The organism is Bradyrhizobium sp. LB14.3 (assembly GCF_040547985.1).
Lineage (GTDB): Bacteria > Pseudomonadota > Alphaproteobacteria > Rhizobiales > Xanthobacteraceae > Bradyrhizobium.
This window is the reverse complement of the sequence record NZ_JBEPQT010000003.1, coordinates 109,973-164,936: the sequence shown is the minus strand read 5'-3', so window position 1 is coordinate 164,936 and position 54,964 is coordinate 109,973. Positions and strand designations below refer to the sequence as shown.

57 protein-coding genes and 1 pseudogene (2 of these 58 cut by a window edge) are annotated in these 54,964 nt (G+C 64.4%); 25 read left to right on the top strand and 33 right to left on the bottom strand.

Annotation, left to right across the window (positions count from 1 at the left end):
• The 3 genes from ABIB00_RS08025 to ABIB00_RS08015 all read right to left on the bottom strand — a co-directional run.
• Positions 1–904: the 5' portion of a glycosyltransferase family 2 protein gene (locus ABIB00_RS08025; protein WP_354103965.1), read on the bottom strand. It extends 242 nt beyond the left edge of the window; 904 of the gene's 1,146 nt are visible here — the first part of the coding sequence; it begins with the start codon at positions 902–904; its stop codon lies off the left edge, out of view.
• A gap of 273 nt (positions 905–1,177) precedes the next feature.
• Entirely contained in the window at positions 1,178–1,375 is a 198-nt protein-coding gene (locus tag ABIB00_RS08020; protein WP_354103964.1) for a hypothetical protein, read from the bottom strand.
• A gap of 90 nt (positions 1,376–1,465) precedes the next feature.
• On the bottom strand, positions 1,466–1,846 hold the full coding sequence (locus tag ABIB00_RS08015) for a hypothetical protein (protein WP_354103963.1): 381 nt from the start codon (positions 1,844–1,846) through the stop codon (positions 1,466–1,468).
• Positions 1,847–1,958: 112 nt separating this feature from the next.
• Here ABIB00_RS08015 and ABIB00_RS08010 point away from each other — a divergent pair, with 112 nt between their 5' ends.
• Positions 1,959–2,780, top strand: coding sequence for a DUF72 domain-containing protein (locus tag ABIB00_RS08010; RefSeq protein ID WP_354103962.1), 822 nt, complete (start codon positions 1,959–1,961; stop codon positions 2,778–2,780).
• Positions 2,781–2,788: 8 nt separating this feature from the next.
• Positions 2,789–3,250, top strand: coding sequence for a DUF488 domain-containing protein (locus ABIB00_RS08005; RefSeq protein ID WP_247444518.1), 462 nt, complete (start codon positions 2,789–2,791; stop codon positions 3,248–3,250).
• Between the two features lie 204 nt (positions 3,251–3,454).
• Here the strand turns inward: ABIB00_RS08005 and ABIB00_RS08000 are convergent, their stop codons facing one another.
• The 6 genes from ABIB00_RS08000 to ABIB00_RS07975 form a co-directional block, all read right to left on the bottom strand.
• Positions 3,455–4,369, bottom strand: a complete 915-nt coding sequence (locus ABIB00_RS08000) for a PhzF family phenazine biosynthesis protein (protein ID WP_354103961.1) — start codon at positions 4,367–4,369, stop codon at positions 3,455–3,457.
• A gap of 240 nt (positions 4,370–4,609) precedes the next feature.
• Positions 4,610–5,917, bottom strand: coding sequence for an adenylate/guanylate cyclase domain-containing protein (locus tag ABIB00_RS07995; protein ID WP_354103960.1), 1,308 nt, complete (start codon positions 5,915–5,917; stop codon positions 4,610–4,612).
• 29 nt (positions 5,918–5,946) lie between these two features.
• Positions 5,947–7,110 (bottom strand): ABC transporter permease, encoded by a 1,164-nt coding sequence (locus ABIB00_RS07990; RefSeq protein WP_247338958.1) that lies wholly within the window; start codon positions 7,108–7,110, stop codon positions 5,947–5,949.
• Complete coding sequence (locus tag ABIB00_RS07985; protein ID WP_354103959.1) at positions 7,107–8,039, bottom strand: ABC transporter ATP-binding protein; 933 nt, start codon at positions 8,037–8,039, stop codon at positions 7,107–7,109. Before ABIB00_RS07985 ends, ABIB00_RS07990 begins: the two co-directional genes overlap by 4 nt.
• Positions 8,036–8,977, bottom strand: a complete 942-nt coding sequence (locus ABIB00_RS07980) for an HlyD family secretion protein (RefSeq protein ID WP_354103958.1) — start codon at positions 8,975–8,977, stop codon at positions 8,036–8,038. Before ABIB00_RS07980 ends, ABIB00_RS07985 begins: the two co-directional genes overlap by 4 nt.
• The gene (locus ABIB00_RS07975) at positions 8,974–9,669 is read right to left on the bottom strand and encodes a TetR/AcrR family transcriptional regulator (protein WP_354103957.1); all 696 of its coding nucleotides are present in this window, start codon (positions 9,667–9,669) and stop codon (positions 8,974–8,976) included. The genes ABIB00_RS07980 and ABIB00_RS07975 overlap by 4 nt, the downstream gene beginning before the upstream one ends.
• 109 nt (positions 9,670–9,778) lie before the next feature.
• Here ABIB00_RS07975 and ABIB00_RS07970 point away from each other — a divergent pair, with 109 nt between their 5' ends.
• Genes ABIB00_RS07970 through ABIB00_RS07960 form a run of 3 tightly spaced genes read left to right on the top strand, consistent with a single transcriptional unit; the run spans position 9,779 to position 11,013 of the window.
• Positions 9,779–10,114 carry an ArsR/SmtB family transcription factor gene (locus ABIB00_RS07970; protein WP_247338966.1) on the top strand — a complete coding sequence of 112 codons (336 nt, stop codon included), beginning with the start codon at positions 9,779–9,781 and terminating at the stop codon, positions 10,112–10,114.
• Positions 10,111–10,575 (top strand): SRPBCC family protein, encoded by a 465-nt coding sequence (locus ABIB00_RS07965; protein WP_247444510.1) that lies wholly within the window; start codon positions 10,111–10,113, stop codon positions 10,573–10,575. The genes ABIB00_RS07970 and ABIB00_RS07965 overlap by 4 nt, the downstream gene beginning before the upstream one ends.
• Positions 10,576–10,599: 24 nt before the next feature.
• On the top strand, positions 10,600–11,013 hold the full coding sequence (locus ABIB00_RS07960) for a GFA family protein (RefSeq protein WP_354103956.1): 414 nt from the start codon (positions 10,600–10,602) through the stop codon (positions 11,011–11,013).
• Between the two features lie 166 nt (positions 11,014–11,179).
• Here the strand turns inward: ABIB00_RS07960 and ABIB00_RS07955 are convergent, their stop codons facing one another.
• The 10 genes from ABIB00_RS07955 to ABIB00_RS07910 all read right to left on the bottom strand — a co-directional run bounded on the left by ABIB00_RS07955 (position 11,180) and on the right by ABIB00_RS07910 (position 19,052).
• Positions 11,180–11,590 (bottom strand): DUF2000 family protein, encoded by a 411-nt coding sequence (locus ABIB00_RS07955; RefSeq protein WP_354046358.1) that lies wholly within the window; start codon positions 11,588–11,590, stop codon positions 11,180–11,182.
• Between the two features lie 65 nt (positions 11,591–11,655).
• On the bottom strand, positions 11,656–12,045 hold the full coding sequence (locus tag ABIB00_RS07950) for a DUF4189 domain-containing protein (RefSeq protein WP_354103955.1): 390 nt from the start codon (positions 12,043–12,045) through the stop codon (positions 11,656–11,658).
• 189 nt (positions 12,046–12,234) lie between these two features.
• On the bottom strand, positions 12,235–13,839 hold the full coding sequence (locus ABIB00_RS07945; protein ID WP_354103954.1) for an NTP transferase domain-containing protein: 1,605 nt from the start codon (positions 13,837–13,839) through the stop codon (positions 12,235–12,237).
• Positions 13,836–14,537 carry an XdhC family protein gene (locus tag ABIB00_RS07940; RefSeq protein WP_354103953.1) on the bottom strand — a complete coding sequence of 234 codons (702 nt, stop codon included), beginning with the start codon at positions 14,535–14,537 and terminating at the stop codon, positions 13,836–13,838. Before ABIB00_RS07940 ends, ABIB00_RS07945 begins: the two co-directional genes overlap by 4 nt.
• 2 nt (positions 14,538–14,539) lie before the next feature.
• Positions 14,540–14,863: an XdhC family protein gene (locus tag ABIB00_RS07935; RefSeq protein ID WP_007602422.1), complete on the bottom strand. Its 324-nt coding sequence runs from the start codon at positions 14,861–14,863 to the stop codon at positions 14,540–14,542.
• Positions 14,864–14,872: 9 nt separating this feature from the next.
• Entirely contained in the window at positions 14,873–16,075 is a 1,203-nt protein-coding gene (locus tag ABIB00_RS07930) for a vWA domain-containing protein (protein WP_354103952.1), read from the bottom strand.
• Positions 16,076–16,145: 70 nt separating this feature from the next.
• Positions 16,146–17,069 carry an AAA family ATPase gene (locus ABIB00_RS07925; RefSeq protein ID WP_354046346.1) on the bottom strand — a complete coding sequence of 308 codons (924 nt, stop codon included), beginning with the start codon at positions 17,067–17,069 and terminating at the stop codon, positions 16,146–16,148.
• A gap of 62 nt (positions 17,070–17,131) precedes the next feature.
• On the bottom strand, positions 17,132–17,938 hold the full coding sequence (locus ABIB00_RS07920) for an FAD binding domain-containing protein (RefSeq protein ID WP_247338985.1): 807 nt from the start codon (positions 17,936–17,938) through the stop codon (positions 17,132–17,134).
• Positions 17,939–17,970: 32 nt separating this feature from the next.
• The gene (locus ABIB00_RS07915) at positions 17,971–18,456 is read right to left on the bottom strand and encodes a (2Fe-2S)-binding protein (protein WP_247338997.1); all 486 of its coding nucleotides are present in this window, start codon (positions 18,454–18,456) and stop codon (positions 17,971–17,973) included.
• Between the two features lie 149 nt (positions 18,457–18,605).
• The gene (locus tag ABIB00_RS07910; protein ID WP_247338999.1) at positions 18,606–19,052 is read right to left on the bottom strand and encodes an SRPBCC family protein; all 447 of its coding nucleotides are present in this window, start codon (positions 19,050–19,052) and stop codon (positions 18,606–18,608) included.
• 171 nt (positions 19,053–19,223) lie between these two features.
• Here ABIB00_RS07910 and ABIB00_RS07905 point away from each other — a divergent pair, with 171 nt between their 5' ends.
• From ABIB00_RS07905 to ABIB00_RS07895, 3 genes are all read left to right on the top strand, one after another.
• Positions 19,224–20,579 (top strand): 3-carboxy-cis,cis-muconate cycloisomerase, encoded by a 1,356-nt coding sequence (locus ABIB00_RS07905; protein WP_354103951.1) that lies wholly within the window; start codon positions 19,224–19,226, stop codon positions 20,577–20,579.
• Positions 20,580–20,615: 36 nt separating this feature from the next.
• Positions 20,616–21,398: a 3-oxoadipate enol-lactonase gene (gene pcaD / locus ABIB00_RS07900; RefSeq protein WP_247444502.1), complete on the top strand. Its 783-nt coding sequence runs from the start codon at positions 20,616–20,618 to the stop codon at positions 21,396–21,398.
• Positions 21,399–21,508: 110 nt separating this feature from the next.
• Entirely contained in the window at positions 21,509–21,901 is a 393-nt protein-coding gene (locus ABIB00_RS07895) for a carboxymuconolactone decarboxylase family protein (RefSeq protein WP_247444501.1), read from the top strand.
• Here the strand turns inward: ABIB00_RS07895 and ABIB00_RS07890 are convergent.
• A complete protein-coding gene (locus tag ABIB00_RS07890) occupies positions 21,863–22,387 on the bottom strand; it encodes a hypothetical protein (protein WP_354103950.1) in 525 nt (174 codons plus the stop codon). The two genes, ABIB00_RS07895 and ABIB00_RS07890, sit on opposite strands and share 39 nt — an antisense overlap.
• Positions 22,388–22,577: 190 nt before the next feature.
• Positions 22,578–22,748 carry a hypothetical protein gene (locus ABIB00_RS07885; protein WP_247339010.1) on the bottom strand — a complete coding sequence of 57 codons (171 nt, stop codon included), beginning with the start codon at positions 22,746–22,748 and terminating at the stop codon, positions 22,578–22,580.
• A 276-nt stretch (positions 22,749–23,024) separates the two neighbouring features.
• Here ABIB00_RS07885 and ABIB00_RS07880 point away from each other — a divergent pair, with 276 nt between their 5' ends.
• From ABIB00_RS07880 to ABIB00_RS07860, 5 genes are all read left to right on the top strand, one after another.
• Complete coding sequence (locus tag ABIB00_RS07880; RefSeq protein WP_247339012.1) at positions 23,025–23,942, top strand: ABC transporter permease subunit; 918 nt, start codon at positions 23,025–23,027, stop codon at positions 23,940–23,942.
• An 11-nt stretch (positions 23,943–23,953) separates the two neighbouring features.
• Positions 23,954–25,273, top strand: a complete 1,320-nt coding sequence (gene livM / locus ABIB00_RS07875; protein WP_354103949.1) for a high-affinity branched-chain amino acid ABC transporter permease LivM — start codon at positions 23,954–23,956, stop codon at positions 25,271–25,273.
• Positions 25,270–26,103 carry an ABC transporter ATP-binding protein gene (locus tag ABIB00_RS07870; RefSeq protein WP_354103948.1) on the top strand — a complete coding sequence of 278 codons (834 nt, stop codon included), beginning with the start codon at positions 25,270–25,272 and terminating at the stop codon, positions 26,101–26,103. The genes livM and ABIB00_RS07870 overlap by 4 nt, the downstream gene beginning before the upstream one ends.
• Positions 26,100–26,843 (top strand): ABC transporter ATP-binding protein, encoded by a 744-nt coding sequence (locus ABIB00_RS07865; protein ID WP_247444497.1) that lies wholly within the window; start codon positions 26,100–26,102, stop codon positions 26,841–26,843. Before ABIB00_RS07870 ends, ABIB00_RS07865 begins: the two co-directional genes overlap by 4 nt.
• Before the next feature lie 184 nt (positions 26,844–27,027).
• Positions 27,028–28,146: a branched-chain amino acid ABC transporter substrate-binding protein gene (locus ABIB00_RS07860; protein WP_247339034.1), complete on the top strand. Its 1,119-nt coding sequence runs from the start codon at positions 27,028–27,030 to the stop codon at positions 28,144–28,146.
• Positions 28,147–28,227: 81 nt separating this feature from the next.
• Here ABIB00_RS07860 and ABIB00_RS07855 read toward each other — a convergent pair whose 3' ends face one another.
• Positions 28,228–28,614 (bottom strand): response regulator, encoded by a 387-nt coding sequence (locus tag ABIB00_RS07855; protein ID WP_354046333.1) that lies wholly within the window; start codon positions 28,612–28,614, stop codon positions 28,228–28,230.
• Positions 28,615–28,854: 240 nt separating this feature from the next.
• Between ABIB00_RS07855 and ABIB00_RS07850 the strand changes: the two genes are divergently transcribed.
• Together ABIB00_RS07850 and ABIB00_RS07845 are read left to right on the top strand one after the other, a co-directional pair.
• Positions 28,855–31,665 (top strand): PAS domain S-box protein, encoded by a 2,811-nt coding sequence (locus ABIB00_RS07850; protein ID WP_354103947.1) that lies wholly within the window; start codon positions 28,855–28,857, stop codon positions 31,663–31,665.
• 58 nt (positions 31,666–31,723) lie between these two features.
• Positions 31,724–32,722: a P1 family peptidase gene (locus tag ABIB00_RS07845; protein WP_354046330.1), complete on the top strand. Its 999-nt coding sequence runs from the start codon at positions 31,724–31,726 to the stop codon at positions 32,720–32,722.
• A 164-nt stretch (positions 32,723–32,886) separates the two neighbouring features.
• Here the strand turns inward: ABIB00_RS07845 and ABIB00_RS07840 are convergent, their stop codons facing one another.
• The gene (locus ABIB00_RS07840; protein ID WP_354103946.1) at positions 32,887–33,693 is read right to left on the bottom strand and encodes an EF-hand domain-containing protein; all 807 of its coding nucleotides are present in this window, start codon (positions 33,691–33,693) and stop codon (positions 32,887–32,889) included.
• Positions 33,694–33,945: 252 nt separating this feature from the next.
• Here ABIB00_RS07840 and rpe point away from each other — a divergent pair, with 252 nt between their 5' ends.
• The 3 genes from rpe to ABIB00_RS07825 all read left to right on the top strand — a co-directional run bounded on the left by rpe (position 33,946) and on the right by ABIB00_RS07825 (position 35,322).
• The gene (gene rpe, locus ABIB00_RS07835; protein ID WP_354046326.1) at positions 33,946–34,647 is read left to right on the top strand and encodes a ribulose-phosphate 3-epimerase; all 702 of its coding nucleotides are present in this window, start codon (positions 33,946–33,948) and stop codon (positions 34,645–34,647) included.
• A 249-nt stretch (positions 34,648–34,896) separates the two neighbouring features.
• Positions 34,897–35,118: a hypothetical protein gene (locus tag ABIB00_RS07830; RefSeq protein ID WP_247339075.1), complete on the top strand. Its 222-nt coding sequence runs from the start codon at positions 34,897–34,899 to the stop codon at positions 35,116–35,118.
• A gap of 21 nt (positions 35,119–35,139) precedes the next feature.
• Positions 35,140–35,322, top strand: coding sequence for a hypothetical protein (locus tag ABIB00_RS07825; protein ID WP_247339077.1), 183 nt, complete (start codon positions 35,140–35,142; stop codon positions 35,320–35,322).
• A 25-nt stretch (positions 35,323–35,347) separates the two neighbouring features.
• Here ABIB00_RS07825 and ABIB00_RS07820 read toward each other — a convergent pair whose 3' ends face one another.
• From ABIB00_RS07820 to ABIB00_RS07800, 5 genes and pseudogenes are all read right to left on the bottom strand, one after another.
• Positions 35,348–36,772, bottom strand: coding sequence for a serine/threonine protein kinase (locus ABIB00_RS07820; RefSeq protein WP_354103945.1), 1,425 nt, complete (start codon positions 36,770–36,772; stop codon positions 35,348–35,350).
• 5 nt (positions 36,773–36,777) lie between these two features.
• A pseudogene (locus tag ABIB00_RS07815) lies at positions 36,778–37,517 on the bottom strand (metallophosphoesterase family protein).
• Between the two features lie 114 nt (positions 37,518–37,631).
• On the bottom strand, positions 37,632–38,237 hold the full coding sequence (locus ABIB00_RS07810) for a hypothetical protein (RefSeq protein WP_354103944.1): 606 nt from the start codon (positions 38,235–38,237) through the stop codon (positions 37,632–37,634).
• Positions 38,230–38,916, bottom strand: coding sequence for a DUF2135 domain-containing protein (locus ABIB00_RS07805; protein WP_247339081.1), 687 nt, complete (start codon positions 38,914–38,916; stop codon positions 38,230–38,232). Before ABIB00_RS07805 ends, ABIB00_RS07810 begins: the two co-directional genes overlap by 8 nt.
• Positions 38,913–39,683 carry a MotA/TolQ/ExbB proton channel family protein gene (locus ABIB00_RS07800; protein WP_247444488.1) on the bottom strand — a complete coding sequence of 257 codons (771 nt, stop codon included), beginning with the start codon at positions 39,681–39,683 and terminating at the stop codon, positions 38,913–38,915. The genes ABIB00_RS07805 and ABIB00_RS07800 overlap by 4 nt, the downstream gene beginning before the upstream one ends.
• Before the next feature lie 198 nt (positions 39,684–39,881).
• Between ABIB00_RS07800 and ABIB00_RS07795 the strand changes: the two genes are divergently transcribed.
• The 3 genes from ABIB00_RS07795 to ABIB00_RS07785 all read left to right on the top strand — a co-directional run bounded on the left by ABIB00_RS07795 (position 39,882) and on the right by ABIB00_RS07785 (position 42,356).
• Complete coding sequence (locus ABIB00_RS07795; RefSeq protein ID WP_354103943.1) at positions 39,882–41,252, top strand: sensor histidine kinase; 1,371 nt, start codon at positions 39,882–39,884, stop codon at positions 41,250–41,252.
• A 7-nt stretch (positions 41,253–41,259) separates the two neighbouring features.
• Positions 41,260–41,910, top strand: coding sequence for a response regulator (locus tag ABIB00_RS07790; RefSeq protein WP_354103942.1), 651 nt, complete (start codon positions 41,260–41,262; stop codon positions 41,908–41,910).
• Positions 41,911–42,053: 143 nt separating this feature from the next.
• Entirely contained in the window at positions 42,054–42,356 is a 303-nt protein-coding gene (locus ABIB00_RS07785; RefSeq protein ID WP_247339087.1) for a hypothetical protein, read from the top strand.
• A 54-nt stretch (positions 42,357–42,410) separates the two neighbouring features.
• Here the strand turns inward: ABIB00_RS07785 and ABIB00_RS07780 are convergent, their stop codons facing one another.
• Positions 42,411–42,995 carry a TetR/AcrR family transcriptional regulator gene (locus ABIB00_RS07780; protein WP_247444485.1) on the bottom strand — a complete coding sequence of 195 codons (585 nt, stop codon included), beginning with the start codon at positions 42,993–42,995 and terminating at the stop codon, positions 42,411–42,413.
• Positions 42,996–43,513: 518 nt separating this feature from the next.
• Here ABIB00_RS07780 and purB point away from each other — a divergent pair.
• Both purB and ABIB00_RS07770 read left to right on the top strand, forming a co-directional pair.
• Positions 43,514–44,821, top strand: coding sequence for an adenylosuccinate lyase (gene purB / locus ABIB00_RS07775; protein ID WP_354103941.1), 1,308 nt, complete (start codon positions 43,514–43,516; stop codon positions 44,819–44,821).
• Between the two features lie 125 nt (positions 44,822–44,946).
• Positions 44,947–46,119 (top strand): M20 aminoacylase family protein, encoded by a 1,173-nt coding sequence (locus ABIB00_RS07770; RefSeq protein WP_354103940.1) that lies wholly within the window; start codon positions 44,947–44,949, stop codon positions 46,117–46,119.
• Positions 46,120–46,237: 118 nt separating this feature from the next.
• Here the strand turns inward: ABIB00_RS07770 and ABIB00_RS07765 are convergent, their stop codons facing one another.
• The 3 genes from ABIB00_RS07765 to ABIB00_RS07755 form a co-directional block, all read right to left on the bottom strand.
• Positions 46,238–48,049, bottom strand: a complete 1,812-nt coding sequence (locus ABIB00_RS07765; RefSeq protein WP_354046306.1) for a caspase family protein — start codon at positions 48,047–48,049, stop codon at positions 46,238–46,240.
• Positions 48,050–48,074: 25 nt separating this feature from the next.
• A complete protein-coding gene (locus ABIB00_RS07760; protein ID WP_354103939.1) occupies positions 48,075–49,925 on the bottom strand; it encodes a caspase family protein in 1,851 nt (616 codons plus the stop codon).
• A gap of 166 nt (positions 49,926–50,091) precedes the next feature.
• Positions 50,092–51,999 (bottom strand): acyl-CoA synthetase, encoded by a 1,908-nt coding sequence (locus ABIB00_RS07755; RefSeq protein ID WP_354103938.1) that lies wholly within the window; start codon positions 51,997–51,999, stop codon positions 50,092–50,094.
• 240 nt (positions 52,000–52,239) lie between these two features.
• Here ABIB00_RS07755 and ABIB00_RS07750 point away from each other — a divergent pair, with 240 nt between their 5' ends.
• The gene (locus ABIB00_RS07750) at positions 52,240–53,337 is read left to right on the top strand and encodes a SecDF P1 head subdomain-containing protein (RefSeq protein WP_354046300.1); all 1,098 of its coding nucleotides are present in this window, start codon (positions 52,240–52,242) and stop codon (positions 53,335–53,337) included.
• A 248-nt stretch (positions 53,338–53,585) separates the two neighbouring features.
• Positions 53,586–54,392 (top strand): Crp/Fnr family transcriptional regulator, encoded by an 807-nt coding sequence (locus ABIB00_RS07745; protein ID WP_354046298.1) that lies wholly within the window; start codon positions 53,586–53,588, stop codon positions 54,390–54,392.
• 18 nt (positions 54,393–54,410) lie between these two features.
• Here ABIB00_RS07745 and ABIB00_RS07740 read toward each other — a convergent pair whose 3' ends face one another.
• Positions 54,411–54,964: the 3' portion of a glutathione S-transferase family protein gene (locus tag ABIB00_RS07740; RefSeq protein ID WP_354046296.1), read on the bottom strand. 88 nt of this gene lie beyond the right edge of the window; 554 of the gene's 642 nt are visible here — the last part of the coding sequence; the start codon falls outside the window, past its right edge — the gene reads right to left on this strand; it ends in the stop codon at positions 54,411–54,413.

Genomic DNA, 54,964 nt, shown 5'->3' with positions numbered 1-54,964 from the left:
TGGTCATCGCGATGATGGCGCCGGAGGCCTGCGCTTCCGCGAACGGCTGCTTGAACAGCTCAAGCGATATGAACAGGGTGGTGAGATGCACCACGAGGCCGATGCCGCCGACCATTGCGAACAGCAGGAAGCGTAGCGAGACAGCATCGTTGGTGAACTTCGCCAGCACCAGGCCGAGAAAATCCAGCGCGACCATGGAATCGAGTTTGCTTTCGCCGTGCTGGCGCTCTCCGAACGTGTAAGGAATTTCGATGGCGCGCAAGGTGCCGTTCGCGCTCGCGACGAGGTCGAGCAGGATCTTGAAGCCGTGCACGGAAAGTTTCGGCGCGAGCTGCTCGAAGCGGTCGCGGCGAACCATGAAGAAGCCGCTCATGGGATCGGCGATCTCGACCCGCAGCGCCTTCCTGGCGAGTTCGGTCGCCAATGCACTGGCGCCGGCGCGCTGCTTGTTGAAGCCTTCGCTCTTGTAGCCCTCGATGTAGCGGCTGCCGACCACGAGCTCGGCCTGCCCGCTCGCGAGCAGCGACAGCATTTTCGGCAGCTGCGTCTCGTCGTGCTGGAGGTCGGCGTCGATCACGGCCGCATAGGGCGCGCTTGAGGCCAGGATGCCCTCGATGCAGGCCCCCGACAGGCCGCGGCGGCCGATACGGCGGACACAGCGCACGCGGCTGTCGCGCCGGGCCAGCGCGCGCACGACGTCCCAGGTGCCATCAGGCGAATTATCATCGACGAACACGACTTCCCAGGCGATGCCGGCCAGCGCTGCCTGCAGCCGCCGGTACAGCACCGTGACATTGTCGCGCTCGTTGAAGGTCGGGACGACGACCGACAATTCCGGCGATGGGGAAGCCGCCTGCGGGGCCTGCGGCGGGTTGTCGGAGCCCGGTCTGATCGCTTCGTTCATGAGGGCAGCGTATATCCGCCGCGTCTTGCGCTGCCAAGAACTTGCGCTACCAAGAACTTGCGCTACCAAGCCGGGGGTTCTCTGGAGAATGGCCCAAAAGGGCCCTAAAATGCCAACGACCCCGGAACGGCGGGCCGCGCGTACATCCGGCGCAGCCTGAGCTATCCCAAGGTCGTTCCAGCGCCGGAGTTTTTCGCTCAACGTCGCCGTTAGAAACTAAATAGGAACGACAAAGCCGGTTTGCAAGGGGCGAAAGGCGCCCTTTTCAGGCCTTTATTGGTTCGGGACTTCCTTGATCACCGGCCCGCGAGGTGCGGGCGCGGCAGGGGCCGCCGGCGCCGCAGCCGGGTCAACTTTCACGGGCTTGGGCGGCTTGCCGTACTGGCCGATCGGCCCGAAGACGACGGCGACCGCAAGCACGATCGCCGCGACGATCGCCCCCAAAATGCCACCCACCGACTCAGACGACATGGAAACCCATCCCTGTTCCAGATGCCCCCACTGATACCATGGATCAGCGCACAGCCGGAAGGGCTTGCGGGACGCCAACACTCAAGGGGGCTATTTCTGGGGCGGCCTGTGCTTGACGAAGGCCGTCACGATGTCCTTCTGCGCCGCTTCCACGGCCCTGTTCGCGGTGGCGAGATGGGCGCCGCCATCAATGGTCGGATACTGCGTGGTGAGAAAGTCGAGCAGCGCCACACGGTAATATTGCCGCTCCGACGGACAGGCGCCGGCGACCGAGCGGCCGAAATCCTGCTCAGACTGGCCCTGATTGCTATCACGCGAATATTCCCGCGCCAGGCAATGCCAGTAATCGTCGCGGCCCTGCATGGCGAGCTTCTGCGCACCCTTGGCATCGTCATCGTCGGCCATGACTGAAGATATCATGGCAGCAGATGTCATCATAACGAGCGCCGCTCCCACCATCAGCATCCGCATCTTGTTCTCCTTTTTTGCGGGTCCTGTCGCGACCTTAGACGGGGCGTCCCAACTGGCCAATCACATCTGGTTTGACTAGGATGAGGTCCCTCCCCTCGATGCGAGTCCTCCCGTGGCCAAAGCAAAAACCGCGTCCAAAAAATCCGGCAACATCTTCATCGGCATCGGCGGCTGGACTTTCGAGCCCTGGCGCGGCGTGTTCTATCCGGAGAAGCTGACGCAGGCGAAGGAGCTGTCCTACGCGGCCTCGAAGCTGACCTCGATCGAGATCAACGGCACCTATTACGGCTCGCAGAAGCCGGAGAGCTTTCGCAAATGGGCAGGCGAAGTACCGGAGGGTTTCGTGTTTTCATTGAAGGGACCGCGCTTCGCCACCAACCGCCGCGTGCTGGCGGAAGCCGGCGATTCCATCAAGCGTTTCTATGATTCCGGCGTGCTGGAACTCGGCGATCATCTTGGGCCGGTGCTGTGGCAGTTCGCGCCGACCAAGAAATTCGACGGCGCCGATTTCGGCAAGTTCCTCGAGCTGTTGCCGCGCAAGCTCGAGGGCCGCGCGCTGCGCCATGTCGTCGAGGTCCGCCACGACAGTTTTTGCACGCCAGACTTCGTCGCGCTGATCCGCGAATTCGAGACGCCCGTCGTGTTCGCCGAACACGGCAAATATCCGGCGATCGCCGACGTTGCCGGCGATTTCGTCTATGCGCGGCTCCAGAAGGGCAATGACGAGATCAAGACCTGCTATCCGCCGAAGCAGCTCGATGCCTGGGCCAAGCGGTTTCAGGACTGGGCCGAGGGAAATGAACCCGATGATCTGCCGAAGGTCGACAAGGCTAAGCCGAAGAAGGAGCCGCGCGACGTGTTTGCCTATGTCATCCACGAGGGCAAGGTGCGCGCGCCGGCCGGCGCCATGGAACTGATCGCGCGAGTGACCTGAGGTGTTTCATGGCAAAGGCAAAAAAACTCTTCACCATCGGCTATGAGCAGACGCCGCCCAAGGCCGTGCTCGACGAGCTGGAGCGAGCCGGCGTCAAGCTCGTTGTCGACGTGCGCGCGGTGACGTCATCGCGCCGGCCCGGCTTTTCCAAGAATCAATTATCCGCAGGCCTCGATGAACGCGGCATCGCCTATGTCCATCTCGCCGCCCTCGGCACACCCAAGGAAGGCCGCCTCGCCGCCCGCAGCGGGCAATACGATGTGCTGGAAAAGATCTACGCAAAGCACCTGAAGACGCCGCAGGCCAGGGAAGAGATGGACGAGCTTGCGGCGCTCGTGAAGAAGGCAGGCCCCGTGTGCCTGCTCTGCTACGAGCGCGACCACACCCACTGCCACCGCCAGATGATCGCGGAGGTGATCGAGGAGCGGGATGGGGTGGAGGTGAGGAATTTGGCGGGCCGGCAGGTCTAGCCCTTTTCGCGCGGGAGGACGAAACGACGGCTTTAACCGTAGCCGTCATCCTGAGGTGGCCGCTTCCTCAGCGGCCCTCGAAGGACGACGGCGTGACGCCAATGCAGCAGTCGTCCATCCTTCGAGGCCCGCAAGTGCTCGCACCTCAAGATGACGGGCTTATCTTGGGCTGTGGCGCGAGCCCGAAATGACGGGTGGACAGGCCTATCCCTCACCCGCCAACCGGAACGTCCCTTCCATCATCTGCACGCAGCTGCCGCCGACATGGGCTGAGACGATCTTGCCGTCCTGCTTGCGCACGCGCGTCAGCAGGATGCTCGGCCTGCCCATGTCAAAACCCTGGCCGACCGTCAGCTTCAATTCACCGTCGCGCGCCGAATCGAGATCGGCGAACAGCGCGGCGGCTGCGACCGTGGCACTGCCGGTGGCGGGATCCTCCACGAGGCCGTTGGCGCCGCGCATGAACATCCGCGCCTGGCGCTCGCAAGGCGCCTCTGCCGCAGACACATCGCGCGTATAGAACCACGCCGAGAATGCGTCATCGCGCGGAAATACGCTGCCGAAGGCCGCCGCGTCGGGCCTCGCCCGTTTGAGCGCATCGCGCGAATGCACCTCGATCACCAGAAACGGCGTTCCAACGCTGACGACCTGCGGCGCGTGACGGTCGACCTTGATGTCCTCAGCGCTGAGCGAGATGCAGCGCGCGGCATCAGCAGCAGACAATTGCGACAGCCGAGACAGCGGCTGCGGCGCTGTAAGCTCGGTGCTGATGACCTGGCCCTGCTCTCGAAAGATATCGACCGGCACCAGCCCGGCCTTCTCCTCGAACCGCAGGCACGACTTCGGCTCATTCGCGATCGTCGCCAGCACGAAGGCGGTACCGACATTGGGATGGCCAGCGAAAGGAAGCTCCCTGACCGGCGTGAAGATGCGCACCTCGGCATCATTCGCCTTGTCGCGCGGCGGCAGCACGAAGGTCGTCTCGGAATAGTTGAACTCGGTCGCGATCGACTGCATCTGCGTGGTCGACAACCTGCCGGCATCGAGCACCACGGCGAGCTGGTTGCCGCCGAAGGCGCGGTCGGTAAACACGTCGACGGTGATGTAGCGGCGCTGCATCTTCACTTCCTCATGCAAGTCGCGACCGCGACCGGCCGCGTCGCCGGCAGTCTACAAGCCGTCGACGTCGTCCGTCATGCCCCAATATTCGGAGCAATCGGAGCAATTGCGGTGACGGGTTGAAAGCCGAGAAGCGGCTTCCACAAATGCAAGACCCGACAACTAGCAGAGATAGTTCATCACCCGCCCTCACCGAAGCGCGACCCGCTTCAACGGAAGGCAACTTGCATTGACGGCGCGTTACCCCAATTGAAACACCGCCACCTTCTGCTCATAGCCCCGCACCTCGACCTCGCCGAGCGCGACGGCATCGTCGCAGTCCTCACCAAGCGCTTCGCGAACGGACGCGGAAATCAAGAGCTGCGAGCCGAACTCCTTGTTCAGGGCCTCCAGCCGCGAGGCGAAGTTCACGGTGTCGCCAATGACCGTATATTCCTTGCGCCGGGGCGAGCCGATATTGCCGGCGACGACCTCGCCGAAATGGATGCCGATTCCGATTCTGAGCGGCCAGCTCGTCTCGGCGTTGATGCGGCCCATCGCGGTCAGCATCTCGCGGCCTGCGGCGACCGCGCGATGCACGGCGTCGGAGGCCTCCAGCGGCGCGCCGAATAGCGCGAGAAAGCCGTCGCCCAAAAATTTGTTCACGATGCCGCCCTCGCGATCGAGGATATCGACGAGCACGGCGAAGGCGCCATCGAGCCGGTCGACCACCTCTTGCGGGGTGCGCGTCTGCGCGCCGGCAGTGAAGCCGCGGAAATCGACGAACATCACGGCGACGCGGCGAAGGTCGCCGCCTGCTCTGGTTCCCGCCGCCATCAGCCGCTCCACCACCTGAGGAGAAACGTGCTGGCCGAACAGGTTCGTCACCCGGTCGCGCGCGGTGGCCGCGGCAATGCTCGCAGCAAACTGACGCCGGAGTTGCGCACCGACCGCGCCCGCGAGCACGCCGCAGACCAGGATGATGATGCTGCGCACCGCATGGAAATAGGTCTGCGGCTCACCAACGCCGCTGGCGCGATCGTAGATCAGCGCCACGGCGAGCAGCTCGGCTGCGGCGACAAAGCCAGTGAAGGTCGAAAGCCGAAAATCCAGCCGCAGTGTCGAGAGAATGATGAAGATGAAATACATCAGCGGCACGGCAAAGCCGAGCGCCTGGCTCGCGCCCATGGTCCGGATCTGCAGGATCAAGATCAGCGTCGGCAGCGACGTTTCGATCAGTGCACCGATATAGCGCCTGATCACCGGGAGGTCGCGATCGAGCCGGAGGTTCCTTCTGATCTGGACGTGGACCCAGACCTCGAACAGGATGAAGCCGACCAGCAGGCCGTAGACCTCGGCCAGGCCTTCCGTCCCGCGCCAGACCCGGTTCACGACGGCTGGATCGACCAGATAGATGGCAGTGAGAAACACGGTCATGACGCAGCCCGTGAGGATCAGCGTCCGCACCCGCAACAGCTCGGTGCGCAGCACCTCTCGCGTCAGCTCGCGCTCGAAATCCTCCGATAGCGCGGCGTGCTGCCGCGTCTTCCTGCTCGCGAACCTGACCATTCCACCCCTCGATTCCGGGGCATTGTGCCTCAATCCAACGTGCGGCGGAAGCGCGTCACGGCAATGGTCATGGCGAGCAGCATCAGGACCGCTAATGCCAGCGCATCGAAGCGCAAATTCTGCATGGTCGCGCCCTTCAGCATGATGGCGCGGACGATGCGCAAATAGTGCGTCAGCGGCAGGCACTCGCCGACATATTGCGCCCAGACCGGCATGCCCGCGAACGGAAACATGAAGCCCGACAACAAAATGCTCGGCAGGAAGAACATCATCGACATCTGCATGGCCTGGAGCTGGTTCTGCACCAGCGTCGAGATCGTGTAGCCGATCGCAAGATTAGTACTGATGAACAGGGTCGACAGAACGGCCAGCAGGAACAAGTTGCCGAGTATCGGCACGCCAAACAGGACGACGCCGATGCCGATGATCAGGAAGGCCTGGACGAACCCGACCAGCACGTAAGGGATGATCTTGCCGAACATCACCTCGACTGGCTTGATCGGCATCGACAGCAGGTTCTCCATCGTGCCGCGCTCGACCTCGCGCGTGACCGAAAGCGCGGTGAAGATCAGCATGGTCATGGTGAGGATGGTGCCGACGAGACCGGGAACTATGTTGAGGCTCGACGCCGCGGCGGGGTTGTAGCGCGCATGTGCGCGGATCTCGAACGGCATCTCCGGGGGATCGCCGATGTAGAGATCGTGCTTGAGTGCAGTCTGCACGACCATGCCGAGTGAGCCGATCGCCGCGCTCGCTGCGACCGGATCGGTCGCGTCGGCGGCGACCAGCAGCGCCGGTCTGTCGCCGCGCCGCACCGCCCGCTCGAAGCCGCGCGGAATCTCGACGCCGAACAGAACCTTGCCGGATTTCAGGAGATTGTCGAAATCCTCGACGTCGTGCACCTCGTAGAGGAAGCGGAAATATTTGGTGTTCTCCAGCGCCTTCAGAATCGAGCGGGCGAGATCAGAGTCCTCCTGGAGCAGCACCGCACTCGGCAGATTGTGGGGTGTGGTGTTGATGGCATAGCCGAACAAGAGGAGCTGCATCACCGGCAGCATCACGATCATCGCGAACGACACGCGATCGCGCTTGAGCTGGATGAACTCCTTGACCAGCATCGCATAGGAGCGTGTCCAGAAACCAAAGCGCTCCCGGATCGCGTGCTGTGGTTCGGGATGATCGACGGCGCTCATTGGAAATTGTCCTTGGAACGGCCCATCAATTCGATGAACACGTCCTCCAGTGACGGCGACGATTTATTCCAGTGCAGCCCGCTTTTCGCCTGCCACGGCGCGATGCTGCCCTCAAGCGCGGCGACGTCGCGCCCCGAAACGTGCAGCGAGGTGCCGAACGGCGCCACCATGTCGATTCCGGGCTTGCCGGTGAGCCCAGCCGCGAGCTCGTTCAGTCCCTCGCCCGTCACGGTGTAGGTTGTCAGCGCGGATTTGGCGATCACCTCCTCCACGGTGCCGTGCACCAGCAGATGGCCATAGGCAATATAAGCAATCTCGTGACAGCGCTCGGCCTCGTCCATGTAGTGGGTCGAGACCAGCACGGTGAGACCGTCGGCCGCGAGCGCATGGATCTCGTTCCAGAAATCGCGCCGCGCCTTGGGATCGACGCCGGCGGTCGGCTCGTCCAGCAGCAGCAATTTTGGACTGGACAGCGTGCAGGCGCCTAGCGCCAGCCGCTGCTTCCAGCCGCCGGAGAGTTCGCCCGCGAGCTGCTCCTCGCGGCCCGAGAGCCCCAGCCGCTTGATCATGTCGCGCGCGGCGCCGCGCGCATCGCGAAGACCATACAGCCGCGCGACGAATTCGAGGTTCTCGCGGACAGAGAGATCCTGATAGAGGCTGAAGCGCTGGGTCATGTAGCCGACCTGGCGCTTGATCTTGTCAGCGTCGCGCCGGATGTCGTAGCCGAGACAGGTGCCCTCGCCGCTGTCGGGCGTGAGCAGGCCGCAGAGGATGCGGATGGTCGTCGTCTTGCCCGAACCGTTCGGGCCGAGGAAGCCGTAGATCGAGCCGCGCTTCACCTGCATCGACAGATCGTGCACGACTTCGCGGCCGCCGAACGACTTGGTCAGGCCCTTGACGTCGATCGCGATGCCGTTGTCGCCGCTCATCGCTTGTCCGCCACGGGCGTTTTTGGAGTGAGATATACGTCGATCGGCTGTCCGACCCGCAACGCGTCGGGCCGCGACGGCCGCGCCTGAATCAGGTAGACGAGCTTGTTGCGCTCCTCAAGGCTGTAGATGACGGGCGGGGTATATTCGGCCGAAGTCGCAATGAAATAAATCTTTGCGGTGAGATCGGCGGCGCAATTGTCGCACGCGATCCGCACCGTGTCGCCGATCGCAAGCTTCGGCAGCTCGGTCTCCGGCACGAAGAAGCGCAGCTTCATGTTGCCGGGCGGCATGATCGAGAGCACGGGCCGCTGCGCCGCCACCATCTCGCCCTCACGAAAATAGATCTGCTGGATGGTGCCGGCGACTGGCGCAAAACCTTTGCGCCGCGCCATCCGCGTCTCCGAGGTCGCCACCCGTGCCTCGGCAACGCGCAAGGAGGAGACCGCGGAATCGAGATTGGCCTGCGTGCCCGAGCCGGACTTGCTCAGCGAAGCCGCGCGATCATAGGTTTGCTGCGCATTCGCGAGCGTCGCCTTGTTCTGGTTGAGGTCGGCAAGCTGGAGATCGTCGTCGACGGAATAAAGGTGATCGCCGACCTTGACCTCGTCGCCCTCGCGGATGTTCAGCTTCGTCACGCGGCCGGCCTCGTCCGGGCTGACATAGATCATGTCGGCCTCGACCCAGCCCTGGAAGCCGGGATCGCGCTTCTCCTTGCAACCGGCAAGTCCGGTTGCGAGGGCTAGAATCGCGATCGAACAGAACCGCGCCGAAAACTGAATCGCGTTTGGCGGGAGCAACCGTTGTCGACCGCTCAACCTGAGGAGCCGCGAAGCGGCGTCTCGAAGGGCGAAGGGCCACAGCCGGGGCTGCATCCTTCGAGACGCGCGTTCCGCGCTCCTCAGGATGAGGTGAGAGATGTTTAGCGACGACCTCATGTCGTCCTCCGTTCGCCAAAAATCAAATCGAGATGGACCCGCAGCATGTCCTGCGCATCAAGCGGCGCGTGCCGCGCAAACAGGCTCTGCCAGATCACCGCGATCATCGCCGGCGCGACCAGGATTTGCGGGTAGCGCGCGAGGTTCTTCTCGCGGATCTCGCCGCGGGCAATGCCGAGCTCGATCAGCGCGCGCATGCCGGCCATTCCGCGCGAGACGACCTCGCGGTAGTAGAAGTCGGCGACGGAAGGAAAGCGCGGCCCCTCCGCTACGATCAGTCGCACGAGATCGCCGCGCCTGGTGCCGATGACCTCCTTCAAAAAATTGCTGGCAAAAGCCTCGACGAGATCGCGCACCGAGCCTGTCGGCGGCGGCAACGCATTCAGCTTCGCCACGACGGGCACGATCACGGTGCGCACCAACTCCTCGAACATCGATTCCTTGTCCTTGAAGTGCAGATAGATCGTGCCCTTCGCCACGCCCGCGCGCTTAGCAATGTCGTCGAGCCGCGTCGCGGTAAAGCCGCGCACGATGAACTCCTCCATCGCCGCGTCCACGATCGCCGCGCGCCGTTCCGCCGCACGCGTGGCGCGGCTCGACGCGGGCGCCTCGTCGCTTCTGGCGACCACAGAGACCTTCGCATTGGCTCGAGTTGCGGATCGGGCGGCGGTTTTGGTCGGCTTCCTTGTCATGCCAAATTTGTGACTGACTAGTCAGTCATTGTCAAGTCAGGGCCACAGACGTAAACCGGCTAATGAATTAGCCTTGACTAATTCATTAGCCGGTGCTAATTGAACTACTATGATTGAAACCGCCCGAAACCCAGTCACCAGCGTCATGCGCGCCCTCGCCGATCCAACCCGGCGCGCGGTGTTCGAGCGCGTGTTCGAGAGCAAGGAGATCAGCGTCGCCGAACTCACGCGCGGCAGCGGCGTGACCCAAGGCGCGATCTCGCAACATTTGAAGTCCCTCAAGCAGGCCGGCCTGGTCGCCGAGCGCGCCGAGGGCCGCAACGTCTATTACCGCGCCGCGCCGCAAGGACTCGAGCCGCTGGTCACCTGGATGGACCATTACGGCGTGTTCTGGCGCGAGCGCTTCCAGAACCTGCGTGACCTCTTGAAGGAGATCGATCCGTGAGTGCTGTTGAATTGAAAGCCGAGACAAAAGACATCGTCATCGACGAGGTGCTCCCTCACGCGCCGGAGACGATCTGGAAGGCGCTGACCAGCGCCCAGCTGATCGCGCGCTGGCTGATGCCGCCGACCGGTTTCGAGGCCGTCGAAGGCAACACTTTCACCTACCAGACCACGCCGGGCGGCGCCTGGGATGGCGTCATCCATTGCCGCGTCCTGGAAGTCATGCCGAACCGGCGCCTCGTCTACGCCTGGAAGGGCGGGGATGAGCGCAACACCGGCTACGGCGCGCCACTCGACACTGTCGTGACGTGGTCCCTCACCCCGGTCGAGGCCGGCACGCGGATCCGTCTGGTTCATGCGGGCTTCGTCATACCCAGGAACGAATCGGCCTACACGGGCATGAGCGGCGGCTGGAAGAAAGTCGTCCGCCAGCTCGACGAGATCAGCGGCGAAGACAAGTAAGAAGACAAGTAAGGAGTTATCGCAATGACCAAGCCCTTTACCGGCGGCTGCGCCTGCGGCTCGATCCGCTATTCGATTCTGGGCGAGCCCCTGTTCAGCAATCACTGCCAGTGCCGGGACTGCCAGCGGGAAAGCGGCAGCGGCCATGGCTCGTACATGACCTTCGCGCGCGCCGGTGTCACAGTGATGGGCGAGGCGAAGCACTGGGACATGGTCGGCGACAGTGGCAACGTGAAGACTCGCGGTTTCTGCTCCGTCTGCGGCTTGCCGGTCTACATGACCTTCGCGGCGATGCCTGACATCTTCACCATCCGCGCCGCAAGCCTCGACGAACCCGCCCGCTACGAGCCGCAAGTGGTGACCTACGCCGCGCGCGGTCATGACTGGGATCGCCTCGACCCGGACCTGCCGAAGTTTGAGGGCATGCCGCCGGGGTGAGGCACTGGCCCCACGTGGGGGTGTGCTCCCTCTCCCGCTTGCGGGAGAGGGTTGGGGAGAGGGTGTCTCACCAACGGGACAATCCCCTAGTGGAGAGAACCCTCACCCGGCGCGTTGCGCCGACCTCTCCCGCAAGCGGGAGAGGTGAAACCAACCAGCACTTACGTCAGCTATGGAATTTCAAGCCATCGACGATCTTGTCGATCACCTTGCGCTCGGCGCGCATTGCGAGACCGACGAGATTGAGGTCAGTGCGCACCACCGCCCTCACCGCCTCGCGATTGGCGGCATCGTGCGTGGTCTTGAACATGTCCTCGGTGTAGACCGCCGCCGCGACGTTGCGCGTCAGGGCCCGATCGAGCGCGCGCGCGAGCGCCTGACCGTCGGCGCCGTAGATCAGGATCGGCTGGCCGATCAGCGCGTGATATTTGGTGCCTGATGCATCTTCATAGGGTTCGCCGATGCATTCCGGAAAGGCCGCGGCGATGCCGCTCGTGAGGAAGGACGCGACGTTGAGCTTCTGCCAGGCCGCAAGATCGGCGCGGATCACGATGGCGATCTTGGTATCGAACTGCATGCATATCCCTAACTGTTATTCCGGATACGATGCTACGCATCGCCCCGGAATGACAGCAAGAGGAATTACCCCTTTGCGTCGCAGGCCCAGGCGCGGATCACACATTCCTTGCCGCCGAACTTGTAGCATTCGCGCGTCGCGGCATTGAGCGAGGCCGAGATCTTCGGCTTGACGGCATAGCCATAGGCGCCGCAGGGATTGGAAAGGTCGACCGCCATCGCGGCGCAAGCACGCTTCATCGTCACGGTCGTGCAATCGCCCTTGCATTGCTTCTGCGCCGCCGCACGCGCTTCGTGCTCGGCACCATAACCGAAGGCCTGGCCGTAGGCGCCGCACTTGCCGACTGCAAATGCGCCGGCGGCGTGCGCATCCGTGATGTGGCGCGCGCCGGCGACAAAAACCGACAGCGCAAAGAAAAACATCGCGCAACGGCGCGCGACGACGTTCGAAGGCATGGAAATCCCCTCCCCCAAGGCAGGCGAAGGCGACTGTAAGCCGCGGTCGTTTCCAGATGGTGAACGGAGGGTTGAAAACAGCCGTGTAGGGCGGATTGGCGGAGCGCAATCCACCAAAGTACCTCACCGCGGAAGCAGAAGTGGTGGGTTACCCTAGCGGACTGCGCAAGCGCGCAAACGCAAGGCTAACTATCCCCGTCTTGCCGCTTCCAGCGCCTGCGGCGTGTCGATGTCGAGGAAGGCGCTTTCGCCGTCGACCGGCACTTCGGCAACCGCCTCGGTGTGCTTGGCGATCAGATGGCGCGCGCCGACGTCGCCGTCGAGTGTCATCAACTCCTTGAAGAAGCGGCGCGACCACAGCACGGGGTTGCCGCGGCGGCCTTCGCTGACCGGCACGACGATGAGATTGCCGCGGTCCGGCGCAAAGCCGTCGATGAGGCGGTCGATCAGGCCGGCATCGATCAGCGGCATGTCGCCGAGGCAGACCACAGCGCCGTCGGACGTCTCGGGGACGGCCGCGATGCCGGCCTTGACCGAGCTCGCGATGCCGCCGGCGAAATCCGGATTCTTGACGAAACGCACCTTCAGCCCTTGCAGTGCCTGCTCGACCAACTCGGTCTGATGGCCGGTGACGACGATCACCTCGGATGCTTTCGACGCCAGTGCCTGTTCGGTCGCAATCCGCACCAGCTTCCTGCCGTCGAGCTCGGCGAGCAGCTTGTTCGGTCCGCCCATGCGGGTCGAGCGTCCCGCCGCGAGCACGATGGCCGCGATATTGCTGTTGCCTTCGATCTCCGGCTTGACGCGCGGCTGCGGGCGAGTCACGATCTCCATCAGAAGGCCGCCGACGCCCATGCCCATCAGCTCGGAACGCGTCACCTTGATGCCGGCGAGGAGCCGCATCAGCACCCAATCAAAACCGTTCTCGACCGGCGAACGCGCGCAGCCGGGCGCCCCCAGCACCGGCACGCTGCCGGCACGGGCGATCAGCAGCAGGTTGCCGGGATCGACTGGCATGCCGAAATGCTCGATCTCGCCGCCGATCCCGGTGACGGCTGCCGGAATCACGTCGCGGCGGTCGGCGATCGCAGACGCGCCGAACACGATCACGAGTTCAGCGCTAAGGGCGAGCAATTCCTTGATCGCGGCTGACAGCGCCTGCTCCTCGTGCTGGACCCGCCGCTCCGCGATGATGCCGGCGCCGGCCGGCGCGAGCCGCTCGGCGGTGACGCGCAACGTCTTGTCGATCACCTTGGAGGACAGGCCGGGCAGCAGCGTCGAAACGACGCCAACGCGCTTGATCACGTACGGCGCGATCTTCAGCACGTCGCGGCCCGCAGCCTTCACCGCGGCATCGCGCAAGTTTCCTTCGACGCCGAATGGGATGATCTTGACGGTGCCGACCATCTCGCCCTCGACCACCGGCTTGAAGGCGGAGAGCGTCGCGAAGGTGATAGCCTCGTCGATATTGTTGATGCGGTCGACCGCACCGCGGTCGATCACCAGCACGCCCGGGCGAGCCGCAAACAGGTTGGCGCGGCCGGTGAAGGCGCGCTCGACATGAATGCCATCGCCGCCGACGGCGAGCGCGATGCTTGCGGCGGCAATGTCCTCGGAGACATCGCCCTCCTCCATCCGCACCACCACGACGTCCTTGATGCCGGCCCGCTCCAGCGCCTCGATCTCGGCCGGGCCGATCGTCGTGCCTTTCTTCAGCACCAGCGGTCCCTGGCGAAGGGTGTGGACGGTCACCCCGCCGATCGCATCCTTGGGGCTCGCCGGGCCGAATTTCATGCCGCTTCTTCTTTTTCTTTGGGCGGCAGGCGGAGCACCGCCGTGATCTCGGCCATGATCGACACCGCAATCTCGGACGGCGAGACCGCGCCGATTGCAAGCCCGATGGGCGCGTGGATGCGCGCGATGTCAGAATCATTGGCGCCTTGCGCCCGCAGCCGGTCGCCGCGCTTGGCATGCGTCTTCCGCGAGCCGAGCGCGCCGATATAGAAGCAGTTGCGCTCGAAGGCGTGCAGCAGCGCGGGGTCGTCGATCTTTGGATCGTGCGTCACCGCGACGAAAGCCGTGTAAGCATCGACGTTGAGCGGCGGCAGCGCCGTGTCGGGCCATTCCGCGACCAAGGGAACGTCGGGGAAGCGCTCGGGGCTTGCAAAGGCCGTGCGCGGATCGACCACTATGACGTCGTAGCCGAGCGAGCGCGCCAGCGGCGCCAAGGCCTGGCTGATATGGACCGCGCCGACGATGACGAGCTTTGCGGTCGGCGCGTAGACGTTGAGGAAAATCTTCTTGCCGCCGGCTTCGACACTGGCGCTCTTGCCCATGCGCAGTTGTTTATCGAGCTCAGCTCGCAAGGGATCCTTGGAAAAATCGCAGGCCTTCACCAGGCGCTGCTCGCCGCTCTCGGTGTCCGTCACCAGAATGACTGGTCGGCGCGCGGCGCGCTCGGCATTGAGTTCGTGCAAAATTGCGAGCTTCACGGCTAGCCGACCTTCTCGACGAAGACGCGGATGGTGCCGCCGCAGGACAGCCCGACATTCCAGGCAGTTTCGTCGGCCACGCCAAACTCCAGCATCCTGGGCTTGCCGCTCTGGATCACATCCATGGCCTCGGTCACCACGGCGCCCTCGACACAGCCGCCGGAGACCGAGCCCAGGAACGTGCCCTCGTCGTTGATGACAAGGCTTGAGCCCGCCGGGCGCGGTGCCGAGCCCCAGGTCTCCACCACGGTTGCGAGCGCGACGCCACGGCCGGCCTTTTGCCAGTCCTCGGCGGCCTTCAGAATATCCTCGTCGCGATCGAGCATGGCTACCTCTCAAGCTGCGGAGCGGATCAGGCTGCGGTGATGCGGCGGCAGCGGCCGGGAGAGCGTGCTGATCAGCTCGTGGATCGAACTCAAATTATGCACGGGACGGAATTCGTCAACGTGCGGCAGCATCATTTTGATGCCCTGCGCCTTGGCCTCGAAGCCTCCAAACCGCAGCAGCGGGTTGAGCCAGATCAGCCGCCTGCAGGAGCGGTGCAGCCGGTCCATCTCGAAGGCGAGCTTGGAATCGGCTTCCCGCTCCAGCCCGTCGGAGATCAGCAGCACGATGGCCCCCTGGCTCAGCACGCGCCGCGCCCACAATTTGTTGAAATTGTGCAGCGAGGCCGATATCCGCGTGCCGCCGGCCCAGTCCTCGACCGAAGCCGAGCAGCTCGCCAACGCCTCGTCAGGGTCGCGCTGGCGCAGCGCCCGGGTCACGTTGGTGAGCCGGGTGCCGAACAGGAACACCGAGACTCGCTTGCGGGCGTCGCCGACAGCATGGAGGAAATGCAGGAACAGGCGGGTGTACTCGCTCATCGAGCCCGAGATATCCACCAGCGCCACGATCGGCGCCGGTTTCTCGATCCGCCCGAGGCGATGGATGTCGATGATCTCGCCGCTGGTGCGCAGGGACGCGCGCAGCGTGCGGCGCAAATCGATGCGCAGGCCATGGCGATCGGGCCGGTGCCGGCGCGTGAGCAGTTCGGCCTGCGGCAGCCGCATCCGCTCGATGGCGCGCAACGCCTCGGTAATCTCCGCCGCGCTCATCTGCGCAAAGTCCTTCTTCTGGAGGATCTCCTTGTCGGAGACCGACAGGCGCAGATCCTGCTCCTGGTGCTGCGGTGTCTCCGTCATGCGCGGCTGCGACATCGCCTCCTGCACGCGGCGCGAGCCGGCTTGCGGCTTCTTCTTGGCCTGCTCCGGCAACGGCACCGAATCCAGCATGTGCTTCCACTCTTCCGAGGCGCGGAAGAAAAGGTGGAAGGCCTGTTTGAAGATCAACGCATGCTCGTGGCGCTTGACGAAGATCGCCTCCAGCGCGGTGAAGACGTCGGCGCGGTTGCCGATGTCGATCACCTGGAGCGCGCTCATGGCATCGATAACGGCGCCCGGCCCGACCGGCATGCCCGCCGAACGCAATGCGCGGGCGAAGCCGACGATATTGTCGGCGAACTGCTCGGTTTGCTCAGGTGCCAAGTGATTGATGGCCATGGTTCAGTACTCTCACTCGTCATCCCGTCGCGGCGCGCCGAATGACGAGCTCAGTCGTGACGCGGAGGCGTCAATTCTCGCTCGTCGCTTCCTTCAGCACCTTCTGCAAGCTGTCGCCCTGCATCCGCGTGATGTCGTCCTGATACTTGAGCAGCGCACCCAGCGTGTCGCCGACCACTTGCGGGGTCAGCGAACGGGCGTCGAGCTCGGACAAAGCGGTGGCCCAGTCGATGGTCTCGGCGACGCCGGGGGATTTGTAAAAATCCTGGTTACGCAGCACCTGGACGAAGCGCACGACCTGCTGCGACAGTTTTGCGGAGATGCCGGGCACGCGCGACTTGACGATCGCGAGCTCGCGATCGGCGTCGGGATAATCGACCCAATGATAGAGACAGCGCCGCTTCAGCGCGTCGTGAATCTCACGGGTGCGGTTGGAGGTGATGATGACGATCGGCGGGTTCGGTGCCTTCACCGTGCCGAATTCGGGGATCGTCACCTGGAAGTCGCTGAGGATTTCGAGCAGATACGCTTCGAATGCCTCGTCGGCGCGGTCGAGCTCGTCAATCAGCAGCACCGGCGGCCCGGCGACGTCAGGCTCGAGCGCCTGAAGCAGCGGCCGCTTGATCATGTAGCGCTCGGCGAAGATGTCGGACGACAATTGATCGCGATCGGTGTCGCCGGCGGCTTCCGCCATCCGGATCGCGATCATCTGCGCGGCGCTGTTCCACTCGTAGACTGCCGAGGAGACGTCGAGGCCTTCGTAGCATTGCAGGCGGATCAGCTTCCGTCCCAACGCCGCCGACAGCACTTTTGCAATTTCGGTCTTGCCGACGCCGGCCTCCCCTTCCAGAAACAGCGGCCGGCCCATGCGCAGCGACAGATAGGTCACCGTGGCCAGCGATCGCTCGGAGAGATAGCCGCGCGACGTCAGGAGTTCGAGCATCGCATCGACCGATGCCGGCAAGGCACCGGACGTATTGGCCGTTGAAGTCATGAAAAAGCCAGTCTCGCTACGCCCTCACCGGGGACAAGTTTGGGCCGAGGCGTGAGGATCACTCACTCCTTGGCGTTGGCGGCGTCGAGGGCACGCCGCGTCAGCACTCCGATGAGGTGCGCGCGGTATTCGGCACTGCCGTGGATGTCGCTGTTGAGGCCGTCCGCCGGCACCTCGATGCCATCAAGTGCCTTCGCGGCGAAGCGCTTCTTCAGAGCTTCCTCGAAGGCGGTGACACGGAACACGCCATCCGAACCGGCGCCTGTGACCGCGACCCGCACGTCGGAGGGACGCCGCGCCACGAACACGCCGACCAGCGCATAGCGCGAAGCCTGGTTGCGGAACTTGATATAAGCCGCCTTCTTCGGCAGCGGGAACATCACCTTGGTGATGATCTCGTCGGCTTCGAGCGCGGTCGTGAACAGGCCCTGGAAATATTCTTCCGCCTTGAGGCGGCGCTTGTTGGTGACGATGGTGGCGCCGAGCGCCAGCACCGCAGCCGGATAGTCCGCGGTCGGATCGTTATTGGCGAGCGAGCCGCCGAGCGTGCCCTTGTGGCGCACGGCCGGATCGCCGATCTGGCTTGCCAGATCGGCCAGCGCCGGGATGGCTTCACCGACGATCGCGGAGCTTGCGACCTCGGCATGCCTGGCGGTGGCGCCGATCACGAGCGCGCGGCCCTTCATCTCGATCGTATTGAGCCCCTCGATGTGGGAGAGGTCGACCAGATGCGGCGGGCTGGCGAGGCGCTGCTTCATGACCGGAATCAGCGTGTGACCGCCGGCGATCACCTTGGCGTCCTCGTTCTTCACCAGGAGGTTGGCGGCCTGCCGCACGGTCCCGGGGCGATGGTATTTGAAATCGTACATCTGAATGTCCTGATCGCAGAGTGCGCGCGCGGTTACGCGAGGTCGGATTTCGCCATCGCCTTGGCGCCGGCGGAGATCGAGGTGACGATGTTCTGGTAGCCGGTGCAGCGGCAGAGATTGCCTTCCAGCTCCTCGCGGATGGTGTGATCGTCGAGCTCGTTGCCCTTGCGATGGACGAGGTCGATCGCGGTCATGATCATGCCGGGCGTGCAGAAGCCACACTGCAGGCCATGGTGCTCGCGGAAGGCCTCCTGCATCGGATGCAGCGGCGCGCCGTCGGCGGCCAGCCCCTCGATCGTCTTGACCTCGTGGCCGTCAGCCATCACGGCCAACGTGGTGCAGGACTTCACGGCCTTGCCGTCGAGATGCACGACGCAGGCGCCGCACTGCGAGGTGTCGCAGCCGACATGGGTGCCAGTCAGGCGCAGATTTTCGCGCAGGAACTGCACCAGCAGGGTACGGGGATCGACATTGGCCGTTACAGGATTGCCGTTCACGATGAGGGAGATTTTTGCCATAAGCACTCTCTATCAGCGCCCCGACGGGTCCCGTCGAAGCGGTTCTTATAATTATTCCAACCCATCATATGGGCCATTATGCCCCGGGGCAACATCACAGGGAACGCAAGGCGCCATGCCGAAAGGCGCAATGCTTAAGGTATCGGCCTTCAGCCCTGTACCGCCTTGGCGAAGTTCGCGAAAAATTCGTCGCCCAGTTTCTTGGCGGCGCCGTTGATCAGGCGCTGGCCCAGCTGCGCCAACTTGCCGCCGATCTGCGCCTCGACCTCGTACGACAAAAGCGTGCCGCCGTCCTTCTCCGCAAGCTTGACCACGGCGCCGCCCTTGGCGAAGCCGGCCACCCCGCCCTCGCCTTCGCCGGAGATCTTGTAGCCGTTCGGCGGGTCGAGATCGCTCAGCGTGACCTTGCCTTTGAAGCGCGCCGACACCGGGCCGACCTTCATTTTCGCGGTCGCACGAAAGCCGCCGTCGTCGGTCTTCTCCAGCTCCTCGCAGCCGGGGATGCAGGTCTTCAGCACCTCGGGATTGTTGAGCTTCTCCCACACGGCCTCGCGCGGCGCCGCAAGCTGGACTTCGCCGTTCATCGTCATGGCCATGGGGTGCCTCCCGGGATGCGTCACTATGATGCTGCTCAAGTAACGCACGGAGGCCACAAAGGAAAGGGTGGCACCCGGCCACGTGCAATGCATATTCGCACCTGCAAAAAGCTTGCGCCCGATGGTTGGGGATTGGCAGAGCCGAAGCATGGTGATTAGGTCCCGCACAATATGAGCACATCCCTCTCCCCCCTGCTCGCGCCGATGCTGTCGAGCGCGGCCATGCGTGCAGTCTGCGACGACCGGGCGACCCTTCAGAATATGCTCGATTTCGAGGCAGCCTTGGCCCGAGCCGAAGCGGCCACGGGAGTGATTCCCGCATCCGCGGTGGGCCCGATCGAAGCCGCGTGCAAGGCTGATGCCTTTGACATGGCTGTGCTGGCCGAGGCCGCGACGCGATCCGGCAATCTCGCGATCCCTCTGGTCAGGACGCTGACCTCCAACGTCGGCAAGGCCGACGCGGAGGCCGCGCGCTACGTGCATTGGGGCGCGACCAGCCAGGACGTCATCGACAGCGCGACCATGCTCACGCTTCGCGCCGGCATCGATGCGCTGGACGCCGACCTCAGCCGCGCCATCAAGGGCTTTGCCGCGCTGGCACGGAAGCACCGCAACACCGCGATGGTGGCGCGGACCTGGCTCCAGCACGCGCTGCCGATGCCGTTCGGGCTGAAGGCCGCCGAATACGCCGCAAGCCTTGCCCGCGCCCGCTGCCGCCTGCGGCGACTCTCGCGCGACGGCCTCGCCCTGCAATTCGGCGGAGCGGCCGGCACGCTCGCAGCACTCGGCGACAAAGGGCTCGTGGTGGCCGAACGGCTGGCGCAGGAGCTGAACCTGCCGCTACCGGAAGCGCCCTGGCACACGCATCGCGACCGGATCGCGGAGGCGGCATCGAGCTTTGCGATTCTCGCCGGCAGCTGCGGCAAGATCGCGCGCGATGTCTCGCTGCTGATGCAGACCGACGTTGCCGAAGCGTTCGAGCCCGCCGGGGAAGGCCGCGGCGGCTCCTCGACCATGCCGCACAAGCGCAACCCGGTCGCCGCCGCGAGCGCGCTGGGCTGCGCGACCATGGCGCCGCAGCTCGCCGCGACGATATTCGCTGCTCAAGTGCAGGACCACGAGCGGAGCGCCGGGCCCTGGCATGCGGAATGGCCGACGCTGCCGCAACTGATGCTGGTCACCTCGGGCGCGCTGGCCGCGATCGTCGACATCGCCGAAGGGCTTGATGTCGATGCGGCGCGCATGCGCAGCAATCTCGAAGCGACGCACGGCCTGATCATGGCGGAAGCGGTCACCTTTGCGCTGGCCGAGACGATCGGCAAGAGCGATGCGCATCATCTCGTCGAAGCCGCGAGCAAGCGCGCGGTTGCCGAGAGGAAGCATCTGCGCGAGGTGCTGTTGGCCGATTCGCAGGTCACCGCGCATCTTTCGCCGGAAAAAATTGCGGCATTGTTCGAGCCGATGGCCTATCAAGGGGCTTCCCAAACCCTGATCCACCGCTTGCTCGACAGCCTCGAGCGCGAATAGAGCAGCCCTGAGCGGAAACAAGACGGAGATGCCCGCATGCCCATGATCGATGCCGACGGTTGCCTGATCAACGTCTCCGTCGAGGGCCGCGACGGCGGGCCGACCTTGATGCTCTCCAACTCGCTCGGCTGCACGCTGCAGATGTGGGAGCCGCAGATGAAGGCGCTGACGCAGATATTCCGCGTCATCCGCTACGACCGCCGCGGCCACGGCAAGTCCAACGTTCCGGCCGGCCCGTACACGATGGAGCGCTTCGGCCGCGACGTCCTGGCGATCCTCGACGACCTCAACATCGAGAAGGTGCATTGGTGCGGCCTCTCGATGGGCGGCATGGTCGGGCAATGGCTGGGCGCCAACGCGCCGGAGCGGTTCGGCAAGCTGATCCTCGCCAACACCTCCTGCTACTACGCCGAGCCGACCAAGTGGCTCGAGCGCATCGACGCCGTGAAGAAAGGCGGTATCGCGGCGGTCGCTGATGCCGTTATCGCCGGCTGGCTCACCCAGGATTTCCGCGAGCGCGCGCCTGACGTCTCCGCCAGGATGAAGTCGATGCTGCTCGCCACTCCGGTCGAAGGCTATCTCGCGTGCTGCGAGGCGCTGTCGACGCTCGACCAGCGCGCGCTGCTGCCGAAGATCAAAAGCCCGACTCTGGTGATCGCCGGCCGCCACGACATGGCGACGCCGATTTCGGCGGGTGAATTGATCCGCTCGAACATTCCCGGCGCGAGCATGACCATCATCGACGCCGCCCACATTTCCAATGTCGAACAGCCGCACGCGTTCACCGACGCGGTGGTGGGATTCCTGACGCAACGTTAGTCACAACCGTCATTGCGAGCGCAGCGAAGCAATCCAGAAAATCCCTGCGCGGTGACAGACTGGATTGCTTCGTCGCTTCGCTCCCCGCAATGACGAAGGAGGAGAACAGCATGGACGACCAGAAACGCCGCGATGCCGGCATGAACGTGCGCCGAAAAGTGCTGGGCAATGCCTGGGTCGACAAGTCGATCGCGGGCCGCAATGCGTTCAACACCGACTTCCAGGACATGATCACCCGCTATGCCTGGGGCGAGATCTGGACGCGGCCGCATTTCGACGAGCGCACGCGGCGGGTGCTGGTGATCGGCACCATGGTCGCGCTCGGGCAATGGGACGAATTCCGCCTGCATGTGCGCGCGGCGCTCGCCGAGGGCGGCTTCACGCCCGACGACATCAAGGAAATCCTGCTGCAGCAGGCGATCTATTGCGGCGTGCCGGCGACGAACCACGCCGTCAAGGAAGCCTCAGCGATTGTGCAGGAGCTCGGCCTGCTCAAGACCTAGCGGCGGAGTAGCCTCGACGGTCTGCGGGACCGCTGCCGGCCGCTCGATCACAATCACGATAGCGGCACCGAGCAAGAGCAGGAGTTCGGTGGCGTGCAGCCGCAGCGCGGCCATCTCGCCGACGTTCGAAGCCATGATCATGCTGGCAAACGAGATCAGGCTGCCGATCGCAAGCGCAATGCCGAGCGCCTCGTCGCTGCCGCCGTTCTTGCGGCTGCGGGGAACGCAGAGCAGCGCCAGGTAGATCGCAAAGAACGCCACCACGGTCGCTCGGCCAAGCGCCAGCAGCCAGGCGGCGCGCACGGTGTCCATTCCCGCCATCTGAAGATGGTCGCTGAGGAAAAGAGCCACTGCGACGCTCGGCCGCTCATAGAGGCCGTGCACCGGCGCCACCATGATGTTGAAGGCAACGAGGGTCCAGGCCGGGATGAAATAGGCCGCCAGAAGTACGCCGTTGACCGAACCGATCCGCCAATTTCCGAACATGCCGCTTCCCGTTTCGCTTGGCCCGCGCCTTCGATCGAAGGCTTTGCCGGGAGCTAACTCGCATCAGACTGTGGCGGCAATTTAAACCCTTTGTTTACCTTAACTGCCCGGCCGGGCGACGCGGCCCACGAAAAAAGCCCCGCCTCGCGGCGGGGCCCTCTGCGATGGCCATTGTTCTTGGCTCTCAACTCTACTTGTTGTCCTGACCGTGCTGGCCGGACTTGCCACCCTGTTGCTGGCCCGGCTTGTCACCCTGGCGCTGCGGACTCTGTTGCTGCTGGCCCGGTTTCTGGCCGCCGCCCTGCTGCTGACCGGGGTTCTGGCCCTGCTGGCCGGGATTCTGGTTCTGCTGGTTCGTCATATCGGGAAACTCCCTTGTCGGACGTCCGAGGTGAGATAACGGCCGGCCCCGATTTTGGTTGCCCCGCGGAACCCGGTTCCTCGCGCGTGTCGGAACCGGATCATGACGTCCGTAACGAAATCAGTTCTGTACAAGCCTTTATGCCGAGGCGACGCCAGTTGCAGCCGCCAGTTCCCTCCTGTTACAAAACCAGGAGAATGCTCAGGGGTTGCCGGGGCCCGAGAACTCTTCAAAGAGCTCCCTTTGAGCCCTCGTCAGGTTTGGTAACGGCAGCCCATGGATTATTTCGCCCAGCAGCTCATCAACGGCCTCGTGCTCGGCTCCATCTACGGCCTGATCGCGATAGGCTACACGATGGTCTACGGCATCGTCGGCATGATCAACTTCGCTCATGGCGACATCTTCATGATCGGCGGGTTCATCGCCCTCATCACCTTTCTGCTCCTGATCTCGACCGGCCTGACCGCAATCCCGGTGATCCTGCTGATCGTGCTTCTGGTCTCGATGGCGATCACGGCACTTTACGGCTGGACCATCGAGCGCATCGCCTACCGACCGCTGCGTCACTCCTTCCGCCTCGCTCCGATGCTGTCGGCGATCGGCATGTCCTTCGTGCTGACCAACTATTCGCAAGTGGCGCAAGGCGCCCGCGTCAAGCCGATCCCGCCGCTCATCACCGGCGGCTATACGCTGCATGAGAGCGCGGACGGCTTCGTGATCCAGCTCTCGAACATCCAGATCATGGTTGTCGTCACCACCATCGTGCTGCTGGCGATCTTCACCTGGCTGGTGTCGCGCACCCGGCTTGGGCGCGACATGCGCGCCTGCGAGCAGGACCAGACCATGGCGGCACTGCTCGGCGTCAACGTCGACCGCACCATCTCCATGACCTTCGTGATCGGTGCTGCGCTCGCCGCGGTGGCCGGCCTGATGTACCTGCTCTATTACGGGCTGGTCGATTTCTTCATGGGCTTCGTCGCCGGCATCAAGGCGTTCACCGCTGCCGTGCTCGGCGGCATCGGCTCGCTGCCGGGCGCGATGCTCGGGGGGCTCGCGATCGGGCTGATCGAGACGTTCTGGTCGGCCTATTTCTCGGTCGAGTACAAGGACGTCGCCGCCTTCTCGATCCTGATCGTCGTGCTGATCTTCATGCCGACCGGCCTGCTCGGCCGCCCCGAAGTCGAAAAAGTCTGACGGTCGCGCGCGTGAAAACTCCCTCGATCAATACGGCCAAAGCTCCATCGGGCATCCCCGCTCTCCTGAAGACCGCCTGCTTCAACGCGTTGGTCGCGCTGGTGCTGTTCTCGCTGATGATCGGCATCCGCACCGAGGCGGGTTCCGACGGCCAGCTCACCTACTGGACGCGATTCGGCGACCTCGCATCTATTGTCGCCGCCGTGTTCGGCGGCTCGATCGTGATCGAGCTGCTCAGGCAATGGATCGGCCCGACCGGCGCCGAGAAGCTGGTGCCGCCTGCGTTGCAAAGCGGCATGTCGTTCGTCGGCCGCTATCTCGCACCGGCGCTCCTGATCTTCACGCTGCTGGTGCCTGTGATCTTCTATGACCAGCGCTACATCCTCGACCTCGCAATCCTCGTGCTCACCTATGTCATGCTGGGCTGGGGACTGAACGTCGTGGTTGGCCTCGCCGGCCTGCTCGATCTCGGCTACGTCGCCTTCTATGCGGTGGGCGCCTATTCCTACGCGCTGCTCGCCACCAATTTCGGCTGGTCGTTCTGGGTCTGCCTGCCGCTTGCCGGCATCCTTGCCGCATTCTGGGGCGTGCTGCTCGGCTTCCCCGTGCTGCGCCTGCGCGGCGATTACCTCGCCATTGTGACGCTTGCCTTCGGCGAGATCATCCGCATGGTCATCATCAACTGGCAGGACCTCACCGGGGGCCCCAACGGCGTCTCCAGCATTCCTCGCCCCTCCTTCTTCGGCATCCCGCTCGACAACAGCGACAACGGGCTCGCCGCCAAACTCGGCATCGAGTATTCGCCGACCCACCGTATCGTCTTCCTGTTCTATCTGATCCTGGCGCTTGCGCTCCTCACCAACTGGGTGACGATCCGGCTGCGCCGCCTGCCGATCGGCCGTGCCTGGGAGGCGCTTCGCGAGGACGAGGTCGCCTGCCGCGCGCTCGGCATCAACACCACGACCACCAAGCTCACGGCATTCGCGACCGGTGCGATGTTCGGCGGCTTTGCCGGCGCGTTCTTCGCGACCCGCCAGGGCTTCATCAGTCCGGAATCCTTCACTTTCCAGGAATCGGCGCTGGTCCTCGCCATCGTCGTGCTCGGCGGCATGGGCTCGCAGCTTGGCGTGGCACTCGCCGCGCTCGCCATGATCGGCGGCTTCGAACTGTTCCGCGGCCTCGAGAATTACCGCATGCTCGTGTTCGGCATGGCGATGGTGCTGATCATGATCTGGCGGCCGCGCGGCCTGATCGGCCATCGCGCACCAACCGTGTATCTGACCAAGGCGCAGGCGATCTCCTCCGACCTCGTCAAGGAAGGGCACGGATGAGCGCCGACGAGATTCTCAGCGTCGACCGGCTGACCATGCGCTTCGGCGGCATCGTCGCCGTGCAGGACCTGTCGTTTGCAGCCGAGCGGAAGAAGATCACCGCGCTGATCGGGCCGAACGGCGCCGGCAAGACCACAGTCTTCAATTGCATCACCGGCTTCTACAAGCCGAGCGGCGGCGCCATTCGCCTCACCCATGGCGACGGCAAGGTGATCGCGCTGGAGCGACTGAACGATTTCCGTATCGCCAAGCAGGCCAAGGTCGCCCGCACCTTCCAGAACATCCGCCTGTTTCCCGGCATGACGGCGCTGGAAAACCTGATGGTGGCGCAGCACAACGTACTGATGCGCGCCTCCGGCTTCACCTTCCTGGGCCTTGTCGGCGCCCCCGTCTATCGCGACGCCGAAAAGCAGGCGATCGATCTCGCCACCGACTGGCTCAAGCGCATCAATCTGCTCGATCGCGCCGACGACGCCGCTGGCAATCTCGCCTATGGCGACCAGCGCCGGCTGGAGATCGCGCGCGCGATGTGCACCGAGCCCGCGCTTCTGTGCCTCGACGAACCCGCCGCCGGCCTCAACGCGCGCGAGAGCGCGGCCCTGAGCGAGCTGTTGCTTTCGATCCGCAACGATCTCGGCACCTCGATCCTGCTGATCGAGCACGACATGTCGGTCGTGATGGCGATCTCCGACCATATCGTGGTGATGGACCATGGCGTGAGGATCGCGGAAGGCTCCCCGCGCGAGGTTCGCGACGATCCCAAGGTCATCGCCGCCTATCTCGGCACCGATGAGGAAGAGGCCGTGGCCGTGATGGAGAGCGGGTCGTGACGCCGGCCCCCGCTCCCCTGCTCGCGATCCGCAGCCTTCGCGCCGCCTACGGCAAGATCGAGGCGCTGAAAGGCGTCGACGTCGAGATCAACGCCGGCGAGATCGTGGCGCTGATCGGCGCCAACGGAGCCGGCAAGTCGACGCTGATGATGACGATCTTCGGCAAGCCGCGCGCCCGCGCCGGCCAGATCCTATACGAAGGCCGCGACATCACCGGCGTTCCCACTCACGAGATCGCGCATTTGCGCATCGCGCAATCGCCGGAAGGCCGCCGCATCTTCCCGCGCATGAGCGTGGCGGAAAACCTCCAGATGGGGGCGGACGCGACCGAATGTACCGACGCCGAACGCGAGGCGACGCTCCAACGCGTGTTCGCGCTGTTTCCGCGGCTGAAGGAACGCTACGCCCAGCGCGGCGGAACCCTGTCCGGAGGCGAGCAACAGATGCTGGCGATCGGCCGCGCCTTGATGAGCCGTCCTCGCCTGCTCCTGCTCGACGAGCCTTCGCTTGGGCTGGCGCCGCTGATCGCGCGCCAGATTTTCGACGCGATCCGCACTCTGAACCGGCAGGACGGCCTGACCGTGCTGATCGTCGAGCAGAACGCCAACCATGCGCTCAAGCTCGCCCATCGCGGCTATGTCATGGTCAACGGCCTGATCACGCTGGCCGGGACCGGCGCCGAATTGCTGCAGCGCCCCGAGATTCGCGCCGCCTACCTGGAAGGCGGGCGGCACGGCTGAGGCGCCCGAGAACGAACCCTCAAGAGCCAAGCCTGCGGACCCGCGTGCGGCTGAATGTGGCGAGATATCTGCGCCAATGCCCGTATTTTGCCGGTGACTTCTCCCAAGATTCATTCAAGAATGGCGCCGGTTTGAACCGGGCATGCCCGGCAACGTCCACAGGCGACCACCCTCGAGGTATCTCATGAAATCACTGAAGCTCATCGGTCTGGCATTCGGCGCTTCGATCGCGCTGTCGAGCGCGGCGTTCGCGCAGGATGTCAACATCGCAGTCGCAGGTCCGATGACCGGCGGCGAGTCCGCCTTCGGCCGCCAGATGAAGAACGGCGCCGAGATGGCCGTGGCTGATATCAACGCCGCCGGCGGCGTCAACGGCAAGAAGCTCGCGCTCTCTGTCGAGGACGATGCCTGCGATCCCAAGCAGGCGCGCTCGGTCGCCGAGAAGATCGCCAGTGCCAAGATGCCGTTCGTCGCCGGGCACTATTGCTCGTCGTCGTCGATCCCGGCTTCGGAAGCCTATGCCGACGGCAACGTGCTCCAGATCACGCCTGCCTCCACCAATCCGAAGTTCACCGATAGCGGACTGTGGAACGTGGCGCGCGTCTGCGGCCGCGACGACCAGCAGGGCCTGGTCGCCGCCCAGTACATCGCCAAGAACTACAAGGGCAAGAACATCGCCATCCTCAACGACAAGACCACCTACGGCAAGGGTCTTGCGGATGAAACCAAGAAGGCGCTGAACAAGGCCGGCGTTACCGAGAAGATGTACGAGTCCTACAACAAGGGCGACAAGGACTTCAACGCGATCGTCTCGCGGCTGAAGCGTGACAACATCGATCTCGTCTATGTCGGCGGCTACCACCAGGAGAGCGGCCTCATCCTTCGCCAGATGCGCGACCAGGGCCTCAAGACCGTGCTGATGGCCGGCGACGCGCTCGCCGACAAGGAATACGCCTCCATCACCGGCCCGGCCGGCGAAGGCACACTGTTCACCTTCGGCCCCGATCCGCGCAACAAGCCGACCGCGAAGAAGATCGTCGACGCCTTCAAGGCCAAGAACATCGACCCCGAGGGCTACACGCTCTACACCTATGCGGCGATGCAGGTCTGGTCGCAGGCGGCCAAGAAGGCCGGCACCACCGACGCCAAGAAGGTCATGGCGGCCATCAAGGCCGGCAAGTGGGACACCGTGATCGGACCGATCGAGTATGACGCCAAGGGCGACATCAAGCAGCTCGACTACGTCGTCTACAAATGGGATGCCAAGGGCGGCTACGCCGCGATCAGCGGCAACGGCACCTGAGCGCACTTGCCGGGCCTGAAGGCCTCCTCCAATCATCATCGCGCCCCGGGTTACCCCGGGGCGTTGCTTCCTGCGGCAAGGTCAGACGGCTGCGGGCAGTTCGCCGTCCGCTGCGGCCTGGGCCCTCCGCAGCGCTTGCAGAAGATCGTTCGGCCGAAATGGCTTTTGCAGGCAGACCACGTTGGCGAGGTGGGGCGATTGTTCCATGAAGTCCAGCGCGGTCATCCCCGACACGGCAATGACCGGGAGGCTGGGTGCAAGCTCGCGCAGAGTCGCGATGACCTCGACGCCGCTGGCGTCACCGAGGAAAATGTCCACGATGGCCGCGTCGAAGGAGGCCTCGGTGAACGCTTTCACTCCGGCCGCGCCGCTGTCGGCCTCGACGACCTCGTAACGGTTGACGCGCAGCACGATCGCGACCATCGCACGGACGTCCTTCTGGTCGTCGATGATGAGAACGCGGGCCATAGGGAACAACTCCCGGATCCTGAAATCAAAATGCCTGATTCAAACCTGGAACCCATAGCAGTGGGAGGGCATTATGGCACCGTCCAGTAAAGCGCATCTTACCCGATCCCTAGTGCGCGTTCCCAACAAGATTAAGTAAGCTGTAACCTTCGGTTGAGTCGCGGTGGGTTTTGTCATGATGCGTGCCCAGAACGAGCTACCATGGACGGAATTTCATTGGGCCAAATGAGACTGGCGAAGATGCTCAAGACCGATTCGCGAGAGCTGGACCTGTCCGCGACGACCGAGCGAAACACATTCCTGTCGACCTTGCCGGCCACCGCGTCGGACCGCACCGCAGCATTGGCGATCGTCGGAGTCGCCTCGATCCTGTTCGCACTGGCCGTACCGTTCGCAGGTATCCCGCTGCTGCCTGTGCCAGCCTTCGTCGCGAGCTATCAATCCGCCCTCGCCGCCGCGGACATCATCACCGCGGTCCTTCTGCTGTCGCAGTTTGCGGTGCTCCGGACCCGCGCACTGCTCGTGCTAGCAACGGGCTATCTGTTCACTGCCGCGGCGGCCACATGCCATGCCCTCACCTTCCCGGGACTTTTCTCGCCGACGGGGTTGCTGCGTGCCGATCAGCAGACCGCGGTCTGGCTCTACATGATCTGGCACGGCGGCTTCCCGCTCTGCGTGCTGGCCTATGCCTGGCTGAAGGAGGCCGACGGCGGCGCCAGGATCTCAGGCTCGGCAAGCAAGGCGATCTGCGCCAGCGCGCTCGGCGTCGTTGCGGTCTCGATCGTCTTGACCTGGATCGTCACTGCCCAGCACGATCTGCTGCCGGTCCTGCTGCACGACGGCCGTTACACGCAGCTCATGATCGGCGTGGTGTCCTTCGTTTGGTCCCTGAGCTTCGCCGCACTGGTCTCGCTGTGGTTCCGGCGTCCGCATTCGATCATCGACGTCTGGCTCATGGTCGTGATGTGCGCCTGGCTGTTCGACATCGCACTGTCGGCGATCGTCAACGTCGCGCGCTTCGATCTCGGCTTCTACGCCGGCCGCTTCTACGGCCTCTGCGCAGCTACCTTCGTGCTTGCGGTGCTTCTGATCGAAAATGTCCGCCTCCAGGCCCACACGGTGGGCCTGGTCGGCAGGCTGCGCCAGCAGTCGGCATTGGATCGCGACTACTACGGCAAGCGCCTTGCCCTGTACGGCGCTGTCGTCGAATCCGCCAATGACGCCATCATCACGAAGACGCTCGACGGTGTCATCACCGGCTGGAACAAGGCCGCCGAACATCTGTTCGGCTATGCCGCCACGGAGGCCATCGGCAAGCCGATCGACATCATTGTGCCGGACGACCGCAAGGCCGAGGTCAGGGGTATCCTGAACCGGGTCGGCGGCAACGAAACGATCGCCCAGCACGAGACGGTCCGCATCCGAAAGGACGGCCGTCGGCTCGACGTCGTGCTCAACATTTTTCCGCTCAAAACAGCTGGCGGAGAGATCATTGGGGCCTCCAAGATCGCCCACGACATCACGGAGGAGAAGCAGTCACGGGAGAAACTGCGCCGCGAGATCGAGGAGCGGCAGCGCATCTTCGAGACCTCGCAGGATCTCATCCTGGTCACCGACGGTTTTGGCAATTTCGTCCAGGTCAGCCCGAGCGTGAAGGATATCCTCGGATTCGGTCCGGAGGACATGGTCGGACACAGCGCAACCGAGTTCATCCATCCCGACGATCTCGACAGGACACGAAGCGAGATGCGCGCGGCGCGGCGCGGCGCCGTCAAGCGCAGCTTCGAGGCGCGCTACTACCACTACGACGGTCACGAGGTCACGCTGAATTGGATGGGCACCTGGTCCGATCCGGTCAAGCGCCATTTCTTCATCGGCCGCGACCTCACCGAGAAGCAGGCGGCCGAGGCGCAGTTCAGGCACATCCAGAAGATGGATTCCATCGGTCAATTGACCGGCGGTGTCGCGCACGACTTCAACAATGTGCTGACCGTCATCACCGGCACGATCGGCATTTTGGCGGATGCGGTCGCTGACCGTCCCGAACTCGCCGCCATCACCAAGCTGATCGACGATGCCGCCGAACGCGGCGCGCAACTGACCAAGCATCTGCTCGCCTTCGCCCGCAAGCAGCCGCTCCAGCCGCGCGAAATCGACGTCAACGCCCTGACGCTCGAGGCCGCAAAGCTCCTGCATCCCACCCTCGGCGAGCAGATCACCATCCTGCCGCAGCTCACCGAGGATGCATGGCCGGCACTGATCGACCCGGGTCAGCTTTCCACCGCGATCCTCAATCTCGCGCTGAACGCGCGCGATGCCATGCCCGACGGCGGCACGCTGGTGCTGGAGACCCGCAACATCTTCCTCGACGACGGTTATGCCAGCATGAATCCCGACGTGCTGGCCGGCAATTACGTGATGATCGCCGTCAGCGACACCGGCTCCGGAATCCCGCCGGAGTTGATCGACCGGGTGTTCGATCCCTTCTTCACCACCAAGGAGGTCGGCAAGGGCACCGGCCTCGGGCTCAGCATGGTGTTCGGCTTCGTCAAGCAGTCCGGCGGCCACGTCAAGATCTACAGCGAGGAAGGCCACGGCACGAGCGTGAAGATCTACCTGCCGCGCTCGAGCGGCGTGCAGGAGACCGAGTTCGAGGCGCTCCAGAACGCGCCCGTCACCGGTGGCGACGAGAAGATCTTGATCGTCGAGGACGACGCGCTGGTGCGGCAATATGTCGTGACCCAGATCAAGAGCCTCGGTTATGCGGCCCTCGAGGCCGGCAACGCGGCCGAGGCCCTCATCATCATCGACTCCGACAAGGACATCGACCTGCTGTTCACGGACATCATCATGCCGGGCAACATGAACGGCCGCCAGCTCGCCGATGAGGCGGCGCGCCGGCGCCCCAACCTGAAGACGCTGTTCACTTCGGGCTACACCGAGAACGCCATCGTCCACCACGGCCGGCTCGATTCCGGCGTGCTGCTGCTGGCAAAGCCCTACCGCAAGTCCGAGCTCGCCAAGATGCTCAGGACCGCGCTCGCCGGTTGAGCCTGCGGCATCCCTGCGATATCGCTGAAGCGATCGCCTTTCAGCCTGCGGAGCCGTCTTGAAAAACCTTCTCACCGATATCGCCGGCGTCCGCGTCGGCCATGCCGAGGATGCGAAACTCGCCTCGGGCGCGACCGCGATCATCTTCGACCAACCGGCGGTCGCGGCGATCGACATCCGCGGCGGTGGACCGGGTACCCGCGAGGATGCCCTGCTCGATCTTGCCAGCACGCAAGAACGGGTCGATGCGATCGCGTTGTCCGGCGGCTCCGCTTTCGGGATCGAGACCGGCGGCGGCGTGCAGGCCTGGCTCGCCGAGCAGGGTCGCGGTCTTAATATCCGCGGCGCGGTGATCCCGCTCGTGCCGGGTGCGATCGTGTTCGACCTGCTCAATGGTGGCGACAAGGCCTGGGGGCGCTTCGCGCCCTATCGCGATCTCGGTTACGCCGCGGCCTTGGCCGCAAGCCACGATTTCGCGCTGGGCAGCGTCGGCGCCGGCCTGGGTGCCACCACCGCGACCTTCAAGGGCGGGCTGGGGTCAGCTTCCGCGGTCCTGGCCAACGGCATCAAGGTCGCCGCGATTATCGTCGTCAACGCGGTCGGCAGCGCCACCGTCGGCGACGGGCCGTGGTTCTGGGCAGCGCCATTCGAGGAGAACGGCGAGTTCGGCGGGCGGGGCCTGCCGTCCGCGTTCACACGGGACATGCTGGCGATGCGCATCAAGGGCGGGCTCGCCGCGACCGCGCGCGAAAACACCACGATCGGCCTCGTCGTCACCGACGCGAGGCTGACCAAGGCACAGGCCAAGCGGCTTGCGATGATCGCGCATACCGGGTTTGCCCGCGCGATCTATCCGGTGCATGCCCCGACCGACGGCGACGTGCTGTTTGCCGCCGCGACTGGCGAGAAGCCGGTCGAGCCGTTGGTCGGCCTCACCGAACTCGGCACGGTCGCCGCCAACGTGGTCGCGCGCGCGATCGCACGTGGCATTTACAATGCGACAGCACTGCCGTTCGCAGGGGCACTACCGGCGTGGAAGGATCGCTTCGGCGCGTAAGTAGCACTCGCATCTCGCAACACGTCACACGTCATCGCCCGGCGAAGACCGGGCGATCCAGTATTCCAGAGACGATAAATGATTGAACCGAAAGGCCGCGGCGTACGGGATGCCCCGTCTCCGCGGGGCACGACGACGCAATTTGCGGAGGGAGAGCTTCTCGCTCACACGCTCATCGACATGGACGAGCCGGCAGCCGCTGAGGCGCCTTGCCCGTGCCCGCCTTGCCGCTGCATCAACTGCGCAAACAGATCATAAGCCGAATTACCGGAGGCGCTGGGGGCGCCCGGGACCGTTGTCGACATCTTGAAGCCGTCGGTATAGGTGACGGTGGTGGTGGACGAGCCGTCGGCGCCGGTTGTCGTGGTCGAGGTCGAGCCGCCGCTCGACTGCGAGGAAGCATCCGAACCGGTGCCGGACGCATCGCCTGCACCTTGCGCGTGATGGTGGCCGTGATGGCCGCTCTTCAGCGCCTTCGACATCTCGTCGAGGCTGACGCTGCCGTCGGAATTCGAATCCAGCTTGGAGAACACGTCGTCGGCCTGCGCCGTGTTGGTGCCGCCGGCACCCAGCGCATTCTCGAATTCGGATTTGGTGATCTTGCCGTCGCCGTCTCCGTCGACCTGCGAAAAAAGGTCCTTCAGCGCGGCGTCACGGCTCGTCGAGGACGTCGACGTGGAGGACGTGGAGTTCGACGAGGTCGAGCTGGCTGTGCTGCTCGTACTGTCAGAGGACTGGCTCTGCGCGGCGAACAACGCCTTCATCGTCTCCGGCGAGATCTGCGGATATTTGCCCGAATTGACCGAAGAGGTCGCGCCTCTGGTCGTGCTGTTGCTGCCGCTGTCGATCGCGAACGGATTGGTCGCGCCTTTCGAAGGCCCCGTCTTCTGGGTCGACGAGGACGATTTCGAATTCGTCAGCGACTGGATCGCGTCGAGCGCACTCGATGCGGCACCAAGGGCAAACAACATTGCAAAAACTCCAACCGATGCGGCATGCCGCGGCCAATGTCCTGGAGGTGACGTCAGCAAGCGCCGTGCCAGCGAAAAAAGCTCAATGAAATCCGCCTTCGCCGCACTTTGCACGGCCCGGTAACACCGGCAATTCATGCCGATCGCGGCAGAAATTTCCGCCCACAGAAAGCTCGCCACCCCTGCATTGCCCGGCTGAGAGGCCCATGTTAGGCGAGTTCATCTTTCACGGCCGCCACGGGAAACCGCGCTATGACCCAAGCCTTCGCCCCCCGCCCCCTGGCAATCGCGCCCTCGATCCTGGCCTCGGATTTCTCCAAGCTTGGCGAGGAGGTGCGCGCCGTGGACGCCGCCGGCGCCGACTGGATCCATCTCGACGTGATGGACGGGCACTTCGTTCCGAACATTTCCTATGGCCCCGACATCATCAAGGCGATGCGCCCGCATACGAAGAAAATCTTCGACGCCCATCTGATGATCTCACCGTGCGACCCCTTTCTCGAGGCCTTCGCCAAAGCCGGCTGCGACCACATCACCGTGCATGCGGAGGCAGGTCCGCATCTGCACCGCTCGCTCCAGGCGATCCGCGCGCTCGGCAAGAAGGCCGGCGTTTCGCTCAATCCAGGCACGCCGATCAGCGTGCTCGAATACGTCATCGACCTCGTCGACCTTGTGCTGGTGATGTCGGTCAATCCCGGCTTCGGCGGCCAGGCCTTCATCCCCTCCGCGATCGGCAAGATCCGCGATATCCGCGCGATGACGGCAGGCCGTCCGATCGACATCGAGGTCGATGGCGGCGTCGGCCCCGACGTCGCAGGTCCCCTGGCCGCGGCTGGCGCCAACGCCTTCGTCGCCGGCACGTCCGTGTTCAGGGGCGGCACGCAGGAAGCGTACAAGACCAACATTGCCGCGATCCGCAACGCGGCCGCAGGCGCACGCGGCGAAGCGATCTGAGGCGTCACGCGCTTTCCGCGAATGAGCGGCTTCTACGGATGCTGCGACGCGCAATGCCTAAAATTGCAATCTTGATCCGTACTCCTCCGGGCTTCCCTGATTCGCGCAAATCACCGCTAGTGATTCTTGCCTGTTTTCGCGGGAGCACATCATGACGACGACCCTGGTTTGGACTGGCGTGGCGTTGTGGCTTGGTTTCAGTGCGTTTGTTGTGTTTGGGCCGTCGGCCGGACCGGTGCAGGTCCCGGCATGTTCGTTGCGTACCACCCGTCGCCATTGGATCTGACGCAAGTGCAATTCGCGCTCGTGAAGCGTCAGCCGAAGCGCAGGCGCCGCATTCCGCGGCGCCCGCACCCGGACCTCGATTATTTCTTCGGCCGGCTCGAACGCTCCGAAGGCGAGATGCGCGACGACACCGGGCCCGAAGCGGCGGACCTGGATCACCCGCTCCGGTCACCGCGCCGGCATTGAATTCTTTTCTGGACCAAGCACATGAAGCCGCACTGCCCGAACTGCCTGAAGGAAATGACCAAGGCATCCGCGTCGCGTAACCTCTTCAACTGCGAGCCCTGCCGCGAGCTCATCCAGTTCTTCGGCGGCAGCGCGGATCACGGCGAGCCCGGCCCCCAGTTCTCCTGGCCGATCCGCCGCAAGCGCTCCGCCCACGCGGCCTGAACCTTCCAGCATCCAGAGCACGGCCCTATCTGGCCTCCTCGCCCACATCCGCAGCCAGCCGCGGCGGCCGCACCACGGTGACAGTGCAGGCCGCTTCCGAGGCCACCTTGGCCGAGACGCTGCCGAGCAGCGTGCGGCGGAACGAGCTCTGCCGCGCGCCGATGATGAGGTGGTCGACCTGGTTGACCTCGGCGAATTCCAGGAGCGCCGCAGCGGGATCGACCGCTTCCAGCACATGAACCGACAGCCGGCTCTCATCCAGCTTGAGCGGCGTCGCCCAATGCCTCAGCGCCACCAGGCGGTCAATATGCTTGTTGGAGCCCTGCTGGTCGAGCGTCCGATCGATCGCGATCCGGTTGAGCTTGAGCACGTTGACGCAAGCGAGCCGCGCCGACGGCAGCGTCGCGAGAATGCGCTCGGTGGTGACGCGCAGCGCCTCGTTCAGCTCGGGCGCGCCTTCCACCGTCTCGAGCGCAACCGCGAGGATCGGACTCGATGCGATTTGGGCTGCGACATCCGATTTCGCGCGGGGCGCCATGACACCCTGGTTGAACCGGCGGCGCCAGGCGACGCTGAGCGGATCGCGCTTCAGCCGCTCCGAACGCGCGGTGAGCTTGATCTGGTCGGGATGGGCGAGATCGAACGCAAGCTGTGACGCCGTCGGATAGCGCCACACCGGCTCGATCTCGAGGCACCTCAGCACGACCTCCTGGAGCCAGGGCGGATAGTCGGCGCGTAAGCCGCGCGGCGGGTACGGATCGCGCCACAGCCTCCTCCTCATCGCACGCAGCGTCTCGCCCTCGCCAAAGGGACGCTCGCCCGTCGTGAAGAAATAGAGCAGCACGCCGAGCGAAAACAGATCGCTGCGCGGATCATCGCGCACGCCTGACAGCCGTTCCGGCGCCATATAGGGCGCAGTGCCGTAAGGCAGGCGGAATTCCTCCTGCAGCAGATCCGGCAGATGGTTGTGGTGCGACAGGCCATAGTCGATCAGCACGGCCTCGCCGCTCTCGCGGAACATGATGCAGCTCGGCTTGATGTCGTGGTGGATCACGTTCTGCCGGTGCAAATCGGCGAGCCCCGTCGCGATCCTGGCGACGAGCCGCCGCGCCTCGTCATACGGCAGCGGCAGGTCGGGCAATCGCTTGTAGAGCGTGGTCCCGGAGATGCGCTCGATCACGACATAAGCCTGGTGGGCGAAATCGCCGGTGCCGAAACATGAAGGTACATGCGGCCCGGCCAGCCGCGGCAGGATCATCATCTCCATCTCGAAGGAGACGATCGCCGCGGGGTCCTCGCCCTCCGACACCCGCGGTATCTTCATCAGCAGCGGCACGTCGATGCCGGGATGGGTGACCGTCCACAGCGTCGCCATCCCGCCGGCATGGACGCATTCGCCGATAGTGTAGCCGTCGATCTCTGCGCCTGATTTGACCAGGGGTTTCGGCATCGCCTCTAGCGCCCCTGCGACAGCCGGTCGGCAAGCCAACGTGGCAGGCCGTTCTCGCGGATCCGGTTCGCGGCCGTCTCGACATCGTAGGGCGCGCGGCAATAGGTGATCAGGCAAGAGACCGTGTCGAACAGCACGAAAGCGGCGGATGGATCGCTATCACGTGGCTGGCCGACCGAGCCGAGCACCGCAAGCCATTGCCGCCCGCGCAGTAGCGGTACGGAGACGTCGGTCTTGGGCACCAAGCCCGACATCTTCGCCGTCACCGACATCGAATAGATCGCCGGACGGTGGATGTGGCCGCAGAACGTGACATGGGCCGGCGTCGCGATCAGGCTCTTGGCGGCGTCCGCCGTCGATCGGACATAGTGCCAGCTTCGGGGCTGGAGGCTTCCGAATGCACGAACAGGCGATCGCCGTCCTGCACCAGCATCGGCAATTCCGCCAGGAACCGGCGCTGCACGATGTCGAGCCGACCGCGGGTCCATTCGATCGCGATCTGCGCCTCGGCATTCATCGTCTCGGCCGAGGAATTGACCGCCTGGTCATGGTTGCCGCGCACGGCGACGGCGCCTTGGGCAACCAGCTCCATCGCGGTATCCACCACCCATTCCGGATCGGCGCCATAGCCGACGAAGTCGCCGAGCAGGATGAATCGCTCGGCGCCACGCGCCCGCGCGACCTTCAGGCACGCCTCGAACGCCTGCCGGTTGCCATGGATATCCGAGAAGACAGCGAGAAGCACGCACCCTCCACCCCAAATGTCTTGTCGGAAGCCGATAAGGCCAAATTGAGGGACGTCAAGATGCGTCTGCGCGATTCGGTTTTCCAGCGGGTCCCTGCGGCGAGGGTGAAGGGCCTATTGCTCGTCCTTGGGCGGCATCCGGGGTGGCGGCACAGGGGTGAAACCGGCGCCTTGCGCGCCGGCCTGCGGAGCGCTGAACTCGCCGGTCGAGGAATCGCCGCCGCTCGTCTCCATGATGGTCTTGGGCGTCACATATTCCCGGACCATGTCGATGAGGCTGCCGTCGCCGCCGCCGAAATCGGCGGCGCGGCCGCCTTGCGGATGTCCCAGCGCGATCTCGTTCTCCGCTGCATGGGTCTTGTCGGCCAGCCTGTCGTTGTAGGGGATGCGGAAGGCTCGGGGGATGCCGCTTGGGCGATTGTCCTCATCCAGTTGCTCGACCCACAGATAGATCGAGCCGGGATCGCCCTCCAACGAATGCGGCTCGACGATGCGGGACTTCAGCAGCTTGAAGGAGGTTGGCAGCCGGTCGGCACTGGCCCAGCCGAGCAGCCCGCGCATTTCCGTGAAGCTCACGACATAGAAGGCGCTGGTCACGACCACCGCGACTGCCTTGAACGACCAGTGCAGCCGCGCATAGACCAGCACGATCAGCAGCAGCGCGCCGATGACGGTGTAGGCTATCGATAGCGTGAGGATGATCGTTTGCAGGCTAGTCACGGCGCACCCTCGCAGCGTTCTTGCTCACACCGGTGCTCGGGTCGAGATCGGCGCCGTTGCGCCAGCCGCTGCGAAAGGTCTCGAGCAGCGATTTCGGCCGCTGGTCCACATTGACCACCTTGCCTTCGGCATCGAGCCGGAACCGCACCGCGGTCTTCTCGTCGCCGGTGTGATCGAGCATGAACTTGTTGTCGAAGACCACCTGCGCCGTCGGATTGAGCTTCTGCACCTTCACATTGGCCTCGACCGGGACGCCGGTCGTCGCCACGAAATGCGATACGTTGACGGTGTATTCGCCGGGAACGATGCCGCGCACCGTGACGATCTCCTCGCGGATCGGCGAGGCGATCTTCTTGCCGTTGACCATGATGAAGTCGTTGGCCCCGCCGCGGTCATCGCGGTCGAGCGTCAGGAAGCCGGCCTCGCGGTGGCGATACCAGGCGATGTTGCCGGCGGGATCCTGCACGAACAGGTCGAGATCGTCGGGATGGCTGTCCGGCCAGTCCAGCGTGATCATGAACTCGGCCTTGGAGTCGATCTTGCCGTCCTTGGCATCCGGCGAGACCGCGAGCAGTGCGAGGAAGAACAGGAACGCGATCACCTGGAGCGCCTTGAACAGCATCACGCCCAGGGGATCGAACGGCTCCTCGCGCGGATAGAGACCAAAGTCATCCATCATGACGGCGTTCCAGCGCCCTTGCGCTCCAGTACCGGCGTCACATAGGTCTCGGTCAGCACCACCGCGTCCGAGAACACCTTCTGGGTCGCGGCGTCCAGCATGTAATATTGGATGCGGACCAGGATCGAGCCGACGAGGCCCGCCAGCGTCGTGTACATCGCGACCGCCATGCCATCGCTCATCAGCCCCATCGAGGATCGCATTGCGACCTTGTCGGCGGCGTCGAGCCCCGCGATCGGCGCCAGCATGATGATGAAGCCGACGATGGTGCCGAGCAGGCCGAGCTTCATCAGCGTATCCGAGACGAAGGCCCCGAAGCCGTTTGACCCGCGCAGGCGATCGGCGAGCGTCCGCAATAACAGCGTCTGGTCGACCGGACGGTAGTCCTGCGCCGTGGCCTTGGTCACGAGACTCTCGATGTGGTCCCGCACCAGCCCGCGCGGCAGCGCGGTCGCGCCGGCGTCCAGCGCCTTGCCGCCCTCGGGCGCCGCGAGCACCGCGCGGCAGCGCCGGGCCGCCGCGCCCTCGCGGGCAATTGCCCGCGTGCGCAGGAAGCAGTGACCGCAGGTGAGGACATAGAGCAGCGCGATCACGCTGGAAATGTAGGTGCGGTCCGACGACAACATCAGACGGATCAGGCCGAAGCGCCACAGCAGCACGACGGCGAAGACCGAAAGCCCGGTGAAGATCATCCAGAACAGGAGCGCGCTGCGCTCGGATGGGTCGGTCGCGGTCCCCGCGATCGGTCCAATCGTCATCGAACTCATGCTGCACTGCTCCTGGCCTGCAAAGATTGGCCTACCGCGATTTCCCGCCCATTAGATCAAAGCCGCCGCGCCCGGTCCAAAGAGCCATGCCCAATCCGGCTTGGGAAATTTGCCCGAGCTGCCATCTTGCCGATCCCCGCAATTGGCAAGGCGCGGCGGCGTTGTTAGGCTGACCTTACCAAACTTTGGGGTGATCGCATGCGCCTTGTGCTTGAGCTTGTCGCCCGTCTGTTTCTTATCGTCGCGCTCTGCCTTGGAGCGGCGACCGTCTGGGCGACGTTCGACGCCTATCGCAGCGTCGACCGGGCGACCGCGGCCTCGGCGCAACGGGTTGCGCAGGCGCTTCAGGCGCTGTACTGGCACGAATTCTTGTTGCGTAGCAGCAGAACACGCGAGCAGCTTCTGCCGGTTCCGGAGTGGCGCACGCTGGAGACGATGAAGCTGATCTCGCCCGGCGTCTGCGTCGAGTTCCAGCCGGTCATCGCGTTCGAAAAGCCGCTCTGCGGCCAGAGCGAGGGGCTAGGCAAGGCGCCGCCGCGCTGGTTCTCATCGATCGTGCCGACCTTCCTCGGCAGCCACGCCGAAGTGATACGGCCCGTCAGTCCTCGCGCGGCGACCGCCGGAACGGTGGTCGCGACGCCGGATGCCGCGGCCGCCATCTCGCTCGCCTGGGAGTACATCCTCAACGTGATCGACGTCGCGCTTTTGATGGCGGCGGCGATCGCACTGCTGGCTTCGCTCGCGATCGCGCATGCGCTGGCGCCGGCGCGCACGATCGTGACCGCCTTGCAGCGCATGGCGCGCGGTCAGTATCGCATGAAACTGCCGCGCTTCCGCTCGATGGAGCTGGCGATGATCGGCAGCGCCGTCGGCGAGCTCGGCGGCCGGCTGGAGGAAGCGACCGAACAGCGCGCGGCGCTGACGCGGCGCCTGATCGAGATCCGCGACGATGAGCGCCGCGCGCTCGCCCGCGAACTGCACGACGAGTTCGGGCAAAATCTCTCGGCCATCCTCGCCTTCGCCAACACCATCGAGACGGCGGGCACGAAGGAAGACAAGGACAACGGCATCGCGCAGGACGCGCGGATGATCTCGCAGGCCACGCATCATCTGATGGCCTCGCTGCGCGACGCGCTGAAGCGCCTGCGCAATCCCCTTCCCGCAGAGCTTGGACTGGAGGCGAGCCTGGTGAATTTGGTGGATAGCTGGCGTTCGCAGAGCGCGGCGCGGCCGACGATCCAGCTCGATCTCAAGGGCGACCTCACCGACATCAGCGGCCCGGCCGCCACCACCGCCTATCGCGTCGCGCAGGAGTGCCTGACCAACGCATTGCGCCACGGCACAGCACGCGAGATTTCCCTGCGCGTCGAGCGGCGCGCGGGCGATGACGATGCATTGCTGATCAGTGTCGAGGACGACGGCGGCGGCGATGCGGCTCGCGTGGCGCAGTCGGCCGGCTTCGGCCTCACCGGCATCCGCGAGCGCATCGCTGCGGCTGGCGGATCATTGTCGATCCTGCCCGCCCATCGCGGCCTCAGCGTCGCCGCCACCATCCCGCTCGCCGCATGAGGCCGGCATGAACGAGATTGCGGCAACAGGAATCTCCGTGCTGCTGGTCGACGACCATCCGATCGTGCGGCAAGGCTACCGGCGCGTGCTGGAAAGCCAGGGCGATCTGCATGTCGTGGCGGAAGCCGATAACGCCGCGGATGCCTACAGCGCCTTCAAGGCGCGCGATCCTGATGTCGTCGTGCTCGATATCTCGATGCCCGGCGCGAGCGGGCTGGAGGCGATCCGCAACATCCGCGCGCGCAGCCCGCGGGCGCGGATCCTCGTTTTCACCATGCACAACGAGGCCGTGCTGGTGAAAGCCGCCTTCAGTGCCGGCGCCAGCGGCTTCGTCACCAAGAGCAGCGAGCCGTCCGCGGTCGTATCCGCGATCCGCAGCGTTGCCCGCGGCGAACGCGCCATGAGCGACGACATCGCGCACATCCTGGCCGAGGACAGCCTCTCGGCGGGCTCGGCGCTGGATCAACTGGGAGAACGCGAGATCGAGATCCTGCGCCAGTTCGCCGGCGGCGCCACCACCGAGCAGATCGCGACGCATCTCAATCTCAGCGTCAAGACGGTGCAGAACTATCACTATCTGATCAAGACCAAGACCGGCGCGCGCACGGATGCGCAGCTCGTGCGGCTCGCCGCGGCTTGCGGGCTGACGAATATCTAAGTGTTCGCCCGTCCCTGGAGACAGGGCGCGCAGAGCCCTCCTCCGCACGCGGGGCCTCCGAGAATATTTCGATCGCCTTAGCGATGCGGATTGGAACGGAGGCGGTCGAACTCTGGTTAGTACCAGAGCGAAGGAGTTCCGCCATGAGTAAGGCTATCCGCGAAGCCACCTATCCCGCGATCATCACTGTCGGCGAGCTCATCGATGAACTCTGCCGCCTGCCAGACACAGCAACGATTCGATTCCACTGCCCCCTGCTCGGACAAGAGCTTGCATTCTACCGGCTTCGAAAGCGGGCGAAGGACCTTGTCGAAATTGAAGTCAATGCGTATCCGGAAAGCCCGCCGGTCGTGCCATTGGCCGGTGCCGCGCTTGGTGGGCGGAAAAAATCTCACCATCCGCGTTCGCTCCGCGATGGTGCCCTTGCCCATAAGGTGGGGGGATAACAAACGCCGGCCATGTCGGCTACCGCTGGCTTTGGAGCGGGTGGGTTGTTCGGCCTACGCCTTCAATCCGCGCAGCAGCAGCGCCAGCGTCGCATCGACGCGCGCCGGCAGATCGGCGTCCTTCCACTCGTCGGCGTGGGCCGGATGGTGGAAGCGGACGGTGGCATCGAAGATGGCGCGCGCGGTTGCCTTGACGTCGCCCACCTCGAACACGCCCTGCTTCACGCCGTCGGTCAGGATCGCCCCGATCTGGTCGATCATGGTGTCCTTGTGACACCTGACGGCTGCACAAGCCTCGCGCGCCAGGGTCAGATAGGTGTCGAACATCTCGGGGTCGTCGAGCACGCGCGAACGCTTGGCGTCAAACAGCGTGCGCAGCCAGCGGTCGAGCCTGACTGGCGCCGGACCCTGCTCCTCGGCGATCGCCAGCAACGGCGCGTCGATACGGTCCAACCAACGTTTGGCAACGGCCTCGCGCAGCGAGGCCTTGCTCGGGAAATGGCGGTAGACGCTGCCGTGGCTCACATCGAGCGCACGGGCAACGTCGACCACGGTGGCCTTGGCAAGTCCGTAGCGCCGCAACACGTCCTCGGTGACTTCGAGGATCCGCTCCGGCGTCAAGATAACGGCTTCATTCATGCCAGCACCATGGTCCCGTTGAGGGCTCAGTTACCCGGCGATGGAGCTGCTTCCGAAGCGCCCGTGCCGGTCGTTTCGAAAAGCTCTCGCCTTAATGAGGCAGTTTTGCAGCCTGCGCCGCGATCTGGCGCGCCACCAGTAAATTGAGCCAATGCCCAATCGTCCCGGTCAGATTGATGATTTCGGTCGTCATTGTCTTAAGTCTCCAATCGTCCGCGGTTTCTCCTCGGGGAGAACCACGAGACGCCCAATCGGTGCGTCCAAGAACGAATATACACGTCTCGCTGACAGATTTCAATATCTGTCAGTCAATGATCCGTGATTGACAGCCGATTTTTGCGGGCCTCCTCTCCGGCCGCCCTTGGGCCGGCTGGTCCGGTGGATAGTTCGGCGATCTCCCTCTTCCCGGGCTCGGATCGTTTGTTTCGCCCTCTCCGCTCTGCTAAATCACGGCGTAAAAAGCATTTTGGCAGGTAGCGCTCTCTTGGGTCGCCCGCCCACCTTCCTGGAGCAGTCCAATGATCCCCCGCTATACCCGCCCGGAAATGGCCTCGATCTGGGAACCGCAGACCCGGTTCAAGATCTGGTTCGAGATCGAGGCGCACGCGGCTGACGCCCTCGCCGAGCTCGGGACGATCCCCAAGGAAGCCGCCAAAACGGTCTGGGCCAAGGCCAAGGACGTCACCTTCGACGTCGCCCGCATCGACGCGATCGAGCGCGAGACCAAGCACGACGTCATCGCCTTCCTCACCCACCTTGCCGAGATCGTCGGCCCTGAGGCGCGCTTCGTGCATCAGGGCATGACCTCCTCCGACGTGCTCGACACTTGCCTCAACGTCCAGCTCACCCGCGCAGCCGACCTGCTGCTCGCCGACCTCGACAAGGTGCTGGCGGCGCTGAAGAAGCGCGCCTTCGAGCACAAGATGACGCCCACTATCGGTCGCAGCCACGGCATCCATGCCGAGCCCGTGACCTTCGGCCTCAAGCTCGCTTATGCCTATGCCGAATTCACGCGCGCCAAGGAGCGCCTGATCGCGGCGAGGAAAGAGGTCGCGACCTGCGCCATTTCCGGCGCCGTCGGCACCTTCGCGCAGATTGATCCGCGCGTGGAAGAACACGTCGCCAAGGCCATGGGCCTTGTCCCCGAGCCGATCTCGACGCAGGTGATCCCGCGCGATCGCCACGCGATGTACTTCTCGGTCCTCGGTGTGATCGCCTCCTCGGTCGAGCGCTTCGCGGTGGAGATCCGCCACATGCAGCGCACCGAGGTGCTGGAGGCCGAAGAGTTCTTCTCCGAAGGGCAGAAGGGTTCGTCCGCGATGCCGCACAAGCGCAACCCCGTGCTCTCGGAGAACCTCACCGGCCTTTCGCGCATGGTCCGCGCCTATGTGACACCGGCGCTGGAGAACGTCGTGCTCTGGCACGAGCGCGATATTTCGCACTCCTCCGCCGAGCGCATGATGGCCCCCGACGCGACCGTGACGCTCGACTTCGCGCTGGTGCGCCTCGCCGGCCTGATCGACAAGCTGCTGGTGTATCCCGCCAACATGCAGAAGAACCTCGACCGCCTCGGCGGCCTCGTGCACTCCCAGCGCGTGCTGCTGGCGCTGACGCAGAAGGGCGCCAGCCGCGAGGACGCCTACAAGCTCGTGCAGCGCAACGCCATGCCGGTCTGGCGCGGCGAAGGCGACTTCCTCCAGCTCCTGAAGAAGGACGCTGAAGTGAAGAAATATCTCAGAGACGCCGAGATCGAGGAGCAGTTCGATCTCGGCTATCACCTCAAGCACGTCGACACGATCTTCAAGCGCGTGTTCGGGGAAAGCTGAGTGTCGCGTCCGTAGTGCGTAGCCTGGGTGAGCGCAGCGATAACCCGGGGAGCCACCAACAAAGATCCCGGATGTCGCTTCGCTCATCCGGCTACAACAATAACAACAACAGAGACGGAGCCCCCATGCCGATCGTCAACCGCGTTGCCGCCCTGTCCGACGAAATGGCCGCCTGGCGCCATGACTTCCATGAGAACCCGGAACTGCAATACGACGTCCATCGCACCGCCGGCATCGTCGCCGATCGTTTGCGCGAGTTCGGCTGCGACGAGGTGGTGACTGGCATCGGCCGCACCGGCGTCGTCGGCGTGATCCGCGGCCGCAAGTCGGCCTCCGGCAAGACCATTGGCCTGCGCGCCGACATGGACGCGCTGCCGATCATGGAGACGTCAGGCGTCGCCTACGCCTCCAAGGTACCCGGCAAGATGCACGCCTGCGGCCATGACGGCCACACCGCCATGCTGCTCGGCGCCGCCAAATATCTCGCCGAGACGCGCAACTTTGACGGCACCGCGATCGTGATCTTCCAGCCCGCCGAGGAAGGTGGCGGCGGCGGCAAGGCGATGGTCGAGGACGGGTTGATGACGCGCTGGAACATCCAGGAGGTCTACGGCATGCACAATATGCCGGGCCTGCCCGAGGGTCATTTCGCGACTACGCCGGGTGCGATGCTCGCCTCCTCCGACAACATCCAGATCACGGTCCACGGCAAGGGCGGCCACGCCGGCGCGGGTCCGCACAAATCGATCGACAGCGTGCTGATCGGCGCGCAGATCGTCAACGCGCTGCAATCGATCGTCGCGCGCAACGTCGATCCGCTGAAGTCAGCCGTCATCTCGATCACGCAATTCCACTCCGGCACGGCCTTCAATATCATTCCGGAGATCGCCGAGCTCGGCGGTACTGTGCGCACGCTCGATCCTGAGGTGCGCGATCTGGTCGAACGCCGCATCGGCGAGGTCGCCGACAGCGTCGCCCGTGCCTATGGCGGCTCGGCGGAGACGAAATACACGCGCATGTATCCGGTGACGATGAACCATGCGCGCGAGGCCGGCCTTGCCGCTGACGTCGCCCGCGACATCGTCGGCGCCGAGCGCGTCAACGACAAGTTCATTCCCATGATGGGCGCCGAAGACTTCTCGTTCATGCTGGAAGCGCGCCCCGGCGCGATGATCCTGGTCGGCATGGGCGACGGCAACGAGTGCCACCACCCCAGCTACATCTTCAACGACAACATTCTCGGCCACGGCGCATCATATTGGGCACGCCTGGTGGAGACGCGGATGCCGGCGGGGTAACTCGGCGAAGAGTATCCCCCTATCGAGGCCCGTGGCGTCTGCACCAAACCACAATAGATAATCCTGCCGGTTTGGGGCGGCCTTGCCAGCCATGCCACCGCGAGGCTACCGCTTAAGGTCAGTTGCAAATCTCTCTTTGCTGCCCAATACCGCCGCTCCCCTGCGATTGCCCCGTACCAATTACTATCCGACAGCCTCTTGCTGCAGGTCGGCAGCCCGCCTGATTGCATAGTATCTGTTCTGAGGATTGGGCCTTTGGGGGCGTGGACTCGGTTCGCCTGCGCTCAACGTCCCGCCTCCTCGAATCCTCCCGCGTCGCGACCGGCTTCTTCTCCTGAATCTTCTCGCACTCGTTGTCGTCACCGACGTGGTAGCCGGCCCGGCAGGTGATCTTCGCGCATTGATCTCCATCGGCTTTGAAGCCGAAATTGCATACGAGCGGACAGACACGTCCCGGCTTCGCCTTCAGCGCATCGAGCGCGTCGACACTGGCAAGCTTCGCGTCGAATTGAGTGCCGGCATATTTGTTGAACAGCGTCAGCGAGCGCTGCGTTGCGGCGTTCCAGTCGCCGTCGGCGGCGGCCGAAAGACAGCCGACGCGGCGCAGTTCGCTCTGAACGGATTTCGCGAGATCGCCGGGCGGCGGAGAGCTTGGCGGCGGCGACAGCGCGGCCACCTTCCTACTGTCGCCATCAGCCGCCTGCTTCGCTGCCGCCTCGGTCGCCACCTTCTCGAGCGCCCGCTTCTCCGCGAGCGACCTGGCCGCGGCAGCTTCCGCCGCCTTGCGATCTCGTTCGGCCGCCTCCGCCTTGGCCTGCTCGATCTGCTTGGCCTTCTCGGCCGCGATCCTCGCCCCTTCCGCGGCTTTCGCAGCGGCGGCCGCTTTCTCCAGTTCGGCCTTCTGGGCTCGTTCGGTCGCCAGCCTCGCCTTCTCCTGTTCGGCCAGACGCGCCTTCTCGGTCGCCAGCGTGCGATCCTCCTCGGCGGCAATCTTCTTCAACTGCACGCGGGCGAGGTTGGCGTAAAAGCCCTCCGGATAGGTCTGGAGGAATGCTTCCCAGGCTTCACGCAGGCCGGCCTGAAGGGCAAGCTCGTAGTCTTTGCGCACACTGTCCTGTGGATTTGCCTGCGGACCGGCTGCGGCGGCCGGCCTTGCCGGCACCAGCGGCACATCGCTGCCGCCCAGGGAGCCATAGACATACGGCTCCTGCTTGTTGCCGGTTTTTTTCAAGACGTCGTCACGGACAAACCCGAACGCCTTGCGCAGGTCGAGCCCGGGCTTTGGCAGATGATCGGTCAGCGCGACCGCGAACGGGCTGTTCCGGGAGTCGCCATCGGACGCCGTCGACCCCGCCTTGGCCGCAAATGCGATCATCGTGTTCGGACTGGTCGGCTCGACCTTGGCAAGCCCGCCACCAATCGCGCGCGAGGCCAGGGTGCGCTTCATCGTCTTGGCGAAAGGGTTGTCGCGACAGGCATCGAGGATGACGAGACGGAGTTGTTTGGCCGGTTCGACCGCATACAGCGCGCGGTCGAGTGCGATCGTCTCGTCGAGGACATCGCCATCGGTTTCCAGCATGGCATCGGTCGGAACGAGGTAGTTGCTGCCGTCCAGCTCGATGCCATGGCCCGCATAGTAGATCACCGCCATGTCGGCATCGCGCGTCCTGGCCGCGAACTCGCGTAGCGATCGCCGCATTTCGCTGGCATTGAGGTCCAGCTTGATCTCGACCGTATCGAAGCCTGCGTTCCTGAACATGCCGCCGACCAGCCCGGCGTCGTTCACCGGGTTGGCGAGCCGCGGGGCGTTCTTGTAGGCGGAATTGCCGATCACGAGCGCGACGCGCTTGTCGGCCTGAGCCGGCGCGCAGGTGCAAAGAGCCGCAAATATGAATAGGAAGAGATATCGAGCGATGTTCACGCAATTCATCCGCGGTTCTGGATCGACTGCACGATCAGTTGCAGACCTCATAATTGCCGCTTCCTACGGAGGCGTTATATCTTCCGGGCGTAGCCCCGGCCACGAGTCTGCATCCTTTCTGCACCGGACGACAGCCGGCCGAACTGCAAAAAATCTGCCCACTGGCTTCGGGCTTCGAGGGCGCAGATTCCGAGTCCTTCCGGTCCGCGTCCCGCTTCCTCGAATCTTCCCGCGTCGCGACCGGCTTCTTCTCGGACACCTTCGCGCATTCGTTGTCGTCACCGACGTGATAGCCGGCGCGGCAGGTGATCTTCACGCATTGATCGCCATCGGCCTTGAAGCCGAAATTGCAAACGAGCGGGCAAACGCGCCCGGGCTTTGCCTTCAGTGCATCGAGCGCATCGACGCTTGCGAGCTTGGCGTCGAACTGGGTGCCTGCATATTTGTTGAACAGGGCCAGCGAACGCTGCGATGCGGCGCTCCAATCGCCGTCGGCGGTGGCAGACAGGCAGCCGACGCGGCGCAATTCGCTCTGTAGGGATTTTGTCAGATCAGCCGCCGACAATGCCGATGCCGGCGTCGACGAAAGGGCTGCAACTTTTTGCTCGACCTCAGGCATCTGCCGATCGGCCGTCGGCTTTGCCACCTGCTCCGCCTTCTCGGCTGCCTGCTTGGCGGCAAGCTCGGCCTTGGCCTTCTCCGCCGCCTGCTTCTCGGCCTGTGCTTTCGCCGCAGCAGCCTCAGCCAGCTTGCGCTGGTGCTCCGCCGCCTCGGTCCTCGCCTGCTCGATCTGCTTCAGCTTCTCCGCCGCGATCCGGGCCTCTTCGGCAGCTTTGGCCGCCGCGGCCGCCTTGTCCTGCTCGGTCTTCTGGGCGCGTTCGGCAATAAGCCTTGCCTTCTGCTGCTCGGCCGCATTCGCCTTTTGCTCGGCCGACGCCCGCGTCTCTTCAGCGGCGATCTTGTTCATCTGGCCCTTGGCCAGATTGGCATAAAAACCTTCGGGATATTGCGCCAGGAAGGCTTCCCAACCGTCGCGCGTGGCAAGCTGCAGCGCCAGCTCGTAATCCCTGCGAATAGAATCCTGCGGGTTGGCCTGCGCCCCAGACGCGGCCGGTTTGACCGCAACCAATGGCACGTCGTCGCCACCGAGCGAGCCGTACACATACGGCTCCTGCTTGTAGCCCGTGCTCTTGAGCACGTCGTCGCGCACGAAGCCGAAAGCCTTGCGCAGGTCGAGGCCCGGCTTCGGCAGGTGCTCGACCAAGGCGACGGCGAACGGGCTGTTCTTGGAGTCGCCGTCAGACGCGGTCGATCCCGCTTTCGCGGCGAAGGCGATCATGGTGTTGGGGCTGGTCGGCTCGACCTTGGCGAGCCCGCGTCCGATCGCGCGGGAGGCCAGCGTCCGCTTCATGGTCTTGGAAAACGGATTGTCGCGGCACGCGTCCAGGATGATCAGGCGCAGCTGCTTGGCCGGCTCGACCGCGAACAGCGCACGCTCGACTGGGATGGTCTCGTCGAGCACGTCGCCATCCGTCTCCAGCGTCGCATCGGTCGGAATGAGATAGTTGGTGCCTTCCAGCTCGATGCCGTGGCCGGCGTAATAGATCACCGCCACATCCGCATCGCGGGTCCTGCCGGCGAACTCACGCAACATGCGCCGCATCTCGCTCGCACTGAGATCCAGCCTGACGTCGACGGAATCAAAGCCCGCCTTCTTGAACATGCCGCCGACCAGAGTGGCATCGTTCACGGGATTGCCGAGCTTGGGCGCGCTCTTGTAGGCGGAATTGCCGATCACGAGCGCAACCCGCCGGTCCGCATGGGCCGGTCCGCAGGCAAGGCCAATGGCCAAAATCAACAAAGCAAATATCCGAAACGGAATCACTTGCGTCCCCCAGGATGCAATTCCATGAGAATATCCGGGAGCGTGGCAGATTGCCAATTCTTCCTATGTGACAATTGTCACACAAGACCCTCTATCGGAGTATGGATAATGCGGCGAAGCGTCGCTCTGCTTTCGCAGCTGACGCCAAAGCCGGCTGTTGGGTCCGTTACATTTGCACCACCTCGTGGCGCATCACGAACGGTGCAAGCAGTGCGTGCACCTCGCTCGCAACCGCCTCGCGCTGATCAGCCGGCAGGCCCGCCAGCGTAACCGTGGCGATCGAGCCGTGGCTGCCGTGAGCGCCGACCCTGACCTTGCAGTCGATGCCGCGCTCGGCGAGCGGTGTCAGCACCTTCGTGAACACGCGCCGGGCTGCGTCCCAGCGCAGTTGCGGCTTGAATACCTTGCCGACGCCGGTGACAGGCATCGGGTCGATCGGAATGACCTGCACCGGAACGGCGGCGCGCTCCGGCGTGCGCTCGCGCACCCATGTCTCCAACTCGCCCGGTTCGACAGTCGCACCCGGCTTCAGCTGCACGTAACCCACCGGCAATTCGCCGGCATAGGCGTCGGGCTGACCGACCACCGCGGCAAAGCCGACGGCGGGATGCCGGAACATGATCTCCTCGATCGGCGCCGGATCGATGTTGTGGCCGCCGCGGATCACGAGATCCTTGGCGCGGCCGGTGATCCAGAGATAGCCGTCGGCATCGAGCCGGCCGAGATCGCCGGAATTGACCCAGACCTCGTCGACGAAGGCGCCCTTGTTGTGCTCGTCGTTGAGATAGCCGCCGAACACGCCGGGCCCGGCCATGATGACGACACCGATCTCGTCCGGCGCGCAGTCGCGGATCAGCCGGCCGTCGGCATCGAGTTGCACGATGCGGACCCGCGCGTAAGGCATGGGAAGGCCGACCGAGCCGAGCCGGATCGGCCGCGACGGATAGGCCAGCGTGTGCACGCTCGAGGTCTCGGTCATGCCGTAGACCTCCACGACCGGCAGCTTGAGCTTGTCCTGGATTGCAGACCCCACCGCGACCGGGATCGCCGAGCCGCCGCCGGCGGCATATCTCAGGCTGGAGATGTCGGCATTGCCGGGCGGCACCGCGAGCGTCGCGGCGAGCACCGTCGGCACGCTCGACAGCGCCTCCGGCTTGAAGCGCTCGACCAGTTGCCAGATGTTCTTCACCGCATTCGGATTGCGCCATCCGCTCGGCGACAGCACGACCAGCGATCCGCCGGCGGACAGCGTCAGCAGCACCTGGGTCAGCGAACCCCCGACATGAAACAGCGGCATGCCGAACAGCATGTTGGCGCCGGGCTTGGACTTCAGCAGCAGATTGAGCGCCCAGGCCTGATAGACCTGGTTGGCATGGGTGTGCCGCACCAGCTTTGGCGTTCCGGTGGTGCCTCCCGTGTGGAAATAGGCCGCGATGTCGCTGCCGAGAATCTTGCGCCCGCTGATAAGCCGGTCCGACGGCTGCAGCTTGATCAGATCGCTGAAGGCAAAGATTCCCTTCGCCGGATCGCCGCCGCCGAACACCTGCACGACCGCCTTGAGATGTTTGAGTCGTGGGCGGATCTGTTCGACCTTCTGCCAGATGTCAGTGCCGGGCATCGGCCCCAGCGCCACCAGAATTTTCGTGTTCGCTGCCTCCAGGATCTCCGCGATCTGGTGCGGCTCCAAGAGCGGATTGACGGGGTTGGCGATGCCTGCGGCCTCCGCGCCGAACAGTGTCACGAAGGCGTCAGGTACCAGCGGCAGCATGAAGCTGATGACGTCGCCCTTCTCGACGCCGAGCGCGTGAAACATGTTGGCGGCCTGCGTGACGCGCGCGATGAAATCGCGGTATGTCACAACGACAGGCGTGTCGGCGGGATCGGCATTTTGCAGGAACTGGATCGCCGGCCCGTCGGGGTTGCCCGCCGCACCCAGCCTGATCGCGTCGTAGGTGCTCTCGGCCGCGACGCGATCGGCGTAAGGGACCTGCTCGAAGGCTCGAACCTCGGCGTCGGTTGCCAGGTCCGGATAGTCGCTGCCGATGAGCCGATCGAGCGCGTGGATGCCCGCCATGGAATTCCGTCCTCCCTCAGATGCATTCCCCGCGCCCTGTCTTTTGACTTTTTGGGTCGAGGAGGCCTCGACCGATGACCGGTCGAGCACGGACAGAATGATGGATGATTTGGCGTTCGTCCATGACCTAACGTCGCCTACGATCGGGCTCAGACCTTTGAACCTGCGGGCCAGATCCGGGGACCAAGAATTGGCGTCGGACCAGCATGCCAGCGCCCTGCCGCAAGACTTGAGGTGATCATGACTACGCCCCTGCGGGATTGCGCCACTCGGCCCTTCATCGCGCTCGCCATGACACTTGCGATCATGGCATCGGCGATCGCCCTGCCCCGCGCGGCACTCGCCGAGGACGGCCAGTTCGACAAGATGCGCGCCAAGATCGCGGCCTTCGTCGCCGACAAGATGGAGAAGCTCGGCGGGTCGCGCATCATCTACAAGGTGGACACCGATGGCCTGCGCGAGAGCGTCGTCACGGATTTGCGCGACGACGTCTACAAGAACCTGCGCGAGGGCCGGATCGCCTTCTCCGGTCTTGCGATCCGCGACGGCGGCGTCGAGTTGAAGATCGCCGACGCCAAGGGCCGCGAGCAGCTCGCGCGCAAGCTCGCGTCAGCCGCAGAGGGATTGCCGTCGTATGCACTCGCCGTGACCGACGGCGGCGACGGAATGGTCAGGCTCGCGCCGACCGATGCCGCGTCCTCCGCGCGGCTGCACGAGTTCGTCGAAGATGCCATCGCCATGATCGAGCAGCGTCTGAAGGAGGCCGGCGTCCAGCTCGCCAGCGTCCAGCCCGACGGGACCGATCGCATCCGCATCTTCCTGCCCGGTGTGATGGAGCCCGAGCGCGTCACCGCGGTCTTCGCCCGAAAGGTCAAGGTCGGCTTCCGCCTGATCGACCTCTCGATGCCGCCGGAGCAGGCGCAATCCGGCGCGCCGCCGGCAGGCACGGAAGTCCTGCCCGGCTTCAAGGACAAGAGCCTTTATCTGGTCGCCAAGGACAGCGTGCTCGACGGCGACGACATCAGCTATGCAGGCCCGGGTTTTGCAAGCGGCACGAAGGACCCGATCGCCTCGTTCCGCTTCAACGGCCGCGGTACGCGGCGCTTTGCCCACGTCACCGAAGAGAACATCGGAAAGCCCTTCGCCATCGTGCTCGACGGCAAGGTGATCTCCGCCCCCGTGATCCGCGAGCCCATCACCGGCGGTTCGGGCCAGATCTCCGGCAATTTCACCCTGGAGGAAGCGAACAGCGTCGCCATGATGCTGCGCGCCGGTTCGCTGCCGGGGCACCTAGGCCTGGTCGAGCAGCAGGTCGTGCAGCCCGCCGCCAAGCCCTAGGGCTGGGATCGCCCACGCCCCCGCCCCGTCGGGCGCCGAGGTCCACCACGCCGAGGCTCGTACCCCGTGGGCCCGAATCACGGGGGCGCCACGGCCAAACAGGCAATTGCCGAAACCACCGATCCCGCTAAAATTTGCCTCTTGCGGCATGACGGCCGAAGGCTTCATTCAAGTGGTCGTCATTCGATTTCGGCTATACGGGTCGAGAATACCGACCAGGACTGAAGGCCTTACGCGGGGATAGTACCATGCCGTCCGGCAGCGCAGACATTTCGTCGATCCTCGACCGCATTCTCGATGCGGCGACGGATAACCTGAAGATCGCGAAGATCCTGGTCCAGATGGGCCTCGATCCGAACAACGTCACCTACGACGCGATTTTCAATCGGATGCTGGAGATCTTCGTCCACAACATCACGCTGGCCAATATGTTCGCGGCGATCGGCGCCGGTTTCTTCGTCGCCACCCTCCTGATGCGGACGATGGTGCCGCTGCGCGTCGCCAACATGGTCGGTTGCGCGTTCTTCGCCGTTTTCGGCGCGCTCTCAGCCAACGTCTCGACCTTCCTGCTCTATCTGCTGCTGCTTCCGATCAACGCCGTGCGGCTGCGGCAGATGCTCAAGCTCGTCAAGAAGGCGCGCCATGCGGCCGAAGGCGACATGTCGATCGAATGGCTCAAGCCGTTCATGACCGAACGCAAATACCGCCGTGGCGACACGCTCTTCAAACTAGGCGATCCAGCTAAGGACATGCTCCTGACCGTCACCGGCAAGTTCCTGGTCAAGGAGATCAATATCGAGATCATGCCGGGCGCGCTGATGGGAGAGCTCGGCTTCCTGACGCCGGGCAACCGGCGCACCGGAACGATCGAATGCATCGAAGACGGGCAGGTGCTGACGATTACCTACGACCGATTGCTCGAGATCTACTTCCAGGATCCGCAGTTCGGCTACTACTTCCTGGTGCTGACCAGCCAGCGCCTGCTGCAAAACATCGATCGGTTGCAGAAGCAGCTGGCCACGGAGCGGGCCGCCACCACGAACAGGATCGCGTGATCGATTGCGCGTCGCCGTTCAGTTCAAGAGCAACGCCATGCCCGGATCGCCCTTCTCCATCGCACGCCGATAGCCCGCCCGCGCGCTGATGCGGCCGAGATATTTGACCACGTTCGGACAGCGCGACAGGTCATAGGGCTGGAAGTAGCGCATCGTGGTGAGCGAGAAAGCTGTCATGATATCGGCGGTCGTGAAAGCGCTGCCCGCAAGGTATTCGGTCTCGCGAAGCCTTGCGTCGAGAAGATCGTAGGCCCGATCGAGACGCCCCTTCATCGCGAGCAGGGTCGGATTGTCCTTGGCGAGATCGAGCCGGCTCAGGATCATCATCCGCCCCATGCCGGGTTGCAGGGTGCCATTGGCGAAATGAAGCCAATACAGAAACTGAGCGAAGGCGGGATCAGTGGGACCGAGCACGAGTCGGCCGTTGCCATATTTTGCAACGACGTAGTCGACGACCGCACCGGATTCCGCGAGCACCAGCTCGCCGTCGGTGATGACCGGCGCCGTGCCAGCCGGATGCAGCGCCTTGTACTCGGCAGGAGCCAGCATGGTGACGGGATCGCGCGTATAGC

Excerpts from the sequence above, each read along its gene's own strand:
- ABIB00_RS08020 (WP_354103964.1), bottom strand. The coding sequence starts at position 1,375 with ATGTCGTCTGAGTCGGTGGGTGGCATTTTGGGGGCGATCGTCGCGGCG.
- ABIB00_RS08015 (WP_354103963.1), bottom strand. The coding sequence starts at position 1,846 with ATGCGGATGCTGATGGTGGGAGCGGCGCTCGTTATGATGACATCTGCT.
- ABIB00_RS08005 (WP_247444518.1), top strand. The coding sequence starts at position 2,789 with ATGGCAAAGGCAAAAAAACTCTTCACCATCGGCTATGAGCAGACGCCG.
- ABIB00_RS08000 (WP_354103961.1), bottom strand. The coding sequence starts at position 4,369 with ATGCAGCGCCGCTACATCACCGTCGACGTGTTTACCGACCGCGCCTTC.
- ABIB00_RS07995 (WP_354103960.1), bottom strand. The coding sequence starts at position 5,917 with ATGGTCAGGTTCGCGAGCAGGAAGACGCGGCAGCACGCCGCGCTATCG.
- ABIB00_RS07990 (WP_247338958.1), bottom strand. The coding sequence starts at position 7,110 with ATGAGCGCCGTCGATCATCCCGAACCACAGCACGCGATCCGGGAGCGC.
- ABIB00_RS07985 (WP_354103959.1), bottom strand. The coding sequence starts at position 8,039 with ATGAGCGGCGACAACGGCATCGCGATCGACGTCAAGGGCCTGACCAAG.
- ABIB00_RS07980 (WP_354103958.1), bottom strand. The coding sequence starts at position 8,977 with ATGAGGTCGTCGCTAAACATCTCTCACCTCATCCTGAGGAGCGCGGAA.
- ABIB00_RS07975 (WP_354103957.1), bottom strand. The coding sequence starts at position 9,669 with ATGACAAGGAAGCCGACCAAAACCGCCGCCCGATCCGCAACTCGAGCC.
- ABIB00_RS07970 (WP_247338966.1), top strand. The coding sequence starts at position 9,779 with ATGATTGAAACCGCCCGAAACCCAGTCACCAGCGTCATGCGCGCCCTC.
- ABIB00_RS07960 (WP_354103956.1), top strand. The coding sequence starts at position 10,600 with ATGACCAAGCCCTTTACCGGCGGCTGCGCCTGCGGCTCGATCCGCTAT.
- ABIB00_RS07955 (WP_354046358.1), bottom strand. The coding sequence starts at position 11,590 with ATGCAGTTCGATACCAAGATCGCCATCGTGATCCGCGCCGATCTTGCG.
- ABIB00_RS07950 (WP_354103955.1), bottom strand. The coding sequence starts at position 12,045 with ATGCCTTCGAACGTCGTCGCGCGCCGTTGCGCGATGTTTTTCTTTGCG.
- ABIB00_RS07945 (WP_354103954.1), bottom strand. The coding sequence starts at position 13,839 with ATGAAATTCGGCCCGGCGAGCCCCAAGGATGCGATCGGCGGGGTGACC.
- ABIB00_RS07935 (WP_007602422.1), bottom strand. The coding sequence starts at position 14,863 with ATGCTCGATCGCGACGAGGATATTCTGAAGGCCGCCGAGGACTGGCAA.
- ABIB00_RS07930 (WP_354103952.1), bottom strand. The coding sequence starts at position 16,075 with ATGGCCATCAATCACTTGGCACCTGAGCAAACCGAGCAGTTCGCCGAC.
- ABIB00_RS07925 (WP_354046346.1), bottom strand. The coding sequence starts at position 17,069 with ATGACTTCAACGGCCAATACGTCCGGTGCCTTGCCGGCATCGGTCGAT.
- ABIB00_RS07920 (WP_247338985.1), bottom strand. The coding sequence starts at position 17,938 with ATGTACGATTTCAAATACCATCGCCCCGGGACCGTGCGGCAGGCCGCC.
- ABIB00_RS07915 (WP_247338997.1), bottom strand. The coding sequence starts at position 18,456 with ATGGCAAAAATCTCCCTCATCGTGAACGGCAATCCTGTAACGGCCAAT.
- ABIB00_RS07910 (WP_247338999.1), bottom strand. The coding sequence starts at position 19,052 with ATGGCCATGACGATGAACGGCGAAGTCCAGCTTGCGGCGCCGCGCGAG.
- ABIB00_RS07905 (WP_354103951.1), top strand. The coding sequence starts at position 19,224 with ATGAGCACATCCCTCTCCCCCCTGCTCGCGCCGATGCTGTCGAGCGCG.
- pcaD (WP_247444502.1), top strand. The coding sequence starts at position 20,616 with ATGCCCATGATCGATGCCGACGGTTGCCTGATCAACGTCTCCGTCGAG.
- ABIB00_RS07895 (WP_247444501.1), top strand. The coding sequence starts at position 21,509 with ATGGACGACCAGAAACGCCGCGATGCCGGCATGAACGTGCGCCGAAAA.
- ABIB00_RS07890 (WP_354103950.1), bottom strand. The coding sequence starts at position 22,387 with ATGTTCGGAAATTGGCGGATCGGTTCGGTCAACGGCGTACTTCTGGCG.
- ABIB00_RS07885 (WP_247339010.1), bottom strand. The coding sequence starts at position 22,748 with ATGACGAACCAGCAGAACCAGAATCCCGGCCAGCAGGGCCAGAACCCC.
- ABIB00_RS07880 (WP_247339012.1), top strand. The coding sequence starts at position 23,025 with ATGGATTATTTCGCCCAGCAGCTCATCAACGGCCTCGTGCTCGGCTCC.
- ABIB00_RS07870 (WP_354103948.1), top strand. The coding sequence starts at position 25,270 with ATGAGCGCCGACGAGATTCTCAGCGTCGACCGGCTGACCATGCGCTTC.
- ABIB00_RS07860 (WP_247339034.1), top strand. The coding sequence starts at position 27,028 with ATGAAATCACTGAAGCTCATCGGTCTGGCATTCGGCGCTTCGATCGCG.
- ABIB00_RS07855 (WP_354046333.1), bottom strand. The coding sequence starts at position 28,614 with ATGGCCCGCGTTCTCATCATCGACGACCAGAAGGACGTCCGTGCGATG.
- ABIB00_RS07850 (WP_354103947.1), top strand. The coding sequence starts at position 28,855 with ATGCTCAAGACCGATTCGCGAGAGCTGGACCTGTCCGCGACGACCGAG.
- ABIB00_RS07840 (WP_354103946.1), bottom strand. The coding sequence starts at position 33,693 with ATGTTGTTTGCCCTTGGTGCCGCATCGAGTGCGCTCGACGCGATCCAG.
- rpe (WP_354046326.1), top strand. The coding sequence starts at position 33,946 with ATGACCCAAGCCTTCGCCCCCCGCCCCCTGGCAATCGCGCCCTCGATC.
- ABIB00_RS07830 (WP_247339075.1), top strand. The coding sequence starts at position 34,897 with ATGTTCGTTGCGTACCACCCGTCGCCATTGGATCTGACGCAAGTGCAA.
- ABIB00_RS07825 (WP_247339077.1), top strand. The coding sequence starts at position 35,140 with ATGAAGCCGCACTGCCCGAACTGCCTGAAGGAAATGACCAAGGCATCC.
- ABIB00_RS07820 (WP_354103945.1), bottom strand. The coding sequence starts at position 36,772 with ATGCCGAAACCCCTGGTCAAATCAGGCGCAGAGATCGACGGCTACACT.
- ABIB00_RS07805 (WP_247339081.1), bottom strand. The coding sequence starts at position 38,916 with ATGATGGATGACTTTGGTCTCTATCCGCGCGAGGAGCCGTTCGATCCC.
- ABIB00_RS07800 (WP_247444488.1), bottom strand. The coding sequence starts at position 39,683 with ATGAGTTCGATGACGATTGGACCGATCGCGGGGACCGCGACCGACCCA.
- ABIB00_RS07795 (WP_354103943.1), top strand. The coding sequence starts at position 39,882 with ATGCGCCTTGTGCTTGAGCTTGTCGCCCGTCTGTTTCTTATCGTCGCG.
- ABIB00_RS07790 (WP_354103942.1), top strand. The coding sequence starts at position 41,260 with ATGAACGAGATTGCGGCAACAGGAATCTCCGTGCTGCTGGTCGACGAC.
- ABIB00_RS07785 (WP_247339087.1), top strand. The coding sequence starts at position 42,054 with ATGAGTAAGGCTATCCGCGAAGCCACCTATCCCGCGATCATCACTGTC.
- ABIB00_RS07780 (WP_247444485.1), bottom strand. The coding sequence starts at position 42,995 with ATGAATGAAGCCGTTATCTTGACGCCGGAGCGGATCCTCGAAGTCACC.
- purB (WP_354103941.1), top strand. The coding sequence starts at position 43,514 with ATGATCCCCCGCTATACCCGCCCGGAAATGGCCTCGATCTGGGAACCG.
- ABIB00_RS07770 (WP_354103940.1), top strand. The coding sequence starts at position 44,947 with ATGCCGATCGTCAACCGCGTTGCCGCCCTGTCCGACGAAATGGCCGCC.
- ABIB00_RS07765 (WP_354046306.1), bottom strand. The coding sequence starts at position 48,049 with ATGAATTGCGTGAACATCGCTCGATATCTCTTCCTATTCATATTTGCG.
- ABIB00_RS07755 (WP_354103938.1), bottom strand. The coding sequence starts at position 51,999 with ATGGCGGGCATCCACGCGCTCGATCGGCTCATCGGCAGCGACTATCCG.
- ABIB00_RS07750 (WP_354046300.1), top strand. The coding sequence starts at position 52,240 with ATGACTACGCCCCTGCGGGATTGCGCCACTCGGCCCTTCATCGCGCTC.
- ABIB00_RS07745 (WP_354046298.1), top strand. The coding sequence starts at position 53,586 with ATGCCGTCCGGCAGCGCAGACATTTCGTCGATCCTCGACCGCATTCTC.